This window comes from Streptomyces sp. NPDC018029 (assembly GCF_044327655.1).
Classification (GTDB): Bacteria; Actinomycetota; Actinomycetes; order Streptomycetales; family Streptomycetaceae; genus Streptomyces.
In genome coordinates this window covers 449141-505394 of sequence record NZ_JBIRFV010000005.1, presented here as the reverse complement: position 1 = coordinate 505394, position 56254 = coordinate 449141, and the positions used below count along the sequence as shown (strand labels likewise).

Sequence of the window (56254 nt, the reverse complement as noted above, 5' to 3'; positions counted from 1 at the left end):
GCGTGGTGGTGGGCGTCCGCGTGCTCGCGTACGTCCATGGTGGCGAGCTGGAGGCCGAAGGCGGCCAGGGTGCGGATGGTGCGGTTCATCCGGCCGTCGGCGAAGAGGGCGCCCTTGTGCTCGCGCAGCGAGGTCTGGATGAGGGTGAGGTCCTCGAGGAGCTCGCTCGTGCCGAGGTAGTCGCGGCCCGGCTCGTGCGGGGTGCCCTTGGCCAGGCGCTGCTTGGTGTTCTCCAGCTTCTGCCGGATGCAGGTGGCCTTGAGGCGGTAGGGCTCCTCGGCGTTGAGGCGCTTGTAGCGGGGGCTGATCTCGGGCAGCCGCTCCAGGTCGCCCTGGAGGGAGGCCTTGAGCTCGTCGGTGGCTCCGGTGTAGCGGATCGAGTTGGAGAGGAAGCCGCGCAGCTCGTCGATCATGTCGAGCGCGTCGTTGATGCCGTGCTCGTGCTGGAGGATCAGGACGTCCCAGGTGACCTGGGGGGTCACGTTCGGGTTGCCGTCGCGGTCGCCGCCGATCCAGGTGCCGAAGCTGAGGGGGCGGGTGCCTTCGGGCAGCTGGACGCCGACGCGCTCCAGTTCGGCGGTGAGGTCTTCCAGTACGTCCCCGACGGCGCCGGCGTGCAGCTCGTCGAGGTAGTAGATGGCGTTGCGGGCCTCGTCGGCGGGTTCGGGGCGGACGACGCGGAGTTCGTCGGTCTGCCAGACGAGGTCGATGTTCTCGGCCAGTCGGGTGTCGTGGCGGCGCCGGTCGGACTCGATGACCGGGGTCTCCAGGAGCTCGGCGACACGGCGGAGCTTGTTGAGCACGGAGCGGCGGGCGGCCTCGGTGGGGTGCGCGGTGAAGACGGGGCGCACGTTGAGGTTCTGCACGGTCTGGCGCAGGTGCTCGGGGTCGGCGTCCTTGAGGCGGTCCGCGGTGCGGGAGAGGAGGCCGCCCTCGGCGGCGCGCCGGGCGCGCAGCTCGCGGCCGCGGTGGACCTGCTCGGTGACGTTCGCCAGATGGAAGTACGTGGAGAAGGCGCGGACCAGCTTGGCCGCGGTCTCCAGTTCCGTGCCGCCGAGGAGCTTGGCGGCGGCCTCGCCGTCCTCGCGCGTCAGACGGCGGACCTTCTCGACCAGTTCGAGGAGTTCGGGACCCTCCTGGCGTACGAGGGTCTCGCCGAGCAGGTCGCCGAGGCGGCGGATGTCGGCGCGCAGCTCGGCGCTGGCGGTGCTTGTGGCCTGCTGGCCCTGGTCGTCGGCACTGCTCACAGGTGCGGCTCCTTGCAGTGTTGAAGCGCTTCAAGACTGGGAGGGGTTTCCGTGGGAAACCGGGGAGATACAGAGCGGACCGCGCTGTCCGACCGTGTCCAAGGATAGGTGTCACTTCGGGCACAGAGCTCGCGGGCTCTTGCCCCGGAGATCCGTCCTGCCATACTTACGTAGCCGTAGGTTACGGAACCGTAGGTAACGTGGTATCGCAGCCGTTGCAGGAACCGTGCCCGTGCACTACTCCCACCCCAGCCCTCGACCCCATAGGGGACGTGCCCATGACGACAACCTCCGATGCGTACTCCGACGCCGATGTGATCCAAGACGCTCCGCGGGCGACCGGCCCGGCCGGCTCGCCGCCCCCCGCGACGCTGGGCGGTGAGCGGAAGCGCTCGGTCGAACAGATCGCCCTGCTCCTCTTCATCACCGTCCCGTTCCTCGCCCTGGTCGCGGCGGTGCCGCTGGCTTGGGGCTGGGGGGTGAGCTGGCTGGACCTCGGCCTGCTCGTCTTCATGTACTTCCTGGGGTGCCACGGCATCACCATCGGCTTCCACCGCTATTTCACGCACGGCTCCTTCAAGGCGAAGCGGCCGCTGCGGATCGCGCTCGCGGTGGCCGGGTCGATGGCGGTGGAGGGTCCCGTGGTGCGCTGGGTGGCCGACCACCGCAAGCACCACAAGTTCTCGGACGCGGAGGGCGACCCGCACTCCCCCTGGCGCTTCGGCGAGACGCTCCCGGCCCTGATGAAGGGGCTGTGGTGGGCGCACATCGGCTGGATGTTCGACGAGGAGCGGACCTCGCAGGAGAAGTACGCGCCGGATCTGGTCAAGGACCCGGCGATCCGCCGCATCTCCCGGCAGTTCCTGCTGTGGACGATCGTGTCGCTGGCCATCCCGCCGGTGGTGGGCGGTCTGGTGACGATGTCGTGGTGGGGCGCCTTCACGGCGTTCTTCTGGGGCTCGCTGGTCCGCGTGTCGCTGCTGCACCACGTCACGTGGTCGATCAACTCGATCTGTCACGCGGTGGGCAAGCGGCCCTTCAAGTCGCGTGACCGCTCGGGCAACGTGTGGTGGCTCGCGGTGCTGTCCTGCGGCGAGTCGTGGCACAACCTCCACCACGCCGACCCGACGTCGGCGCGGCACGGCGTGATGAAGGGCCAGATCGATTCGTCGGCGCGGATCATCCGCTGGTGCGAGCGGCTCGGCTGGGCGTACGACGTGCGGTGGCCGTCGAAGTCGCGCATCGACTCCCGCCGCCAGCCGCAGGCCGCTGACGCGGCATGATGGACGACGTGGCGACCGACTCCAGCAATTCAAGCCCTGCCGGCAAAGAGAAGCAGCCCCGGCGCACCCGCCGGACCCGGATGACGGGTGCCGAGCGCCGGGAGCAGCTCCTCGACATCGGTCGCACGCTGTTCGCCGCCAAGGGGTTCGAGGGCACGTCGGTGGAGGAGATCGCCGCGAAGGCCGGCGTCTCCAAGCCCGTCGTGTACGAGCACTTCGGCGGCAAGGAGGGCCTTTACGCGGTCGTGGTGGACCGCGAGATGCGGCAGCTCCTGGACATGGTGACGGGGGCGCTCACCGCCGGGCACCCCCGGGAGCTCCTCGAACAGGCGGCGTTCGCCCTCCTCGACTACATCGAGACGTACACGGACGGTTTCCGCATCCTGGTCCGCGATTCGCCGGTGGCCCAGTCCACCGGCACCTTCGCCTCCCTGATCTCCGACATCGCGACGCAGGTGGAGGACATCCTGGGCCAAGAGTTCAAGGGCCGCGGCTTCGACCAGAAGCTGGCGCCGCTGTACGCGCAGGCGCTGGTCGGCATGGTCGCGCTGACGGGCCAGTGGTGGCTGGACGCGCGGAAGCCGAAGAAGGCGGAGGTGGCGGCGCATCTGGTGAATCTGGCGTGGCACGGGTTGGACGGCCTGGAGCCGAAGCCTCGTCTGATAGGTCACCGGAAGAGCTGACCTCGTCCCCCTACTGGGCCTGCTCCTCCCGTCTGAACGGCCCCGCCGCTTCGCGGCGGGTTTCCCCACCCGCCCGCCCTCATTCCTCGGCCGGCTCCAGGAATTCCAAGCGGTTGCCCACCGGGTCCTCCGAGTAGAAGCGGCGGTGGCCGGGGAGGTCGTCGTCCCAGGTCACCTGGGCGCCCCGGGCCGCGAGGCGTTCCGCGTACGCCTGGATGCCGGTGACGCGCAGCCCGGGGTGCGCCTTCCTCGCGGGTCTGAAGTCCTCCTCGACCCCCAGGTGCAGGTGCACACCGCCCGCCTCGAACCAGCAGCCGCCGCGTGCCGCGAGCACCGGCGGCTTTGGTGTCTCCCTCATGCCGAGCACCCCGCAGTAGTACTCCCGCAGCTGCGGCTCGCTGCCCGGTGGGGCCGCGAGCTGGACGTGATCGAGCGCCGTGAGCATCAGGACTCCTTGCGGGCCACGGCGAACACCCGCCGGAAAGGGAAGACCGTGCCGTGAGCGGTCGGCGGGTACGCCTTGCGCAGCAGTTCGCGGTACTCCGCGATGAACGCCTCCGTCGCCGACGGGTCGTCGGCCAGGGCCGTCAGGACCGGGCGCAGGCCCGTGCCCTTGACCCAGTCGAGGACCGGGTCCTCGCCCGTGAGGAGGTGCTGGTACGTCGTCTCCCAGGCGTCGACCTCGCAGCCGAGGTCCGCGAAGCGTGCCAGGTACGCCCCCGGCGAGAGCACCGCGTCCGCGTGGCGCAGGACGTCGCCGAGGCGGTCGCGCCAGCGCCGGGAGGCGGCGAGTTCCCGCATCAGGACATGGCTGGGGGCGTCGAAGTTGCCCGGGACCTGGAAGGCGAACGTGCCGCCGGGTACCAGGGCGGTGATCCAGGCGGGGAAGGAGTCGGGGTGGCCCGGCACCCACTGGAGGGTCGCGTTGGAGAGGATCAGGTCGTACGTCCCCGGAGCCGGGGTCCACTCCGTGGCGTCGGCCGGGGCGAAGTCGAGGCGGCCGCCCCCGGCGGTGGGGCCGGCCAGCCGGTCCGCGCGGGCCAGCATCTCCGGTGAGTTGTCGAACCCGGTGATGTGCGCGGTGGGCCACCGCTCGGCGAGGAGCCGGGTGACGGTGCCGGGCCCGCAGCCGAGGTCGGCGACGCGGGGCGGCCGCCCGGCGGCGGGCAGCTCGGGGACGCGGGCGAGGAGGTCGGCGAAGGGGCGGGACCGGTGGCCGGCGTGGCGCAGGTACTGGTGGGGGTCCCAGGTCGGGGTGGCTGCGGGCATGGGGCGGGCCTCCTCGGGTGACGGGGATCTGTCGCCATCCTGAACCCCAGATATCTTGACGTCAAGAGACTTCATGTCGACAGACCCCCTACACTGATCGTCATGGAGGACGAGGTCGATCGGCTGGTCGCAGCGTGGCGCCGGGAGCGCCCGGACCTCGACGTGGAACCACTCGAGGTGCTCAGCCGCGTGAGCAGGCTCGCGCGGCACCTGGACCGCGCCCGCAGACTCGCGTTCTCCGAGCACAATCTGGAGCCTTGGGAGTTCGACGTCCTGACGTCGCTGCGGCGCGCGGGCGCGCCCTACCAGCTCTCCCCCGGTCAGCTCCTGACCCAGACGCTCGTGACGTCCGGCACGATGACGAACCGCATCGACCGGCTCGCGAAGAAGGGCCTCGTGGAGCGCCTGCCCGACCCGAGCGACCGGCGCGGCGTCCTCGTGCGCCTCACCGCCGAGGGCCGGGACCGCGCGGACCAGGCCCTCGCGGGTCTGCTGGCGCAGGAGCGGGCGATCCTCGCCGAGCTCTCCCGTGCCCAGCGGGGTGAACTGGCCGGGCTGCTACGCCAGTTGACCGCCCCGTTCGACAACATCCCCGGCTAGGTCGGCCGGGCCGACGCCCGCGCGCCGGGCGAGCGCCACCGCGGCGAGGGTGGAGTGGACGCCCAGCTTCCCCAGCACGTTCTGCATGTGGGTGCGCACTGTGTGCGGGGAGAGGAAGAGGCGCTCGGCGACGGCCTTGCGGCCGAGGCCCGCCACCATGCAGCGCAGCACCTCGCGCTCGCGCGGGGTCAGGGACTCCACGAGGCGCTCGGACTCGGTGCGGTGCTTGCGGGCAGCGGTCAGCTCGCGCAGGACGCCGGTGAGCAGGGCCGGCGGGAGGTGCGTCTCGTCCCGGAGCACTCCCCGTATGACCGTGAGGAGGCGGGAGAGCGAGCAGTCCTTCGCCACCCAGCCCGAGGCCCCGGCCTGGAGCGCGAGGGCCGCGCGGCGCGGGTCGTCCTTCTCGGCGAGCACGACGGTGCGCACTGCGGGCTGGCCGGAGCGGACGCCCGCGACCAGGGAGATGCCGTCGACGAGCCCCTCCGCGCTGCCGTCCTGGACGGGGGCGGCGATCGGGGTCCCCCCTGCCCGTGCGACACCGAGAGTCTGGGGGAGGGCGCCCTGCAACGCGCCCGCGGCGCTGCCGAGGTCGGCGTCGACGAGCAGCACGTCGTATCTGCGGCCTTCGGTGGCCGCCCGCTCCAGGCAGCGCAGCGCGGCGGGGCCGCTGCCGGCCGCGGACACGTCGACGTCGGGTTCGGCCGCGAGCGCGGCGGCCAGCGACTCGGCGAAGATGCGGTGGTCGTCGACGACCAGGACTCGAATGCGAACCACAGAAACCCCCTTCCCCGCGCTCCTGCGAGGAGCTGGGGATACGCCGTCATCGGAGAACGGCTGGTGCGGGTACGGCGCCCGGTACGGGGGATCGACGCAGCCGCACGGCCGCCGCCGTGCTGTGACCGCCACCCCCACGCCGGGCGTCGTACCCGACTGTCTCGCCCCCTGAATCAGTGCCGGCCCCCACCGGCACTGCCCTTCAGAGTAGGGCCGGACGCCGGGAGCGGAAGGCGATTTGCAGAACTGATTGGCCGACGCGTTTATGGTGAGCCGTATGTTTCGTATTGAGACGGGAGTCGACAAAGAGCGGTTGGGTCTGCTTCGTTCACGGCTGCGCGAGACGAACACGGCGGCATCGCCCGAGCTCCGCGCCCTGCGCGGGACCCGCGACGACCTCGAAGTGCCGCTGGCGGTCTGGGCGTTGGACGCGGGCGGTGGCCTCGCGGCGGGTCTCGCCGCGCACACCTGGGCGCGCTGGCTGCACGTGAACTACCTGTGGGTCGACGACCGCCACCGCGGCGCGGGCCTCGGCTCGCGTCTCCTGACGGAGGCGGAGCGGGTGGCCCGCGAGGACCGCGGCTGCCTCAACTCCCGTGTCGAGACGTGGGACTTCCAGGCCCCTGGTTTTTACCGGAATCAGGGGTACGAGCTGGTGAGCGTGATCCCCGACTACCCCGAGGGCGTCAAGGAGTTCACGCTCACGAAGCGGCTGGCCTAGATCTCCCGGCGCGCCCCCGCCGACGCCACCGCCGGGAACACGCGCGGCGCCGTGTACCCCGCCGCGGCGAAGGCCTCCAGGACCGACTTGGTCACCGTGTCCTCGTCCGCCGACTCCACCAGGACGACCGCCGAGCCGCCGAAGCCGCCGCCGGTCATCCGGGCGCCGAGCGCGCCCGCCGCGTTCGCGGAGGTCACCACCAGGTCCAGCTCCGGGCAGGAGATGCGCAGGTCGTCACGGAGCGAGGCGTGGCCCTCGGTGAGGACGGGCCCGATCGCGCGGACGTCTCCGGCGTCCAGGAGCGCGATGACCCGCTCGACCCGGTGGTCGTCCGACACGACGTGCCGGACGTAGCGACGGACCTTGTCGTCCGTCAGTTTGTCGAGGGCTTCCGGGAGTTCCGCGTACTCGATGTCACGCAGGTGTGAGACTCCGAGCGCCCGCGCGCCCGCCTCGCATCCGGCGCGCCGCTCCGCGTACGCGCCGTCCCCGAGGGCGTGCTTCACGCGGGAGTCGACGACCAGGAGCTTCAGTCCTTGTGCCGCGAGGTCGAAGGGGACCTGGCGTAGGGAGAGGTCGCGGCAGTCCAGGTGCAGGGCGTGGCCTTCCGTGGCGCACGCGGAGGCCATCTGGTCCATCACGCCGCACGGCACGCCGACGAAGGCGTTCTCGGCGCGCTGCGCGAGGACCGCCAACCGGGGTGCGTCGAGGCCGAGTTCGTACAGGTCGTTCAGGGCGAGTGCCGTGACGACCTCCAGGGCGGCCGACGAGGACAGGCCCGCCCCGGTCGGCACGGTCGAGGCGAGGTGGAGGTCGGCGCCCCCGGAGACGTCGTGGCCCGCGTCCCGCAGCGCCCAGACCACGCCCGCCGGGTACGCGGCCCAGCCGCCCTGGCCGTACCGCGACAGGGGTGTCAGCTCGGCCACGCGCAGTTCGGCGACGGGGGCGTCGATGTCGGCCGAGTGGAGCCGCAGGACGCCGTCGGTGCGGCGCGCCACCGCCGCGACCGCGGTGTGCGGCAGCGCGAGCGGCAGCACGAAGCCCTCGTTGAAGTCCGTGTACTCGCCGATGAGGTTGACCCGGCCGGGGGCCGACCAGACCCCCGCCGGCTCGTACCCGTAGAGCTCCGCGAACTGCCGCGCTACGTCCATCAGTTACCCCTTGGTCCGGTGTTTCGGTCGGGCGGGTCAGCGCCGGGCGAACGCCCAGGCGTCGGCGACGATGCCCGCGAGGTCCGCGCGGGACGGCCGCCAGCCGAGCTTCTCGCGTGCGGTGGCGGCGGACGCGACGAGGACCGCCGGATCGCCGCCGCGGCGCGGGGCGAGCACCTCGGGGATGGGGTGGCCGGTGACCTGGCGGACGGTCTCGATGACCTCGCGGACGGAGAAGCCGTTGCCGTTGCCGAGGTTGCAGATGAGGTGCTCGCCGGGGGTGGCGGCCTCGACGGCGAGGAGGTGCGCCTCGGCGAGGTCGGCGACGTGGATGTAGTCGCGGACGCAGGTCCCGTCGGGGGTCGGGTAGTCGTCGCCGAAGACGCTGATCGCCTCGCGCCTGCCCTGGGCGACCTGGAGGACCAGCGGGATGAGGTGCGACTCGGGGTCGTGGCGCTCGCCGCAGTCGCCGTACGCGCCCGCGACATTGAAGTAGCGCAGCGAGACGGCGGCCAGGCCGTGCGCGGCCGCCTCGCCGGAGATCATGTGGTCGACGGCGAGCTTGGAGGCGCCGTAGGGGGAGGTGGGGGCGGTGGGGTCGGTCTCCGTGATGGGGGTGTTCACGGGCTCGCCGTACGTCGCGGCGGTGGAGGAGAAGACGAGCCTGCGCACGCCCGCGTCGCGCATGGCGGCGAGGAGGGCCATGGTGCCGCCGACGTTGTTGTCCCAGTACTTCTCGGGCTTGACGACGGACTCGCCGACCTGCGAGAAGGCGGCGAAGTGCAGCACGGCGTCGTACGAGGAGTCCAGCCACTTGGCGGCATCCCGGATGTCGCCCTCGATGAAGGCGGCACCCGAGGGGACGCCCTCGCGGAAGCCGGTCGAGAGGTTGTCGAGGACCGTCACCTCGTGCCCGGCCTCGATCAGGTGCTGGGCCACCACGCTTCCCACGTAGCCCGCTCCACCGGTGACCAGGTACTTACCGCTCATGAACTCGCTACCTCTCGCAGTCGCTGGGCCGCGGCTTCCGGCGGCACGTCGTTGATGAACACGCTCATGCCGGATTCGGAACCCGCGAGGAACTTCAGCTTGCCCGAAGTGCGGCGAATCGTGAAAAGTTCGAGGTGCAGGGCGACATCATCACGATTGATCCCCTCATATCCGTCGAGCGCGCCGAACGGCGCCTGGTGCCAGGCGGAGATGTAGGGGGTCGGGGTCCGCCCCGTCTCCCCGGCGTCGAAGATCCGGTCGAAGCGCCGCAGGAGTTCCAGATAGAGGTGTGGAAATTCCGCGCGCGCCGCCTCGTCGAGTGCGAGCAGGTCGGGCACCCGGCGCTTGGGGTACAGGTGCACCTCGTAGGGCCAGTGCGCGGCGTACGGCACGAAGGCGATCCAGTGCTCGCCCTCCAGGACGACCCGCTCCCCCGCGCTCTCCTCGGCGACGATGTCGTCGAAGAGGTTCCGGCCGCCGGACGCCTCCTTGAACGCGGCGAGCGAGCGGAGCATCAGCGCCGTGCGCGGGGTGACGAAGGGGTACGCGTAGATCTGCCCGTGCGGATGGCCGAGGGTCACGCCGATCTCGGCGCCGCGGTTCTCGAAGCAGAACACCTGCTCGACGGAGGGCAGGTGGGAGAGCTCGGCGGTGCGGTCGGTCCAGGCCTCCAGGACGAGTCCGGCCTGTGCGGGGGTGAGGTCGGCGAAGGACGCGTCGTGGTCGGAGGTGAAGCAGACGACCTCGCAGCGGCCCGCGTCGCCGGCGAGCGAGGGGAAGCGGTTCTCGAAGACCACGACGTCGTACGCGGAGTCGGGGATCTCGCTGAGGCGGTCCCCGGCGGAGGGGCAGAGGGGGCACTCGTCGGCCGGCGGGTGGTAGGTGCGGCCCTGGCGGTGGGAGGCGATGGCCACGGAGTCGCCGAGGAGGGGGTCCCTGCGGATCTCCGACGCCGTCGATACGGGGTCGAGCGGGCGCCGGTCGACGGCCTCGCGGACCGCGTCGTCACGCGCGTCGTAGTAGATGAGCTCGCGACCGTCGGCGAGACGGGTCGAGGTCTTCTTCACGTGCGGGTCTCCTCACCACCAACCCAACAGAATCGAACACAAACAAACCACATCACGACAGGAGCGTCAACGCCCGATCACGATCAAACAAAGAACACCAACAGAACTGTTCAGTTATTGAAGCGAGAGGCGTAGGTTCCCGTCTGATCCGTTCGCGCAACGAAGCGAGTTCACATGCAGTCCCCCACAACAACCCTGGCCGAGGGGCTTCGGCTGCCCACCAACGGCCTCGACTACGCGATCCTGGCGATCTACTTCGCCGTGGTCCTCGGCATCGGCTTCGCCGCCCGGCGCTCCGTCAAGACCAGCCTCGACTTCTTCCTCTCGGGCCGCTCGCTGCCCGCCTGGGTCACCGGTCTCGCCTTCGTCGCCGCGAACCTCGGCGCCACCGAGATCCTCGGCATGGCCGCCACCGGCGCGCAGTACGGCGTCGCGGTCGTCCACTGGTACTGGATCGGCGCCATCCCGGCCATGGTCTTCCTCGGCCTGGTCATGATGCCGTTCTACTACCGCAGCAAGGTCCGCTCCGTCCCCGAGTTCCTGCTCCAGCGCTTCGACAGGTCGGCGCACCTGCTCAGCTCGGCGCTCTTCGCCTTCGCGGCGATCCTCATCGCGGGCGTGAACCTCTACGCCCTGTCGATCGTCGTCGAGGCGCTGCTCGGCTGGCCGCAGTGGGTGGCGATCGTCGTCGCGGGGCTCTTCGTGCTCGCCTACATCACCATCGGCGGTCTCTCCTCGGCGATCTACAACGAAGTGCTGCAGTTCTTCGTGATCCTCGCCGCGCTGATACCCATCTGCGTCATCGGCCTGAAGAAGGTCGGCGGCTGGGACGGCCTCACGGGCTCCATCGAGCACCAGCACGGCGACAACTTCATGACCGCCTGGGGCGGTACCGGCATCGGCGACGCCAACCCGCTCGGCGCCAACTGGCTGACGATCATCCTCGGCCTCGGCTTCGTGCTGTCCTTCGGCTACTGGACGACGAACTTCGCCGAGGTGCAGCGCGCGCTCTCCGCGAAGAACCTGAGTGCGGCCCAGCGCACCCCGCTGATCGCCGCCTTCCCGAAGATCTTCATCGTCTTCCTGGTGATGATCCCGGGCCTGGTCGCCGCCGTCCTCGTGCCGAAGATCGGTACGCCGGGCTCCGACCTGACGTACAACGACGCGATCCCCTATCTGATGCAGGAGTTGCTGCCCAACGGCGTCCTCGGCATCGCGGTCACGGGTCTGCTCGCCGCGTTCATGGCGGGCATGGCGGCGAACGTCTCGTCCTTCAACACCGTGTTCACGTACGACATCTGGGCGAAGTACGTGGTCAAGGGCCGCGAGGACGGCTACTACCTGAACTTCGGGCGGCTCATCACGGCGATCGGCGTGCTCGCCTCGATCGGCACGGCGTTCATCGCGTCGAGCTTCTCGAACATCATGGGGTACCTCCAGACGCTGTTCTCCTTCTTCAACGTCCCGATGTTCGTCGTCTTCATCATCGGCATGTTCTGGAAGCGGGCCTCGATGAAGTCCGGTGTCTGGGGCCTGGTCGCGGGCACCACCGCGGCGATGGTCAACTACTTCTGGATCTACAAGCAGGGCGTCATCGACATCCCGACCGACCAGGGCGCCAACTTCGTCTCGGCGATCGTCGGCTTCGTCGCGGGCGCCGTCGTGATGGTCGTCGTCACGCTCTTCACCGCCCCCAAGCCGGAGGCCGAACTGGCCGGGCTCGTCTACGGCACGGCCTCGCCCGGCCTGGAGGACGAAGGGGCGGAGGCGGGCGACGACGCCTGGTACCGCAAGCCGGCCCTGCTCGGCTGGGGCGCCGTCGTCCTCGCCGCCGCCTGCTACCTGCCGTACTCGCTCTAGCCCCGATCGGAGGACCGAATACCGTGTCCGACCTGCACAAGCACGTCTCCGAGCTGGAGGCCGAGTCCGCGACGGCGGCCCGCCTCTTCGACATCCGGCGGATCATCGGCGGCCTGTTCGTCGTCTACGGCATCATCGTGACGATCGCCGGGATCACCGCGTCCGACGCCGACCTGAAGAAGGCCGAGGACATCAACATCAACCTGTGGACGGGCCTCGGCATGCTCGCCCTCGGGCTCTTCTTCCTCGGGTGGCTGTGGCTGCGCCCGACCGTGCCGCCCGCGCGGGAACCGGACGAGAGCGACTGACATCCCCCACGGGGCCCGGGCTCACTGCGGTGACTCGGGCCCCGCCGGCTTGTCCACGCTGTTCGCGTAGGCCGACGCGGGGCGCTCGGCACGCTCCAGGAGGCCCGTGCGCGCGGCGAGCGCGGCGGCCTCCAGACGCGAGCCGACGCCCAGTTTCATCAGGACCCGCTGCACGTGCGTACGCGCCGTGCTGGGCGCTATCCCCATCCCGGCGGCGATCAGCCGGGTGTCCTCGCCGTCCGCGACCCGCACCAGGACCTCGACCTCGCGGGGCGTCAGCATCTGCAGCAGCCGCTGACCCTCGTCGTCGGGCTGCGCGGCCGGATTGAGCAGCTCGCTGAAGGCACCTTGCAGCAGCTGGGGCGCGACGGCGGCCTCCCCGGCGCGCGCCTTCATGATGGCGCGCTCCACTCCTTCGATGCGCTCGTCATGGCGTACGTAACCGGAGGCGCCGGAGGCGAAGGCGGCGGCGATGCCGCGCGGGTTGGGCACCGGGCCGAGCACCACGACCGCCACCTGCGGCCGGTCCCGCTTGATCTTCACGACCGGGTCGAACATGCCCGGCTCGGCCGGTGTGGCCGTGCCCAGGAGGCAGACCTCCGGAGCCCTGCTGATGACCAGTTCCGCCGCACCGGCGGCGGGCGCGGCGGCGGCGAGCACCCGGTGCCCGCGCAACTTCAGTGCCGAGGCGAGCGCCTCGGCGAGCAGTCGGTGATCGTCGACCACCATGAGCCGCACACCCATAGCAACCCCCCACTTCCCCGCGGGCCCCCCGACCCTCCATCCCCCGGAAGCTACACGCTTGTTCGACGTTGCGCGCCCCCTACCCGTCAGAAGCGGCCCGGAATGCCGAAATCCCTGCCCTTCGGGGGCGCCGGGAGGTACGGAGGGGTACACGAACGGCGGCGGCCGCCCCCGGTGGTGCGAGGGGGCGGCCGCCGCCGTGGTGCGCTGCCGTGCCGTGCGGCTACTTCGCGACGAAGCCGAGCGCCACGAACTCCTTCTCGTCCTTCGAGTAGGGCTTGCTCAGCAGCTTCTTGCCGAGGAACAAGTGCCCGTTGCCGTAGAGGAGTTCGTTCGACTTCGGGACCATGCCGCTGATCGCGTCGGTGACCGCCTCGGAGGAGGGGGTCTCCAGGAGCTTGGTCTCCTTCATCGTCTTGCCGTCGAGCGACACGACCTGGGCGCCCTTCTGGTAGCCGTGCGCCTTGTACGCGAGGACGTTGCCGCCGTCCATGCGGATCGGGAAGATCTCGCCGTTCTCACCGGCGACCGCGCGGTCGCTGGTGGGCTTTCCGGTGGCCAGCGAGAAGGAGACGATCTCGTTGGTGCGGTTGTAGCTCTCGCCGGCGCCGTCGTGCTGGCGCGTCGGGACGTAGAGCCGGTCGTTGCCCACGGCGATCGCCTTGCAGTCGTTCACCATGTTCACGCCGCAGTCGTGGTCGTACTTGCCGTCCTCCAGGGAGATCTTGGAGCGCAGCTTGCCGTTGCTGCCGATGGCGAAGACGTCCGTGACACCGGAGGCGGTGATCTCGGTGGTGTCCTGGCCGAAGACGACCGGGTTCGTCGAGATGATCTTGGCGTTGTCGATGCCGTCGGCGAGCGGGTACGTCCACTTGTCGTCGCCGGTCTTCGGGTCGAGGAGCTGGACCTTCAGCCGCTCGTCGCCGTACGTGCCGCACTTGCGGACCGCGACCAGCTGGTCACCGCCGGCGTAGCCGACGTCCTCGCACTTGCCGACCTTGGGCTTCCACAGGGAGTTGCCCTTGACGTCCCAGGCGGCGCCGCCACTGGAGGTGCCCGCGCCGGCGGCGATGGTGGTGCCCGAGATGGTGACTTCCTTGAAGGTCGCCTTCACGCCGTTGGTCTCGACGCTCTCGGTCCAGAGCTTCTTGCCGGAGTTCAGGTCAACCGCGGAGACGTTGGAGCACTGCTCGTAGTCGCCCTTCTTGTTCCGCTTGGCCTCTTCGGTGACGACCGCGACGATGCCGTCCTCGGTGACCTCGGGCGACATCGCGCAGGCCATGCCGGACAGCGGGACCGTCCACTTCTTCTTGCCGGTGTCCGGGTCGTAGCCGTTGAGCTCGTAGACGCCGGCCTTGGCGTAGATGTCGTCGGTCAGCACCGAGCCCGTGGCGTTCCAGATCTGGTCCTTGGGGACCTCGGGCTGGGGCAGCTGCATGAGGACCTTGGCCGAGGGGTCGGCCGGCGCCTTCTCCTTGGCCGGGCCCTGGTCCGGCGCGGTGCCGCCCTGCTCGCCCTTCTCCGAACCCTTGCCGCCCTTGCCGTCCTTGCCGGACTCCTGCGCGGTGTTCTTGGAGTCGTCGTCCTTCGTCGAGGCGTAGTAGACCCCGCCGCCGACGATCAGCGCGATCGCGGCGGCCGCCGCGACGATGATCGCCAGCTGGCTGTTGAACTTCTTGCCGCCGCCGGAGCCGGAGTCACCGGGCTGCGGCTGCATCGGCATGGTCGGCGGCTGCTGGTAGCCCTGCTGGTACGGCTGCTGGTAGCCCTGCTGGTACTGCGGCGTGGCGGGCTGGGTCGGGTAGCCGTAGCTCTGCGGGGGCTGGGGCGGCTGAGGTGCCTGGGGCGCCTGCGGGTAGCCGTAGGTGGGCTGGGCGGGCGGCGCCGGAGGGGCCGTCGGCGGAGCCGCCGGAGGAGCCGCGGGCGGGGGCGGCGTCTGCGGGTAGCCGTACGACGGGTCGGGGGCCTTGCCGAAGCCTCCGGGCGGAGGGTCCTGCGGGGCTCCGAAGCCGCCCTGCGGGGGCTCGTTCGGCGGCTGCTGCGGTGGCTGGGGCGGCTGGGTCATGACGTCGTCTATTCCTTGGGGACGAGAGCGGTCGAGCGGATGACTGGGTGGGGGCGCGTCACTTGCCGTAGGCGAGCATCAGCTTCGCCTGGCCGGAGGAGCGCATGATGCTGGTGGTCGAGATGTAGAAGCGCCCGTCCACGTAGTCGACGTCCTTCGAGTAGAAGCCGCTCTCGATCCGCGATGTGCCCTTCGGGTGCTGGAGCAGGGTCTTGGGCTTGTGCGAACCGGACGTCGCGATGGAGACGACGCGGCCGCCGGAGTCGTACGACGGAGTGACGTACGCGATCACCTCGCCGTTCTCGACCTTCAGCGGGAGCATCGTTTCGTCCAGCGGCGACTTGGCGCGCCAGGCCTCCTTGCCGGTGGCGAGGCTCAGCGCGACCACGTCGTTCGCGCCGCTCTTCTCGCTCGTCGGCAGGTAGAGGTTCTTGTCGTCGACGGCCACGCCCAGACAGCCGGCCAGCTCACGGCTGAGGACCGAGGTGTCGCACTCCGGCGCGAAGCTGTCCTTGGTGATGACCTCGGAGCGCGTCTTGTCGCTGTTCTCCTTCAACACCATGATGTTGAACTGCTTCTTGTCCTCGTTGCTGAGGTACACGATCGTCGGGCTGTCCGAGAAGACCTTGCCGATGCGCCAGCCCTTGGGGAACTTCTTGGTCCACAGGGCGCGGCCGGTCTTCGGGTCGAGCTGCTGCAGCTCGTCGTGCGCGCTGGGCGTGCTCGCGCCGCAGGACAGGGCCATGAGGAGCTTCTTGCCGCCGACGAAGCCGTTGGGGAAGCAGGTGCCCTCGTCCTTCTTGTCCGCGACGTAGAGCTTCTTGCCGTCGCTCATCCGCAGCGCCGTGCCGGACTGGTCGCGGCCGACCATCAGCACGTCGCCGACGAGGACCAGGTGGCTCTTGAGGGCGAAGTCGAAGAGGCCCTCCTCCTTGACCGGCTTGCCCCAGCCCTTGTCACCGGTCTTCAGGTCGACGACCTGGAGCTGGTTGCACTTGGCGTCGCTCTTGGTGCCTTCCTTGTACGCGACGACGATCTTGCCGTCGTCGGTGGCCGTCTGCGTCGCCGCGCAGATCTTCTGCGGGAACTCGATGGCCTTCCAGGCGGTCTTGCCGGTCCCGGCCTTGTACGCGAGGAGCTGCTTGTACGCGGCCTTGACGACGGTGTCGCCGTACACCCACATGCCGGGGGCGTCGCCTCCGGAACCGGGCACCTTGGGCGCCTCCTTGTACCAGAGGACCTTCGCCTCGCCGGCCTGGCGGCCTTCGTTGAGGTCTTCCCTGCCCTCGTGGCCGTCGCCGTCGCCGGTGCCCGGGTTGACCGGGGCAGAGGCGGTGGGCTCGGGATCCTTGTTCTTCGCCTCGGACTTCTTCTTGCCGTCGTCGTCACCGCTGACGACGGCCCAGGTGACACCGCCCGCGACGAGCAGCGCGGCCACGGCCGCGGCGGCGATCACGAGGAGCTTGCCGCGCTTCTTGCCGCTGCCGCCGCCGGGCGCGCCGGGGCCGGCGGGGAACTGCGGCTGGGTCGGCGGCTGCTGCGGGTAGCCGTACTGCGGCTGGGCCGCGTAGGGGCCGGGCTGCTGGGGCGGGCTCGTGTACGGGCCGGGCTGCTGCGGCTGGTTCGCGTACGGGCCGGGCTGCTGCGGCGGGTTCCCGTACGGGCCCGGCTGCTGCGGCGGGTTGCCGTACGGGCCGGGCTGGGTCGGCTGGTTCGCGTACGGATTGTCGGGCGTGGACGGCGGTGTCTGCGGGTATCCGTAACCCGGCTGGGGCTCCTGCCCCGGTGGCTGCGGAGCTCCGAAGCCGCCGGGCGGCGGCTGGTTGGGCGGCTGAGTCATCAGCGCTTCCCCCTTCACTGATTTTCGGCACGCCAAGTGGTGCTCAGGGCAGCCTTTCTATCACCCTGCCCCCGTACCACACGGGTCCGGTCCAGCCCCTGTTCCCAAGGGAGGACCGGCCCGTAATGCGTCCGTTACGCGAGCTCCACGGGAGCTCTACGCGTCCTCCGCAAGCTCCAGCCAGCGCATTTCCAACTCCTCGCGCTCGCTGATCAGTTCGCGGAGCTCGGCGTCCAGTTTGGCCACCTTTTCGAAGTCCGTCGCGTTATCGGCGATTTGGGCGTGGAGCTTGGTCTCCTTCGTGGAGACCTTGTCCAGCTGCCGCTCGATCTTCTGGAGTTCCTTCTTCGCGGCACGGGCGTCGGCGGAGGAGACGGTCTTCGCCGCGGTCTGCGCGGGCGCGGCCTGCGCGGGCGCCGACGCGCTCGCGGTCTCCGCCATCCGCCGCCTGCGCTCCAGGTACTCGTCGATGCCGCGCGGCAGCATCCGCATCGTGGCGTCGCCGAGCAGCGCGAACACCTTGTCCGTGGTCCGCTCGACGAAGAACCGGTCGTGGGAGATGACGACCATGGAGCCGGGCCAGCCGTCCAGCACGTCTTCGAGCTGCGTCAGCGTCTCGATGTCCAGGTCGTTGGTCGGCTCGTCGAGGAAGAGGACGTTCGGCTCGTCCATCAGCAGCCGCAGGAGTTGCAGCCTGCGCCGCTCACCGCCGGAGAGGTCGCCGACCGGCGTCCACTGCTTCTCCTTGCTGAACCCGAAGGTCTCGCAGAGCTGCCCCGCGGTCATCTCCCGGCCCTTGCCGAGGTCGACGCGCTCACGCACCTGCTGCACGGCCTCCAACACCCGCAGCGTCGGCTTCAGTTCGGCCACCTCCTGCGAGAGGTAGGCGAGCTTCACGGTCTTGCCGACGACGATCTTCCCGGCCGCGGGCTGCACGTCGCCCGCACTGCGCGCGGCCTCCGCCATGGCCCGCAGCAGCGAGGTCTTGCCCGCGCCGTTCACCCCGACCAGGCCGACGCGGTCACCGGGACCGAGCTGCCAGGTCAGATGCTTGAGCAGCAGCTTCGGGCCGGCCTGGACCGACACGTCCTCCAGGTCGAAGACCGTCTTGCCGAGCCGCGTCGTCGCGAACTTCATCAGCTCGCTGGTGTCCCGCGGCGGCGGCACGTCCGCGATCAGTTCGTTGGCCGCCTCGATGCGGAACTTCGGCTTGCTGGTGCGGGCCGGGGCGCCGCGCCGCAGCCAGGCCAGCTCCTTGCGCATCAGGTTCTTGCGCTTGGTCTCCTCGGTGGCCGCGATGCGCTCACGCTCGGCGCGGGCGAAGACGTAGTCCGAGTACCCGCCCTCGTACTCGAAGACCGAACCGCCCTGCACGTCCCACATGCGGGTGCACACCTGGTCCAGGAACCAGCGGTCGTGCGTCACGCAGACGAGCGCCGAGCGCCGCGTGCGCAGGTGCTCGGCGAGCCAGGCGATGCCCTCGACGTCCAGGTGGTTGGTCGGCTCGTCGAGCACGATCAGGTCCTGCTCGGCGATGAGCAGCTTGGCCAGCGCGATACGGCGCCGCTCGCCGCCGGACAGCGGGCCGATGACGGTGTCGAGGCCCTGCGGGAACCCCGGCATGTCGAGCCCGCCGAACAGCCCGGTCAGCACGTCCCTGATCTTGGCGCTGCCCGCCCACTCGTGGTCGGCGAGGTCACCGATGACCTCGTGCCTGACGGTGGCGGCGGGGTCCAGCGAGTCGTGCTGCGTGAGCACGCCGAGCCGCAGCCCGCCGTTGTGCGTGACGCGGCCGGTGTCGGCGTCCTCCAGCTTGGCGAGCATCCGGATCAGGGTGGTCTTCCCGTCGCCGTTGCGCCCGACGACACCGATCCTGTCCCCCTCGGACACGCCGAGTGAGACGCCGTCGAGCAGGGCACGGGTGCCGTACACCTTGCTGACTGCCTCGACATTGACCAGATTGACGGCCATTTCTCTCCTGACAGGGGGGACGATCGATCCTCAAGCGTAGTCGCCCGCGCGGGAGCGCCCCGCCCGCTCCACCAGCACCCACCCGGCAAGGGCCATCGCCACCGCACCCGGTGCCGTCACATGGACGGCCACCAGCATCGCCGTACGCCCTTCGAGCAGGCCCCCGAAGCCGACCATCGACAGGCCGAGCACCCCGAAGAGGCAGAGCGTGACGCCGAGGGCCGCGGCCGGGCCCGAGGCCGTGCCCGGAGCGACCGGCCCCGCCGTCCCCGGCCGTTCGAAGCGGCGGAAGGCCACGACGAGCGCCGCCGTCAGAGCCGCGGCCGCACCCATCCGCAGCGGCGCCTGCGCCCACCACGCCGCGCTCGCCGGCTCCGGCAGCGGGACGTCGAGGGCGAGCAGCGTCCCGTACACCCCGAGCATCGCCGTCAGGTGCCAGAGGAACGCCGTCATGGAGATGCCGTTGGCCGCCACCACGCCGCGCCACACCCGCGGCCGCGCCAGCCACCGCGTCGCGGGGCCGCGCAGCAGCTCCACGGCGCCGACCAGCCACATGCCGTGGCAGAGGAGGGCGAAGGTGGGCGGCGCCATGTTCGAGACGCGTTCGCCGGGCATGCCGACCATGGAGAGCGGATACGGGCCGAGGGCCACGAGCAGCGAGGCGCCCGCGAGACCCGCGCCCGCCAGGACGTACGGCGCCCGCAGCCTGCCGTCCGCGCGCAGGAAGCCCAGCTGGTGCACGGCGAGCCACACGAAGGCGAAGTTCAGGAACTCCAGATACGGCACGCCGAACGCGAAGCGCGCCACGTCCACCGCGCCGGCCGCCGCCACGAGCCCGCCGAACGCGCCCCATCCCCACCGCTCGTGCAGCCGCAGCAGCGGCGGCGTGAAGGCGACCATCGCGAGGTAGACGCCGATGAACCACAGCGGCTGCGCCACGAGCCGCAGCGCGACATCGAGCAGTCCGCCGCCCCGGCCGCCCAGTTGCAGGAGCAGCGCGCCCGCGCCCCACACCCCTATGAAGACCATGGTGGGCCGCAGCAGCCGCTGGAGCCGGGCCCGCACGAACGCCGAGTAGACGGGCCGCCCCTCGGACCGGCGGCTCAGCGAGCGGTACGACAGCGCGTGCGAGAACCCGCCGACGAAGAAGAAGACGGGCATGATCTGCAGCGCCCACGTGAGGAGCTGGAGCTCCGGCACCACGGCGAGGAGGTTGCCGACCTCGGCGCGGCCGTCGTCGCCGACGGTCACGGCGGCCATCAGCCAGTGCCCGACGACGACCGTGCCGAGCGAGGCGACCCGCAGCAGGTCGATGTACCGGTCACGCCCGGCGGGCGTCTTCTCGGCGAGTTCGCGAACGCTTGATCCCATGGACGTACGGTCGCGTGCGGTACGCCTCCGGCGTCAGCGTGTACGTACTCATTCGGGGGTGAGTATCTGGGGGCTAGATCTGCTGGGCGCCCTGGGCCGGGGACGTCGCCACCCGGGCCGTGCGGCACGTGCCGGAGGCCGTCAGCGCGTCGGCCACCTTGCGGGCGGACGCGGCGTCGGCCGTGAGGAACGCCGTCGTCGGGCCCGAGCCGGAGACCAGCGCGGCCAGGGCGCCCGCCGCCGTGCCCGCCGCGAGGGTGTCGTGGAGTGCGGGGAACAAGGAGAGCGCCGCGGGCTGGAGGTCGTTGGTGACCGTGGCCGCGAGGGCTTCGACGTCGCCCGTGCGCAGGGCTTCGAGCAGCGCCGGGGACGCCTCGGGGGCGGGCGCGTCGCGGGTGAGGCGGTCGAACTCGCGGTACACGGCGGGCGTGGAGAGCCCTCCGTCGGCGACGGCGAACACCCAGTGGAAGGCGCCGCCGACCTCCAGCGGCTGGAGCTTCTCGCCGCGTCCGGTGCCGAGCGCGGCTCCGCCGACCAGGCTGAACGGCACGTCGCTGCCGAGTTCCGCGCAGATGTCGAGCAGTTCCGCTCGGGAGGCGTTCGTGCCCCACAGCGCGTCGCACGCCACGAGCGCGGCGGCGCCGTCCGCGCTGCCGCCCGCCATGCCGCCGGCGACGGGGATGTCCTTGGCGATGTGGAGGTGCACGTCGGGCGCGATGCCGTACCGCGCGGCGAGGAGTTCGGCGGCGCGGGCGGCGAGGTTCGTACGGTCCAGGGGCACCTGGTCCGAGCCGGGGCCCTCGCAGGTCACCCGCAGCGCGTCGGCGGGCGTTGCGGTGACCTCGTCGTGGAGGCCTACGGCGAGGAAGACGTTGGCGAGGTCGTGGAAGCCGTCGGGGCGGGCGGCGCCCACGGCCAACTGCACGTTGACCTTCGCGGGCACCCGTACCGTCACGCTCCCGCTCACGCGCCGGCCTCCTGCCGCTGCTCCTTGTGCTCGGCGATCCGCGCGAACTCCTCCACGGTCAGTGCCTCGCCGCGCGCCTGCGGCGAGACCCCGGCGGCGACCAGCGCGGCCTCCGCGGCGGCCGCGGAACCGGCCCAGCCTGCCAGGGCCGCCCGCAGCGTCTTCCTGCGCTGCGCGAAGGCGGCGTCCACGACGGCGAACACCTCGCGCTTGGACGCGGTGGTCTTCACCGGCTCGGCGCGGCGCACCAGGGAGACGAGACCCGAGTCGACGTTGGGCGCGGGCCAGAAGACGTTGCGCCCGATGGACCCGGCGCGCTTCACGTCGGCGTACCAGTTGGCCTTCACGGACGGCACTCCGTACACCTTCGAGCCGGGGGCGGCGGCGAGCCGGTCGGCGACCTCGGCCTGCACCATCACGAGCGTGCGCTCGATGGTCGGGAAGGTGTCGAGCATGTGCAGGAGCACGGGCACGGCCACGTTGTACGGGAGGTTCGCGACGAGGGCGGTGGGCGCGGGGCCCGGCAGCTCCCGTACGAGCATGGCGTCGCTGTGCACGAGCCCGAAGGAACCCACCTTCTTCGGAAGGCGGGCCTCCACCGTCGCGGGCAGCGCGCCGGCGAGCGCGTCGTCGATCTCGACCGCGGTGACGTGGGCGGCGGTCTCCAGCAGCGCGAGGGTCAGCGAGCCGAGGCCCGGTCCCACCTCCACGACGACGTCGTCCGGGCGGACCTCCGCGGTGCGGACGATGCGCCGTACGGTGTTGGCGTCGATGACGAAGTTCTGGCCGCGCTGCTTGGTGGGGCGTACGCCCAGGGCAGCGGCCAGTTCGCGGATGTCGGCGGGGCCGAGGAGGGCGCCGTGCTCAGTGCTCACGGTCCCAGGTTACGGGCCCTGGCCCCTGGGCCTCGCACGGTCCACCCCTTGCCCGGGGCCGGGGCGGGGTTCGGTGGAGGGTGGCCCTCCCCTCTCCCCTCCGCCCGCACAAACAGTCCCGCCGCTCCGCGGCGGATGCCTCCCACCCACCCACCCGTTTGCCCCGCGACGTCATGCGGGGGTAGGGGCGGGTGGGTGGGGGCTCTCCGCGACGTCCAGCGGGGGTGGGGGCGGGTGGGGTGGGGGTTCCCCGCGACGGCCTGCGGGGGCAGGGGCGAGTGGGGTGGGGGGTTGCCCGCGACGGTCTGCGGGGGTCGGTCGAGTGGGGTGGGGGTTGCCCGCGACGGCCTGCGGGGGTCGAGGCGGCTGGGGTGGGGGGCCCGCGACGGCCTGCGGAGGCAGGGGCAGGTGGGGTGCGGGTTGCCTGCCCGCAACCCTGCGGGGGGGGGCGGGTGCGGGGGATGCCCGCGACGGCCTGCGGGGGCAAGGGCGGGTGGGTGGGTGGGTTCTCCGTGACGGGCTGCGGGGGTAGGGGCGCTCCCCGCCCGGCGGGCGGGCGGGGTGGGGGTTCTCCGCGACGGGCTGTGGGGGTAGGGGCGCGCCCCCCGTCGGGGGGTCAGCCGTGGAGGTGGCGGCCGCAGTGGGGCCAGGGGGTTGCTCCGCGTTGGATGTAGAGCTTCTTTGCGCGGTAGGTCTGTTCCGCCGCCGGGGCGTCCTGGGGGCGGCCCGAGCCACCCAACCCCTGCCAGGTCCGCGTGTCGAACTGGTAGAGCCCTCCGTACGTACCGGAGGGATCCACCGCCCCGGGCCGCCCACCCGACTCGCACCGGGCGAGCGACCCCCAGTCGAGACCGTCCGCCCCGGCCACCGCCATGGGCCGCTGCTTCGTGCCGACCTTCACGATCCGTTTCTGCGGCTCCCGCACCACCTCGGACCTGACCCGCCGCGGCTTCTGCCTGACGCCGTTGACGCTCCGCACCGTGTACGTGACCCGCCTGACCCCCTGCCGCCCCGCCTGCGCCACGACCTCCGTGCCGCGGAACAGCGACGCGTCCTCCATCCGCTCCACCTCGAAAGGGATCGCCTCCTCGCGCACCTCCTTCGTCCCCGTGACCCGCATGACGGTCACGGTCTGCCCGTCGCGCGGAAAGCTGTCGGGATGGACCGACGTCGTGTCCTGCCCCCGCAGCGTCACCCCGGACTCGGCGACGGCCTCCCGCACGGTCGCCGCGTTCGTGCGGATGGTCCGCTCCCGCCCGTCCGCCATGATCGTGACGGTGCGTTCCGTACGGACGTCGAGCGCGAGCCCGTCCCGGCCGATGCGGCTGCTGCGCGAGGCCGACAGATGCGCCCCCTCCGCCCGCACCCCGAGCTGCCGCAGCGCCCCGTCCACGGTCCGCGCCGTGGTCCACACCCGGCGGCGCTGCCCGTCGAGGGTGAGGTGGACGGGCCTGCCGTAGCGGACGGCGACCTCGTCGCCGCTGGCGAGTGCGGTCCCGGCGGCGGGCGCGACGATGTCGTGGGCGCCGACGTCCACGCCCTCGTCGGCGAGGAGTTCACCGACGTCGTCCGCGAAGGTGTGCAGCGTGCGGGGCTTGCCGTCGACGATGAGCTGGACGGCCTTGTCGTTGGCGACGAACGCGGACGTGCCGCCCGCGAGGAAGGCGACGACGAGGGCCTGCGGCAGCAGCCGCCGGATCACCTCGGGCCGCTCGGCGGACGCGGGCTCGGACGCCCTGGGCCCCTTCTTGCCGCGCGCGGCCCGCCGCGCCCCCGCCCGCCCCCCACCGGGCGCGGGAACAGAGGAGGGCGCGGCGGATGCGGGGGGCGCAGAGGACGAGGCCACCTGCCGCGGCAGCGTGGCGGCCTCCGCGTACGACACGTCACGCGACCCGGCGTACGACACGTCGTACGCCGCGTCCTGCCACACTCCGCTCTGCGGCTCGCCATACGGCTCGTATGGCGCATATGTCTCATACGGCTCGTACGTCTCGTACTGCGAGTTGCTCACGCCGACGCTCCAGGGGTACGTACCGGGCGCACAGAACCTAGCGGAGCCGTCGTCACTCTCCAAAGCAGCGCGACTACTCAGCGTCGCGCAGTTGACACGCGGTAGGCGACTCAGTCAGCGACTCAGTACCCGAAGGCGCGCGCCGTGTTCGCGGCGATCGCCGTGGCCATGGCGTCCTCATCGATGCCGCGCACCTCGGCCATGGCCCGCAGCGTGACCGGAACGAGATACGGCGCGTTGGGCCGTCCGCGGTAGGGGGCGGGCGTCAGGAACGGCGCGTCGGTCTCGACGAGAACCAGGTCGAGGGGGGCGACGGCCAGCGCGTCGCGGAGCCCCTGCGCGTTCTTGAAGGTGACGTTGCCCGCGAAGGACATGAAGTAGCCGTGTTCCGCGCAGACGCGGGCCATCTCGGCGTCGCCGGAGTAGCAGTGGAAGACGGTGCGCTCGGGGGCGCCTTCCTCCTTCAGGACGCGCAGCACGTCCTCGTGGGCCTCGCGGTCGTGGATGACGAGCGCCTTCCCGTGCCGCTTGGCGATCTCGATGTGCGCGCGGAAGGAGCGCTCCTGCGCGGCCATGCCCTCGGGGCCGGTGCGGAAGTAGTCGAGGCCGGTCTCGCCGACGCCGAGCACGTGCGGCAGCGCGGCGAGCCGGTCGATCTCGGCGAGCGCCTCGTCGAGGGCCGCGTCGCCGCCCGGCTCGCGCGCGCCCTGCCGGGACCAGCCGTCGGGGTCGCCGAGGACGATGCGGGGCGCTTCGTTGGGGTGGAGGGCGACGGCGGCGTGCACGCTGTCGTGCGCGGCGGCGGTGTCGGCCGCCCACTGTGACCCGCGGACGTCGCAGCCGACCTGCACGACCGTCGTGACGCCGACGGACGCGGCCTTGGCGAGGCCCTCCTCCACCGTGCCCGACTGCATGTCGAGGTGGGTGTGGGAGTCGGCGACCGCCACCCGGAGCGGTTCGGGCAGGGGCGGCGGTGCGTCGGCGTTCTTCGAAGGCATGCTCCGATCCTACGAAGCCCCCGGGGGAACCACCTCGGGCCCTAGTCCCCCTTGCGGTGCTGGAAGGGGTGCAGCAGGTCGGCGAGGTGCCAGTGGTGCCGCTCCCGCACGTCACCGCCCGCGTCACCGTCCCCGGGCCCGACGGGGTCCACGGGCCCGGCCGGCTTTCCCACCCCGCTCCCGGGACGCGCAGCCGTGGCCCCACCCGCCTGCTGCCGCCGCATCATGTCGAGCACGGAGGACACCTGCCCCGCCCGCATGATCCGCACGACGTGCCCACCGCAGTTCAGGCACGTGGGCCGGGTCAGCGGCGAGGGCACGCGGGCGCCGTCCGCCAGGTACGTCACGAATTCCTGGCCCGCGACGTCGACGTGGTGCTCGATCTCGTAGGACTGCTCCCAGCCGTGTCCGCAGCGCATGCAGGCGAATGCGTAGGACTCATGCACCACGTTCAGCGCCGTGGGCGAGGCATTCATCGCTGTGGTGGGGTGGCCGGTGTCTGCGATCTCACTCATGCCAGCTGCTCCTCTTGCCCGAGGGACAAGCACTGTGCGTCCCTTCGACCAGTGGACGCCTTTCCCGGAGCGAGCGCATCAGACCTGTCGAGCATTGGAGCCGATTTGGCCTCCCCTTAGGAAAGAGGCTCGAAAGCAGCCTGGTGCGCGGTCCGCGCTTTGCTTTTCACGATAGTCCTTTGCCTGCCGATGGGCTGCCCCGATCCGCATTCTTTGCCGCCACGACGGCATCGAACACCTCGCGTTTGGGCAGGCCCGCTTCGGCGGCCACCGCGGCGATCGCCTCCTTGCGTCGCTCGCCCGCCTCCTCGCGCACCCGCACCCTGCGCACCAGCTCGTCGGGGGTGAGTTCGGCGGCGCTCTTCTCCGGTGCGCCCTCGACGACGACGGTGATCTCGCCGCGGACGCCGTCGGCGGCCCACTCGGCGAGGTCCTTCAGGGAGCCGCGCTTGACCTCTTCGTACGTCTTGGTCAGCTCGCGGCAGACCGCGGCCCTGCGCTCCTCGCCGAACGCCTCGGCCATCGCGGCGAGCGTGTCGTCGATGCGGTGCGGGGCCTCGAAGTAGACGAGCGTGCGCCGGTCATCGGCCACCTCCCGCAGCCGCGAGAGGCGCTCGCCCGCCTTGCGCGGCAGGAAGCCCTCGAAGCAGAAGCGGTCCACGGGCAGCCCGGAGAGGGCGAGTGCCGTGAGCACGGCGGAGGGGCCCGGCACGGCCGTCACCCGCACGTCCCGCTCCACGGCCGCGGCGACGAGGCGGTAGCCGGGGTCGGAGACGGACGGCATGCCCGCGTCGGTCACGAGCAGCACCCGCGCGCCGCCCGCCAGCGCCTCGACCAGCTCGGGCGTGCGCGCCGTTTCGTTGCCCTCGAAGTACGAGACGACCCGGCCGCCGACCTGCACGCCGAGCGCCTGGGTGAGCCTGCGGAGGCGCCGGGTGTCCTCGGCGGCGACGACGTCGGCCGCCTCCAGTTCGGCGGCGAGCCGCGGCGGGGCGTCGGCGACATCGCCGATGGGGGTGCCCGCGAGGACCAGGGTTCCGGGGGAATCTGCGCTTCCTGTCACGGATCCATCCTCGCAGGGCCCACGGACGGGACTCGCACAGTCTGGTTCCCTACGATGGCGCGGTGACCAGTACCGCGTCTTCCCCGGACACCCGCGGGGGCCAGGCAGCCGAGGAGCAGCAGCCCCCGTGGCAGCGGCGGCTGCGCCGATTCGGCCATGCGGCGCGGCCCAGAGCGGACGTCAGGGCGCGCCTCGTGCCGCCGTACACGGAGCCGAGCCCCCGCCTGTGGATGACGCTCGGTCTGTCGAGGACGGCCGCCGAGCAGGTGGTGCGCTGGTCCGGCTGGGTCGGTCCGCTGCTGATCACGCTCGTCGCCGGGGTGACGCGGTTCTGGAACCTCGGCAGTCCGAAGGCCGTGATATTCGACGAGACGTATTACGCGAAGGACGCCTGGGCGCTCATCCACCGCGGCTTCGAGGTCAACTGGCCGGAGAAGATCAACGACGACGTGCTGCGGCAGGGCGGTGACATCGCGATCCCGCACGACGCGGCGTACGTGGTGCATCCGCCGGTCGGCAAGTACGTGATCGGGATCGGCGAATGGCTGTTCGGCTTCGACCCGTTCGGCTGGCGGTTCATGACGGCGGTGCTCGGCACGCTGTCGGTGCTGATGCTCTGCCGGATCGGGCGGCGGCTCTTCCGCTCGACGTTCCTGGGGTGTCTGGCGGGCGCGCTGCTCGCGGTGGACGGCCTGCACTACGTGATGAGCAGGACCGCGCTGCTCGACCAGGTCCTGATGTTCTTCGTGCTCGCCGCGTTCGGGTGCTTCCTGATCGACCGGGACAAGGCGCGGGCGAGGCTGGCGGCGGCGCTGCCGGCGGACCCCGACGGCGCGGACGGGATCGTACGACCGGACGCGTACGTGGCGGAGACCACCCGTCTGGGATGGCGGCCGTGGCGGTGGGCGGCCGGGCTCTGTCTCGGCCTCGCCTTCGGCACGAAGTGGAACGGCCTGTACGTCATGGTCTTCCTCTGTCTGCTGACCGTGTTCTGGGACGTGGGCGCGCGCCGGGTGGCCGGGGCGGACCGGCCCTACCGCGCGGTGCTGCGGCGGGACGTGCTCCCGGCGTTCGTGTCGACGGTGCCGGTGGCCCTCTTCACGTACGTCGTGTCGTGGCTCGGCTGGATCCTCTCGCCGACGGACGGCAGCGGCGGCTACTACCGCAACTGGGCGGCCACCGACGGGAAGGGCGGCAGCTGGACCTGGCTGCCGGACTGGGTGCGCAGCCTGTGGCACTACGAGCACGCGGTGTACGAGTTCCACGTGGGTCTGTCGTCGCCGCACACCTACCAGTCCAACCCGTGGAGCTGGATCGTCGACGGCCGTCCCGTCTCGTACTTCTACGAGTCGCCGCTGCCCGGCAAGGACGGCTGTCCGGCCGACACCACGGACAAGTGCGCCCGCGAGGTCCTCGCGCTCGGCACGCCGATGCTGTGGTGGGTGGCGGCCTTCGCGCTGGTGTACGTCCTGTGGCGGTGGGCGTTCCGCCGCGACTGGCGGGCGGGCGCGATCCTCTGCGGCGTCCTCGCGGGCTATCTGCCCTGGTTCTTCTACCAGGAGCGGACGATCTTCTACTTCTACGCGGTCGTCTTCGTGCCGTTCCTGTGTCTCGCCGTGGCAATGATGATCGGCGCGCTGCTGGGCCCGCCGGGGTCGAGTGAACGCCGCAGGACGGTCGGTGCCGCCGCTTCAGGTGTCGTCGTTCTGCTCATCCTCTGGAATTTCATCTACTTCTGGCCGATCTACACCGGCACGGCGATCCCCATCGATTCCTGGCGTTCCCGAATGTGGCTGGATACCTGGGTGTAATGGACACCTTCGGATAACGAATGCCCCTTGCGCCACTCCACCCGCTTAAGGTTCATGGCGAACCTGGGGAGGGGAGCGCACCGTGCGCAAAGGGGTAAAGGTCGCGTTGGTAGGCGGGGTATTCACCGTCATGGTGGGGGGCGCCGGATATGGCGCGTACAGCCTCGTGAACGACGTCACCGGGGACGACGGCTCGCCGGGATCGGGCCCGGTGGCCGTGAAGACCGGGCCGCCCACGGGCGACGAGGTCCGGGAGACCACGCGGAAGTTCCTCGCGGCGTGGGCCGACGGCGACGCCCGGCGGGCCGCGGGCTACACGAACAACAGCGAGGCGGCCGCGGCCGCGCTGACCGGCTACCGCGAGGACGCGCACCTGACGAAGGTGAAGCTGACGCCGAAGCGGGCGTCGGGTGCCCGGGTGCCGTTCTCCGTGTCGGCGACGGTGTCGTACAAGGGGAAGAGCAAGCCCTTCGCGTACGACTCGCAGCTCACCGTCGTCCGCGGCAAGACCACCGGCCGCGCGCTCGTCGACTGGTCGGCGGCCGTCGTCCACCCCTCTCTGGAGAGGGGGGACACGCTCGTGACGGGTGAGGCCACCACGCCGCCCATCCAGGCCGTGGACCGCGCGGGCACCGTCCTGCGCCCGAAGGACTATCCCTCGCTGGGGCCGATCCTGAACAAGCTGCGCGAGAAGTACGGCGACAGCGCGGGCGGCAAGCCGGGCGTGGAGCTGTACGTGCGGCACGAGGACGAGAACGCGGGCAGCCGCGTGCTGCTCACCCTCGCCAAGGGCAAGCCGGGCAAGCTGCCCACGACGCTCAGCGCGGGCGTGCAGAAGGCGGCGGAGCAGGCGGTGCTGCGGAGCGACGAGTCGTCCGTGGTGGCGGTGAAGCCGAGCACCGGTGAGATCCTCGCGGTCGCCAACAACCGCAAGGACGCGTTCAACGCGGCGTTCGAGGGCCAGGTGCCGCCCGGCTCCACGATGAAGATCATCACGGCGGCGATGCTCATCGACAAGGGTGTCACCAAGGCGGAAGGACCCGCGCCCTGCCCGGCCACCGCGACCTGGCAGAGCCAGACCATCCACAACCTGAAGGGCATGGTCCCGAACGAGTCCGCGACGTTCTCGGAGAGCTTCGCGCGCTCCTGCAACACGGCGTTCGTGAAGCTCATCGACGAGAAGGGAATCACGGACTCCTCCCTCACCGAGGAGGCGCGGAACAACTTCGGTCTTGGCGGGGACGACTGGCAGGTCGGCGTCACCACCTTCGACGGCTCCGTCCCCGCGTCGGCCGGCCCCGACCGCGCGACGAACGCCATCGGCCAGGGGGAGGTCCAGCTGAACCCCCTGAACATGGCGTCGGTCACGGCGACGGCGATGACGGGCACCTTCCGGCAGCCGGTGATCGTGCCCAAGTCCCTCGACGACCGTGAACTGGCCACCGCCCAGGGGCTGCGCGCCTCCACCGTCCAGCAGCTGCGCCGGATGATGCACCGCACGGCGGTGAGCGGCACCGGCGCGCGGGCCATGGCGAGCCTCGGCAGCGACATCGGCGCGAAGACCGGCTCTGCGGAGGTCGACGGCCAGGAGAAGTCGGACAGCTGGTTCACCGGCTACCGGGGCGATGTCGCGGCCGCCGCGATGGCCCAGCGGGGCGGCCACGGCGGTGACGCGGCGGGGCCGATCGTGGCGGCGGTGCTGGGCGCAGGGTAATCGGTCGGGTGGCGCGTCGCCCGGCCGGGCGAAGAAGTGGTCGAGGGCTTCTCCGTACGCCTCTAAGGTGGCCTTCCGGTGAAGAGCCGGGGGTTCTGGGGAACTGCGGAGGGTTTGTGGGCAAGCGAAGGCGCGCCACCGAGCGCAAGAGCGTCGGCGTCGGGAACGTACGCACGGGGAACGTGCGTGTCGGGAACACGAGGCTGCACCCGGGGGTGCTCGGCGGGGCGGCGGCCGTGGTCCTGTGCGGTGTGGGGGCCGCCGCGTTCGCGCTGTCCGGTGGCTCCGGTTCCGGTTCCGGCGGCGACGGCTCGACCGTCGACGAGAAGCCGGTGGCGTCCGGCCCGCCGACGGCCGCCGAAGTCCGCACCACCGCGCGGGCGTTCCTCACCGCGTGGGCCAAGGGCGACGCGGTGCGGGCCGCGGCGCTCACGGACGACCGCGAGGCGGCGGAGAAGGCCCTGACGTCCTACCGCAAGGACGGCCACCTCGTGCAGCCCAGGCTGACGCCGGGCAAGCGGTCGGGCGCGAAGGTGCCCTTCAAAGCGTCCACCACCGTCTCGTACAAGAAGGAGAGCAAGCCGCTGTCGTACGAGTCCGAACTCACCGTCGTCCGCAGGAAGAGCGACGGGAAGACGCTGGTCGGCTGGCGCCCCTCCGTCCTGCACCCGGAGCTGAAGCAGCCGGGCGACCGGCTGGTCACCGGTGAGGCGGGCGACCCGCCGATCAAGGCGGTGGACCGGGACGGCGCCGAGCTGACGGCGGCGAAGTACCCGTCGCTGGGCACGGTCCTGGACGGGCTGCGGGAGAAGTACGGCAAGGAGGCGGGCGGCAAGGCGGGGGTCGAGCTGCGGGTGGTGCGGGCGGACGACACGAAGTCCTCGGAGTCCTCGGTGTCGTCGAAAAAGGCCGACGCGAAGTCGACGCCCGACAAGACGCTGCTCACCCTCTCCCCCGGTACTCCGGGCACGCTGAAGACGACGTTCAGCGGCTCGCTGCAGTCCGCCGCCGAGCGCGAGACCGCCAAGCGGAAGCGGGCGTCCGTCGTCGTGCTCAAGCCGAGCACCGGCGAGATCCTGGCCGCCGCGAACTCGAATCCCACCGGTTTCAACACGGCCTTCCAGGGCTCGCTCGCACCCGGCTCCACGATGAAGGTCGTGTCGGCGTCGATGCTCCTGGAGAAGAAGCTCGCCGGCGTCGACAAGAAGCACCCGTGCCCCAAGTACGAGACGTACGGCGGCTGGAAGTTCCAGAACGACGACAAGTTCCAGATCAAGAACGGCACGTTCAGGGCGAGCTTCGCGCGGTCCTGCAACACGGCCTTCATCAGCCAGGCGAAGAAGCTCCACGACGATTCCCTGACCAAGCAGGCCCAGGAGGTCTTCGGGCTCGGCCGCGACAACTGGTCGATCGGCGTGCCGTCCTTCGACGGCGCGGTGCCGGTGCAGAGCGACGCCCAGATGGCGGCCTCGCTGATCGGTCAGGGCGGCGTGCGCATGAACCCCCTCAACATGGCGTCGGTCGCGGCGACGGTGAAGTCGGGCACGTTCAAGCAGCCCTACCTGGTCTCCCCCGACGTCGACGACCGCACGCTCGCGACGGCGCCCCGCAAGATGTCGGGCGCGACGGCGGCGGCGCTGCGGGAGCTGATGCACTACACGGCGGTCGCGGGCACGGCGGCCGAGCCGATGCGGGGCCTCGGCTCCGACATGGGCGCGAAGACCGGCTCGGCGGAGGTCGACGGCCAGAAGAAGCCCAACGGCTGGTTCACCGCGTACCGCGGCGATCTCGCGTCGGCGGCGGTGGTCCAGCAGGGCGGGCACGGCGGGGACTCGGCGGGGCCGGTGGTGCGGGCGATGCTGCGGGCGGGTTCCTGAGGGTCGGGCCACCCGGCCCACCCGTGGGCGAACGCCTCTGTCCGCTATGCGGATACCTGGTCGCATGCCCCGTACACGGACCGCTAGCGTGCGGGGCATGAGCGCTACAACACCCGAGTCGTCCGGCGCGTCCGACGCCCACCCCCGATTCGCCGAGGCCGTGCGCGACCTGGGCCTCGGCGAACTGCTTCCCCGGGTCCGCCGCTTCCCGGAGCAGACCCGCACGGCGGCGGAGGCAGCCGCGGCCATCGGCTGCGAACTCAGCGAGATCTGCAAGTCCCTGATCTTCGCGGCGGACGGCGTCCCCGTACTGGTTCTGATGGACGGCGCGTCCCGCGTCGACCTGGAACTGGTGCGCCAGGAGCTCGGCGCGGAGAAGGTGACCCGCGCCAAGGCGGACGTCGTCCGGCAGACCACGGGTTACTCGATCGGCGGCGTGCCGCCCTTCGGCCACGCCACGAGGACCCGGGTCCTGGCCGACCGCTCGCTCCTCGACCACGACGTGGTGTGGGCGGCGGCGGGCACGCCGTACGCGGTCTTCCCGATGGCACCCAAGACGCTGATCGCCCACGCGGGCGGCACGCTGGTGGACGTGCGCGAGTCCGCGAAGTGACGGCGCGAGCCCGCGAGGTGACCGCGCGAGCCTGCGAAGTGACCGCGCGGACCCGCGAGGTGGCCGTGCGAGCCCGCGAGGTGATGGTGTGACCCCGCTGGTTGCCGCGGCCGTCCTGCTCGCCGCCGTCACGCACGCGAGCTGGAACGCGATCGCCCACCACATCACGGATAAACTGGTCGGCTTCACCCTCATATCCGGCGGCGGCACGCTGATCGGCCTGCTCATGGCCCCCTTCGTGGCGATCCCGGACGCCGGGGCCTGGCCCTACCTGCTCCTCTCCGCGGCGATCCACGTCGGCTACTACGCCCTGCTCATGAAGTCGTTCAAGCTCGGCGACTTCGGCCAGGCGTACCCGATCGCGCGCGGCACGGCGCCGCTGGTGGTCACCGTCCTCGCGGCGGTCTTCGCCGGCGAGGTCCCCGACGGCTGGCAGGCGGCGGGCGTCGCGGTGTCGTGCGCGGGCCTGACGGGCCTCGCCCTGTGGGGGATACGGGGTTCGGGGCGCCGCCCGGACTGGACGGCGATCGGCGCGGCCCTCGCGACGGGCGTCTCCATCGCGGCGTACACGGTGGTGGACGGCCTGGGCGTCCGCGCCTCCGGCTCCTCCATGGGCTACATCGCGTGGCTGATGATCCTGGAGGGCGTCGCGGTCCCGCTGTACGCGGCGTACCGCTGGCGCGGCGAACTGCTCCCGCGCCTGCGCCCGTTCGCGGGCGTCGGCCTGCTCGGCGCGGCCCTCTCGGTCTCGGCGTACGGCCTGGTCCTCTGGGCCCAGACGAAGGCGGACCTGGCCCCGATCTCCGCGCTGCGTGAATCCTCGATCATCGTCGGCGCGGCGATCGGAGCGGTCTTCTTCAAGGAACGGTTCGGGGCACCGCGGTTGGTGGCGGCGGGGTTGATGGTGGCGGGGATCGGGTTGATGCTGCACGCGGGGTAGTTCCGTCAGCGGTGCGCAACTGGGTGGCTCGCCGCCTGCCACCCGGCGGGGGGCGACGACGCGAGGCGAGCCACCGCCCCACCCCGAGCACATGTCGTCGCCGGGCAGCGGCATGGGTTGCGGCAGCGCGGGGGTGTCGTCGCACCGCTCAACTCCCAGCCGGCAAGGACCTTCCGCAGCCCTTCTCGTTCCGAAGAACCTGGACACCCTCACGGTGCGTGCGCGGGAGCCCCGGCAAGGCTCGGCGCCTCGGGCCGGCTCAGTCCAGCGCGAGGCGCGTGATCGGCAGGGTCGCGCAGCGGCGGCAGGCTCGGGCCGAGGTCGCTACGACCGCGTGGGACGCGGCTGCCAGGGCTCCTGCGGCGGCCAGCAGGGGCCAGTTCGTGGCCAGGGCGGCGGCCGTGGCGAGGGCGAGGGTCGCGACGGCCATGGCGGCGCTCGCTGTGGTGCCGGTCCAGGCGACGACGAGGGGCAGCCGGTGCGGGGCCCGGTCCGGAGTGGGCAGGCGGCGGGCGAGAGGGCCGGTTGCGGCCAGCGTCGCCGCGGCCAGCAGTGCGGCGAGGGTCGCGACGAAGGCGAGGTGGGCGGCCAGCAGTTGGGGCGTGTGCGCGAGTTCCCCGGGCGCCGGTCCGCCGCCCGCCGTGCGGGCGAGGTACCAGCAGGCGACCAGGAAGGGGGCCGTGAGCGCGACGGTCCTCGCGGTGTGCCGGGCCTGCGCGACGGTCAGCTCGCGCTGGCAGGCGGGGGCGAGTTCGTCGACGGTGCCGAACTCGTGGATCGCCCGGTGGGCGGCCTCCACCTCGTCCGCTCCTTCGTCCACGTACGCGGCGGCCGTGTCGACGAGACCGGCGCGCATCTCCTCGACCAGCCGGGACTTGGCCTTGGCCGGCCCGTGCAGGGCGGCGGCGAGGGCGGTGATGTGCTCCTCGACGGGGTCGGCCCGCAGGCCCGCGGTGGCGCTCATGTGGCGAGCCCGGGAGCCGTCGTGCCGGGGTTGAGGACCGAGCCGATCGCCGCCGTGAACTCGCTCCACGCCGCCCGTTCGCCGGCGAGCGTGGCACGTCCGGCGTCGGTGAGTTCGTAGGCCCTGCGGCGTCGTTCGCCCGCCGCCGTCTGCCAGCTGCTGCTCAGCAGGCCGAGGCGCTCCAGGCGGTTCAGCGCCGGGTAGATCGTGCCCGTACGCAGCTCCAGTGCGCCCCCGCTGCGGCGCTGCACCGCCGCGATGATCGCGTACCCGTGCAGCGGGCCCGGTTCCAGCACGGCCAGCAGCAGTCCGTCGAGGTGCCCTCGCACCGCATCCGCCTTCATGAGTAGGCAGCCTACCCAAAGAAGGCGTTGGCAGTGTATGTATTGGCAGCCAACATATTCACCTGCCTGGAGGCATCCCGGTGACCAAGTTCCTGCTGTCCGTCCACGTCCTGGTGGCGATCCTGGCCGTCGGGTCGATCACCGTGGCCGCGTCGATGTTTCCGAGGTACGCGCTGCGGGCGCTCGGCGGGGCGGGGGACGGGAAGGAGCCGGGTGACGGTGCGGAGCGAGGGGACAGCGGCGAACGGGGTGACAGTGGTCGGGCCGCTGGGATCGCCGCGCTCCTGCACCGCGTCTGCCGTGCCTACGCCGTCGCCGGCCTCGCCGTCCCCGTCTTCGGTATCGCTACTGCGGCACAGCTGGGCGTCCTCACCGACGCGTGGCTGATCGCCTCGCTCCTGCTGACGGCGATCGCGGCGGGGCTTCTGGCGCTGGTCATCCTGCCGGGGCAGCGGAGTCTGCTGGAGCTCGCGGAGTCCGCGCCGGGGTCTGCCCGCGCCGCGACGAACGACCCCGCGATGGTCGACCCCGCGATGGTCGATCCCGCGACGATCCGCCCCGCGACGGCGCGCCTGGCGATGCTCACCGGCATCTTCAACATCCTCTGGGCGACGGTCACCGTCCTGATGATCGTCCGCCCCGGCTCCACGACGGGGGCGTGACCGCTGTGCTCACCCTGCGCACGCTCCGCATCGCGGCAGGCGCGGAGGCGGTGTCCCTGGCCCTCCTCCTCACCAACCTGTTCACCATCCACGCCCGCCCGCTCTCGTCCCTCCTCGGCCCGCTGCACGGCACGGCGTATCTCGTCGTGATCGCGGCCACGTGGATGCTCCCGACGGCCGTCGCGCAGGACCCGGGGGCCTCCCGCGCCTCCCGGTGGCGCGCGCTGGTCCCGGGCATCGGCGGTCTGCTGGCCATGCGCCGGCTCAAGGGCCGGGCCTGACCGGCACCGGCCCCTCGTCAGCCGTCGGTTACTGTCACCGACACCATGGATGATCACGGGGGCAGGGGCGACATGAACAGACGGTGGTACGCCGCATTCGTCGTCAACCTGCTGCTCGGCGTCCCCGCCGTCGTCCCGATCTGGATGCTCTACTACATCGCCATGACCTGGGCGCACCCCGCGCCGGAAGAGAACGACGGCCTCGCTGTCGTTCTCTTCACCTTCGGATCCTTCGTCGCCCTTTGCGGTTTCCTGTGGTGGCTGGCCAACCGCCCTCTCGCCAACCGCACGCGTCTGCATCCGGCGCTGTACTGGTCCGTGAGCATCCTCGGCATGCTCGCCCCTACGCTCACGCTGATGGGCATCAGCACCTGAGCAAGGCCCGACGCCACACGGTGGCGTTACCCCTCCCCTGTTCCCCTCCTCCTCCCGGGTCGGCCTGGGTTGTCGGTACGTCCACGGGGTGGTGGGCGCAGCCGGGTGGCGGCGCGGTGGGGACTTGGCCGCACGCGGGCGGTGGGGGACGGGATGCGGAGCCGGGGCGCCGACTGCTGTCGTGGGCCACGTCGCCCCGGCCGGGGGCCTGCTCGAAGGCTCCGTCGGGGCGGGCGGGTGGGGAGCTGACGGCGCCGGACGGGGGCGGCGCGGTGGGGCGCCGTTGAGGGTTGTGGGACGACGTCACTCCGGCCCGAGGCCCGCTCGAAGGCTCCGTCGGGGCGGGCGGGTGGGGAGCTGACGGCGCCGGACGGGGGCAGTGCGCTGGGAAGAGGCGGCGCCCGGCACCGGGGCAGTGCGGTGGGAAGAGGCCGCACCCGGCACCATGACAGTGCTGCGGGAAGTGGGCCGCACCCGGCGCCGGGTACGAGTAGCGCGCCCCGTAGGGCGTTACGTCGCGTCGCGGAGCGCGCGAACCAGCGCCTGGGCCCGAGGATCCGCCGTAACCCCCTTGTTCATGCCGTTGGTGACGTAGCCGAAGGCGAGACCCGACTCCGGGTCGGCGAAGCCGAGGGCACCCCCGCGCCCGGGGTGCCCGAAGGAACCGGGGCCGAGGAGCGGCGACGCGGCACCGTGGAGCATGTAGCCGAGGCCGAACCGCGTGCCGACGACCAGGACGCGGTCGGGCCCCGCCGACACCTCGCCCCGCGCCAGCGAGACCGTAGAAGGCTCGAACAGCCGTCGGCCGCAGCCGACTTCGCCGATCAGCGCGGCGTAGAAGCGGGCAAGCCCGTCCGCCGTGGCGATGCCGTTGGAGGCGGGCAGGGCCGCCGCCCGGTAGGCCGGGTCATTCTCGTCCGGCAGGGGATCGATCGCCCCGAACGCACGACGGGTGAGCGAGTCGGGGTCCGCGTACGCCTCCGCCACATTCCGCTTCGGGCGCATGCGAAGCCCACCCGCCCCACCCGCCCCGCCCGGCGCCGGCTCGATGGGGCCGAGGCGGCCGGCCCGCGCCGCCGCCGCGTCAGGAAGCCCGACCCACAGGTCGGCGCCGACCGGCCGCGCGATCTCGTCCCCGATCCACTCCCCGACGGGCCGGCCCGTCACGCGCCGCACCAGTTCGCCGGTGAGCCAGCTGTACGTCTGCGCGTGGTAGCCGTGGTCCTCGCCGGGCTCCCAGAACGGGGCCTGCGCCGCGACCACCGCGGCGGCGAGATCCGGGTCCAGCGCCTCGGAAGGCGTCAGCGGACGGTCCAGGGCGGGCACCCCCGCGCGGTGCGCGAGCACATGCCGGACCAGGACGCGCTCCTTGCCGCGCGCCTTGAACTCCGGCCAGTAGGAGCCGACCGGCGCGTCCAGGTCGAGTTCCCCGCGCTGGTGCAGGAGGAGCAGCGCGGCGGCCGCGACGCCCTTCGTCGCCGAGCGGACGATCTGCGCGGTGCCGGGCTCCCACGGGGCGTCGCCCGCCCCGAGGTCCCCGTCGACGTCCCGCGCCCCGCCCCACAGGTCCACGACCTTGCGCCCGTCCCGGTACACGGTCACCGCCGCGCCCCGCTCCCCGCGCTCGTCGAAGTTGCGTACGAAAGCGTCCCGTACCGGCTCGTAACCGGCCGCCACCGTGCCGTGCACCCGAGCGGTCCCATCTATGGCCGCACCCATGACGTCATTCATGACAAGGGCAACAGCCGCCCCGCGCCATCGATTCCCTATCCCCTTGCCCGTACCGTCTTCGGATCGAAGCCGAAAGGCAGTTCCAGGCGGTGTGCGCTCATCAGGTCCTCGTCGGCGAGGAGCTCGCCCGTCGGCCCGTCCGCCGCGATGACTCCCTCGCTGAGGATCAGGGCGCGCGGGCAGAGCTCCAGGGCGTACGGCAGGTCGTGCGTGACCATCAGGACCGTCACGTCCAACGAGCGCAGGATGTCGGCCAGTTCGCGGCGCGACGCGGGGTCGAGGTTCGAGGACGGTTCGTCCAGGACGAGGATCTCCGGCTCCATCGCGAGGACCGTGGCCACCGCCACCCTCCTGCGCTGCCCGAAGGAGAGGTGGTGCGGCGGACGGTCCGCGAACTCCGCCATGCCCACCTGCGCCAGGGCCTTCCGCACCCGGGCCTCCAGCTCCGGCCCCCGCATCCCCGCCGCCGCGGGCCCGAACGCCACGTCCTCCCGCACCGTCGGCATGAACAGCTGGTCGTCCGGGTCCTGGAAGACGATGCCGACCCTGCGCCGGATCTCCGCCATGTGCTCTTTGCCGACGGGCAGCCCGGCCACGGTGACCGTGCCCGCGCCGCCGGTAAGGATGCCGTTCAGGTGCAGGACGAGGGTCGTCTTGCCCGCGCCGTTCGGCCCGAGCAGGGCGACGCGCTCGCCGCGCGCGACGGTGAAGTCGACGCCGAAGAGGGCCTGGTGCCCGTCGGGGTAGGCGAAGGCCAGTCCGGCCACTTCCAGAGAGGGGGCAGAGGTGAGTGCAGAGGTCACAACGTCCATCCCAACAGGCATACGACAAGGGCGGTCAACGGCAGGGTCAGGGCGTACGTCCACTGCGCCCGCGAGGCCGTCACCTCGTCGATGACCGGCATCGATCCGGCGAAGCCCCGGCTGACCATGGCGAGGTGCACCCGCTCGCCCCTCTCGTACGAGCGGATGAAGAGCGCCCCCGCGGACTTGGCGAGGACGCCCCACTGGCGTACGCCCCGCGCCTCGAAACCGCGCGACTCCCGGGCGATCTTCATGCGGCGCATCTCGTCCGTGATCACGTCGCCGTACCGGATCATGAAGGAGGCGATCTGGACGAGGAGCGGGGGAAGCCGCAACCGCTGCAGCCCGAGCAGCAGGGAGCGCAGCTCGGTCGTGGCGGCGAGGAGTACGGACGCGGCGACGCCCAGCGTGCCCTTGGCGAGGACGTTCCAGGCGCCCCAGAGGCCGTTGACGCTCAGGGAGACGCCGAGCACGTCGACGCGCTCGCCCTGCGCGACGAACGGCAGCAGCACGGCGAACGCCACGAACGGGACCTCGATCAGCAGCCGCTTCAGCAGGAAGCCTGCCGGGACGCGCGCGGCGTACGCGACCACGCCGAGCAGAACCGCGTAGAGCCCGAAGGCCCACATCGCCTCGCGCGGCGTGGACACCACGACGATCACGAAGCAGAAGACCGCCGCGAGCTTGGTGTGCGGAGGCAGCGCGTGCACCGGCGAGTGACCGTGCCGGTAGAGCCGGTGGGCGTGCCCCGCACCCACGTCAGGCCTTCTCGGAGGTGACGTCCTCGGGCACCGCGGTCGGCGAGGCGTCATCCTTACGACGCCGCCGCAGCGCCCAGAAGACTCCCGTCCCCGCGACCACCGTGACGCCCACGCCGATCACGCCCGCGAGGCCGCCGGAGAGGCGGGCGTCGGTGATGTCCTTGACGCCGTAGTCGGCGAGCGGGGAGTCCGCGGTGGCGTGCTCCTCGGCCTTCTTGTCGATGCCCTTGTCGTGGGCGACCTTCTCCAGGCCGTCCGGGTCGGCCGAGGCGTAGAAGCTGACGAAGCCCGCGAGGACGAGGGAGGCGACGATGCCCGCGATCCAGACCGGGCGGGTCGAGCGGGAAGCGGAGGCAGGGGCCGGTTCTGGGGCGGAGGCCGGCGCGTCCACCAGTTCCCCGCCGACCCGCAGCTTGAGCCGCTGTGTCAGGCCCCGCGCCCCGTACACCAGGTCCGGTCGTACGGCGATGACGGCGCCGACCGTGAGCGCGGTGATCGCGGCCTCGCCGATGCCGATGAGGATGTGGACGCCGACCATGGCGGTGGCGACCTTCCCGATGGAGACGTCCGTCGTGCCACCGATGGCGTAGATGAGGGTGAACGCGATCGCGGCGGCCGGCACGGACAGCAGCGCGGCGACGAAGGAGGCGACGGTGACGGAGCGGCGCCCGCGGGGCAGCACCTTCACCAGGCCGCGGAAGGTGAGGTAGGCGACGACGGTCGTGACGATCGCCATGTCGGAGATGTTCACGCCGAGCGCGGTGAGGCCGCCGTCCGCGAAGAGGACGCCCTGCATGAGCAGGACGACGGAGACGCAGAGGACCCCGGTGAAGGGTCCGACGAGGATCGCGGCGAGCGCACCGCCGAGGAGGTGCCCGCTGGTCCCGGCCGCGACGGGGAAGTTCAGCATCTGCACGGCGAAGATGAAGGCCGCGACCAGACCCGCGAGCGGCGCGGTCCGCTCGTCCAGCTCACGCCGGGCGCCCTTGAGGCTGACGGCCACGGCGCCCGCCGCGACGACCCCGGCCGCCGCGGAGACCGGGACATTGATGAACCCGTCGGGGACATGCATGCGCGCGCTCCTGGGCAGGCGCCCTGGACAGGGCGGAAGGCTCGTGAACCGTTCAAGGATAGTGCGTTGTTGCAAACGGCTTGCAAGAGCGTGCGGGTCCCGAATCGGCTGCGCACCTCCGCGCGCCCCCACCGCGCTCGCCGCGCCCGCCGGGGGCCCGGCGTCCCCGCGTTCACGCGCCCACCGCCGACGCCACCCGGCCGCCCGCCCACCCGCGGCGAATTACCGTACATATGGGACATTGGTGAGGAAGTGCCCGTAAGAATGAGGAGTCCAGCGATGCCCGCAGTCGAGCAGTACGCACGCGCCCACCTCGTCACGGACTCCTCCGAGGGCCACCGCGCCGTCTCCGTCGTCCTCCGTTACGACCCGGAGGCCGACCCGGACACCGTGCGGATCGGCCTCCCCGGCTCCCCGCACCGCCTCTTCGCCCGGCAGCTCCTGGAGCGGGGGCTGCGGGCCCCTGTCACCTCCGGCGAGGTGCACGTATGGCCGTGCGGCCGGGTCCAGACGGTCGTGGAGTTCCACGAACGCGACGGGGTGACGGTCGTGCAGTTCGACGCGTCGGCGCTGATCCGCTTCCTGCGTCGTACCCACACGACCGCCACCCCGGTCACCCGCTGACCGGTCACCCGGTCACCCGCTGACCGCGCACCCGGTCAGACGCGAGCGAGTTCCCTCTCGGCGTCGTCCTTCTCGGCCGCCGTGCGCAGCCCCTCGCCCTCCACGTCGACGTTCGGCAGCGCGCGGTCCAGCCACTTCGGCAGCCACCACGCCTTCTTGCCGAGCAGCGCGAGGACCGCGGGCACCAGCGCCATACGGACCACGAACGCGTCGAAGAAGACCGCGATCGCGAGGCCGAAGCCGATCATCTTCACCATCTGCTCGCTGGAGCCGATGAAGCCCGCGAAGACCGCGATCATGATGACGGCCGCCGCCGAGACCACCCGCGCCCCGTGCCGGAACCCGGTCACGACCGCCTGGGCAGGCCGCTCCCCGTGGACGTACGCCTCCCGCATCCGCGTCACGAGGAACACCTCGTAGTCCATCGCGAGGCCGAAGACGACGCCCACCATGAAGATCGGCATCATCGACATGATCGGCCCGGTCTGCTCGACGCCGAAGAGCGAGCCGAGCCAGCCCCACTGGAAGACCGCGACGACCGCGCCGAGGGCCGCGAGGACCGAGAGCAGGAAGCCGAGGGCCGCCTTGAGCGGGACCAGGACCGAGCGGAAGACGACGATCAGGAGCAGGAAGGCGAGGCCCACGACCAGCGCCAGGTAGGGCAGCAGCGCGTCGTTGAGCTTCTGGGAGACGTCGATGTTCATGGCCGTGGTGCCGGTGACCATGATCTCGGCGCCGGAGTCGGACTTGATCTGCGCGCCGGTGTCGCGGATCGAGTGGACCAGGTCCTCGGTCTCGACGCCGCTGGGCTTGGAGGACGGCACGACGCTGATGATCGCGGTGTCCTTGTCCTTGTTGAACACCGGTGCGGCGACGGTTAGGACGTCGTCGAGCTTGGAGATCGTCTTCTTGATCTCACCGGCGGCCGCCGCGGGGTTCTCGGCGCCCTTGAGGTCGCCGACGACCATCAGCGGACCGTTGAAGCCGGGGCCGAAGCCCTCCGAGACCAGGTCGTACGCCTTGCGCTGCGTCGTGGACGTCGGCTGTGCGCCGTCGTCCGGCAGGCCGAGCTCCAGCTGCGCGACCGGGACTGCCGCGGCGCCGAGGCCCACGATGCCGACGAGCAGCACGGCGACCGGGCGGCGGACCACGAAGCGGGCCCACCGCGTGCCCATGTTCTCCTTCGCCTTCTCCTTCGCCTCGCCGGAGGCGCCCGCGGCCTTCTTCCTGCCGCCGCCGAACAGCTTGCTCTTCTCCCCCATGGGAAGGACGCGCTTGCCCGCGTAGCCCAGCAGCGCCGGGATGAGCGTGAGCGCGATGAGGACGGCGATGACGACCGTGCCGGCCGCGGCGAAGCCCATCTTGGTGAGCATCGGGATGTTGACGACGGCGAGGCCGACCAGCGCGATGACCACGGTGAGTCCGGCGAAGACGACCGCCGAGCCCGCGGTGCCGACGGCCCGGCCCGCCGCCTCCTCGCGGTCGCGTCCCTCGGCGAGTTCGCCGCGGAAGCGCGAGACGATGAAGAGCGCGTAGTCGATGCCGACCGCGAGGCCGATCATCATGGCGAGCGTCGACGTGGTGGTGCCGAGGTCGAGCGCGTCGGCGAGCGCGGTGATCGACGAGACGCCGATGCCGACACCGATCAGCGCGGTGAGCAGCGGCAGTCCGGCCGCGATCAGCGAGCCGAAGGTGATGACGAGGACGACCGCCGCGACCGCGATGCCGATGATCTCCGTGGAGCCGGTCTCGGGCATGGCCTGCAGCGCGTCGCCGCCGACCTCGACCGTGAGCCCGGACTCGCGCGCGTCGTCGGTGGTCTTCTCCAATGCCTCGCGGTCGTCGTCGGACAGCTCCATCGAGGTGACCTTGTACGAGACCGCGGAGTACGCCGTGGAGCCGTCCTTGCTGACCGTCTTGGCCGCGAAGGGGCTGTCGGCGCGGGCCACCTGGTCCGAGCCCGACTTGATGGCCGCGACGGTCTTCTCGATCTCCGCCTTGTTGGCCTTGTCGGTGACCTTCTCGCCGTCCGGCGCCTTGAAGACGACGCGGGCGCTCGCCCCGTCCGCGCTGGCCTCGGGGGCCCGCTTCTCCAGCAGGTCGAAGGCCTTCTGGGCCTCCGTGCCGGGTATGGAGAAGCTGCTTGAGGCGGCGGTGGGCGCCGAGGCCGCGCCGACTCCGGCGAGCGTCAGGAGCGCCACCCATATGAGGGCGACGAAGTGGCGTCGCCGGAAGGCGAGTTTGCCGAGTTTGTAGAGGAAAGTGGCCACGAGGGCGTACTCCCGGTCAGGTCGTGTGTCCGGATGTGGGCAGGGGGGATCAGCCCGACGACGTGAGCGGTGCGTGACGTCAGGTGCAGGGGTGGGGAGGGTCAGACGCCGAGGGCGGGGAGGATCACGGCATCGATGTAGGAGGCGAGGAAGTCGCGGTCGACCGGGCGGTCCTCGATGAGGTCCCGGGCCACGAAGGCGCCGACCATCATGTGGACGGCGAACTTCAGCGCCGGATTGTCCGCGGCGATCTCGCCGCGGTCCACGGCTCTGCGCAACAGGTCGTTGAGGCCGGTGAGCTCCGGCTCGATGAGCAGGTTCCGCAGCGCCTGGTGGAGTTCGGGGTTGTCGTGCACGGCATGGAACAGGCCCCGCATCAGCGCGGCGTCCTTCTCCATCTGGCAGTCGTCCGAGCGGGCCACCATCTCGTACAGGTCGCCGCGCAGCGACCCGGTGTCGATGTCCGCCAGGGACGTCGGCTTGTTGTGCCGCAGCGCCTTGGCGACCAGCTCCGGCTTGCTCCCCCACTGGCGGTAGAGGGTGGCCTTGCTGGAGCGGGTGCGGGCGGCGACGGCGTCCATGGTGAGCGCGTCGTAGCCGACCTCGCGGAGCAGGTCGAGCACGGCCTCGTAGAGCTCGGCCTCGCGCTCGGGCGTGATCCTGCTGCGCCGTGCCGGTGCCGCCTCGGTCATGGTCTCCACCTCCTCCGGGTGCCCGGGTCGCCTCGTACGTAACTACCGTGCACGAAACCACCTCGTACGAAACTGTTTCGTACGTCTTGAGTACGCCAAGACTGTACGCCGTCCGCCTAACGAAACGAAACCGTTTCGTACGTGCGCTGCATCACGTGTCACATCCGTTGTCCGGCAGAAGTTGCCGCAGCCCCCGGAGCGGAAAAGCATGGACAGGTGACCGACGCGCGCGACGATGCCCAGGACGACCACGCCGACCAGGCCTACCTGCGTTTTCCGCACCTCAGCGGCGACCGCCTCTGCTTCGCCGCCGAGGACGATCTGTGGGTGGCCCCCCTCTCCCCCGCGGGCACCCCCGCGGGCCGGGCCTGGCGGCTCACCGTCGACCGGACCAAGGTGAGCCATCCCCGCTTCTCACCGGACGGCCGCCACATCGCGTACACGACGTGGCGCAGCCTCGACCCGGAGATCCACCTCGCACCGGTGGGCGGCGGCCCCTCGCGCCGCCTGACCTACTGGGGCAGCACCGACACCCGGGTCTGCGGCTGGTCCCCCGACGGCGACATCCTCGCCGTGTCCTCGCACGGCGAGCCCTTCTCGCACCTCTGCTGGGCCTACAGCGTGCCCCTCGACGGCTCCCCGGGCGGCAAGCTGCCCTGGGGCCCGGTCTGGGACATCGCGATCACCGACTCCCTCGCCGACAGCGACTGCGACCGCAAGACGCTGCTCCTCACCGGCAAGCCGCCGCACGAACCCGCCGCCTGGAAGCGGTACCGGGGCGGCGCGACGGGCCGCCTGTGGGTGCACGGCGAGCAGATCCTCGCCGACCTCGACGGGCACCTGGACTCGCCCATGTTCGTCGCCGGGCGCATCGCCTTCCTCTCCGACCACGAAGGCATCGGCAACCTCTACTCCTGCCTGCCCGACGGCTCCGACCTGCGGCGCCACACCGACCACGACGCCTTCTACGCCCGGCACGCGGCCAGTGACGGCACCCGCGTCGTCTACCAGTGCGCGGGCGACATCTGGCTGGTCGACGACCTCGCGGCGGACTCCGTGCCGCGCCGCCTCGACGTGCGGCTCGGCGGGCCGCGCGCCGGCCGGCGGGTCTATCAGGTGCCGGCCGCGCAGCACCTCGACGCGCTCTCCGTGGACGCGACGGGCCGGGCGAGCGCCGTCGTCGTACGCGGCTCGCTCTACTGGCTCACCCACCGCGACGGCCCGGCCCGCACCATCGCCGACACCCCGGGCGTGCGGGTCCGCCTTCCCGAGATGCTCGGCAACGGCGGACAGGTCGCCTACGTCACCGACGCCGAGGGCGAGGACGCCATCGAGATCGCCTATCTGCCGCGGGCCAGCGGCGCCCGCGAGCCGCGCAGGCTGGCGAGCGGGCGGCTCGGCCGCGTCCAGGAGATGGTCGCCGACCGCGACGGTGAACGCCTCGCCATCGCGTCGAACGACGGCCGGCTGCTCCTCGTCGACACCTCGGAGGACGCGGCGGACCCGGAGGGCTCGCAGGGCTCGCAGGGCTCGGAGGGCTCGGAGGGCTCGGAGGGCTCGGAGGGCTCGGGCGGCGGGGTCACCGAGCTGATCCGGTCCGTCAACGGGCCCGTCCGCGATCTCGCCTTCTCCCCCGACGGCTGCTGGCTGGCCTGGTCGCACCCCGGCATCGGCCGCTCCCTGCGCCAGATCAAGCTGGCCCGCATCGCCGGTCCCGGCCCCCGCACGATCGTCGACGTCACCAACGGCCGCTTCGAGGACGAGAACCCCGTCTTCACCCGCGACGGCCGCTATCTCGCCTTCCTCTCCTGGCGCGGCTTCGACCCCGTCTACGACGTGCACACCGGCGACCTGTCCTTCCCCCTCGGCTGCCGCCCCTACCTCGTACCGCTCTCCTCGGCGACCCCCTCCCCCTTCGCGCTGCTGCCCGACGGGCGCCCGGTGGCGGGCGGCCTCGACCCGGCCGACGGCAGCGGGGGCGACGGCACCACGACGGTGGAGGTGGAGGGGCTCGCGTCCCGGGTCACGCCGTTCCCGGTCGCCGCGTCGAAGTACTCGGCGCTGCACCCCGTCAGCGGCGGCGGCCTGGTCTGGCTGCGCTGGCCGATCTCGGGCGCGCTCGGCGAGACCTTCGTCAACCCGGCCGACACCTCGGGCCGCCCCACCCTCGAATACTTCAACATCGCCAAGGCCAAGAAGTCCCAGCTCGTCGACCACCTGGACTGGTTCGCGCTCAGCGGCGACGGCTCACGGCTCGTCGTCGTCGACGACGGCGACCTGAGCGCCGTGCCCGCCACCGAGGCGGGCGACGCCGACACCACCGTCTGGATCGACCTGCGCCGCATCCTGCACGAGGCCGACCCGGCAGCCGAGTGGCGCCAGGCCTACGAGGAGGCGGGCCGGATCATCCGCGCCTACTTCTGGGACCCGGGGATGTCCGGCATCGACTGGGACGGGGTGCTCGCGCAGTACCGGCCCCTTGTCGAACGCGTCGCGTCCCCCGACGAGTTCGCCGACCTGCTCCGCGAGGTCCTCGGCGAACTGGGCACCTCGCACGCGTACGTCTCCGCCGCCCGCCGCAACGAGGGCCCGCCGCACTACCAGCGCGCCATGGGCCTCCTCGGCGCCAACCTCGTGCACCGCGACGGTGGCTGGATGATCCAGCGGATCCTGCCCGGCGAGTCCTCCGACTCCAAGGCGCGCTCGCCGCTCGCCGGGTCCGGCATCAGGGAAGGCGCGATCCTCACGCACATCGACGGCCGCCCGGTCGACCCGGTCACCGGCCCCTTCCCGCTGCTCGCGGCGGCGGGCGGCACGACCGTCGAGCTCACCTTCGAACCCGCGGAGGGCGAGGGCCCGCCCCGCCGGGTCGCGATCGTCCCGCTCGTCAACGAACGGCCCCTGCGCTACCAGGACTGGGTGGCCAAACGCCGGGAGGTCGTACGGGAGTTGAGCGGAGGCAAGTGCGGCTATCTGCACATCCCCGACATGGGCGGCTCGGGCTGGGCGCAGTTCAACCGCGACCTGCGCATGGAGGTGTCCCGGCCCGCCCTCATCGTCGACGTGCGCGGCAACGCGGGCGGCCACATCAGCGAACTCGTCGTCGAGAAGCTGACGCGCAAGATCCTCGGCTGGGACCTGACGCGGAACGCCCAGCCCGTCTCGTACGCCTCGAACGCGCCCCGCGGCCCGGTGGTGGCCCTCGCCGACGAGGCGACGTCCTCGGACGGCGACATGATCACGGCGGCCTTCAAGCTGCTCGGCCTCGGCCCGGTCGTCGGCCAGCGGACCTGGGGCGGTGTCGTCGGCATGACCGGGCGGCACGCGCTCGGCGACGGCACGGTGATCACGGTGCCGATGAACGCGGGCTGGTTCGACGCGTACGGGTGGGGCGTGGAGAACCACGGCGTGCCCCCGGACCTCGACGTCCTGCGGACGCCGCTGGACTGGGCGGAGGGCCGGCACGCCCAACTCGACGACGCGGTACGGCTCGCGCTGGAGCTCCTGGAGCGGAACCCGGCGGTCACGCCCCCCGACTACTCGGACGTGCCGGACCGCAGCAGGCCGCCCCTGCCGCCGCGGCCGCACCGGCCGTGACCACGCTCCTGACCTGGCCACATGATCGAAATGCGAAGAATGCCAGCCCATGTAAATCTGATCGAGGCCCCATCCCCCCACCCAACAACGGGAGTGAACCGCATGGGCATCAAGGACCAGTTCCAGGACAAGGCTCAGGACCTCGCCAACAAGGCCAAGGGCTCCATGGGCGAGAAGGGCGACCAGGCGCGCGACCGCGCCTCGCAGGCCCAGGACGAGGCGAGTGAGCGGTCCTCGCAGGCGCCGGACCAGGCCCGTGACGCCGCGCAGGAGCAGCGGGACAAGTTCGACCGCGACTACGAGGCCTGACGCCTGACGTCGAGCTCGTGCGAGGAGGCCCCCGGGACGCCGGGGGCCTCTGTGCTGCGTACGGCCTTTGCGCTCCGTACGGCCACGCGACGCCGGCTCAACCGGCGGCGCGCTCCCGTTCGTCCGCCGAACCGCCCGCGCCGACCAGACCGGTCGACACGTTGCCGAGCCGCGGCTCGAAGCGCCGCATCTCGCGCTGGCCGACCGAGCCGATGACCGCGGGCAGATAGCCGCGGACGCCCTGCATGCCCCGCAGCCACCACTGCGCGTACACATGGCTGGAGCGCCGCTCGATGCCCGCCACGATCCGGTCCACGGCGGGACCCAGCGGGTACGTCTTGTTCGACGGCCACGGCAGCCGCTGCCGCAACTCCCGCATCACCTCGTCCTGGTCGGCGCCCCGCACCATGTCCGTGTCGGTCCAGGACAGATAGCCGACGCCCACCTTGACGCCCTTGTAGCCGACCTCGGCCCGCAGCGCGTGCGCGTACGCCTCGACGCCCGACTTCGACGCGCAGTACGCCGTCATCATCGGCGCCGGGGTGATCGCGGCGAGCGAGGCGATCTGCAGCAGGTAGCCGCGGCTCTCCATGAGGACGGGCAGGAAGGCCCTGCCGGTCACCGCGCTGCCGATGAGGTTGACCTCGATGACGCGGCGCCACGCGTCCGGGTCGGACTCCAGGAAGGGCCCGCCGCCGGCCACGCCCGCGTTGGCGACGACGATGTCGACCTTGCCGAAGTGCTCCTTGACCTCCTGCGCGACCCGCGCCATCGCCGCGTGGTCGGTGACGTCCGCGTGCCAGTACGCGGACTCGGTGTGCAGCCGCTCCGACACCTGCTTCAGCTCGTCCGGCTCCAGGCCGACGAGCGCGACCCGCACGCCGCGCGCCGACAGCTTGCGCGCGAGCAGCTCACCGACTCCGCGCGCCGCCCCCGTGACGACCGCGACCTGTCCCTCCAGGCTGACCCTGCTCATGCGTCCTCCTTGACCGGCTCGACCGGCTCGCCCGGTGTGCCCTGCTCGACCTGTACGTACGTTCCGACGAGCTCCGCGATCCGCGCGGTGACCGCCTCGGGTGCCTCGATGGGCGTCATGTGTCCGACCCCGGTCAGCTCGGTGAGCCCCAGGCACTCGGGCAGCGCGGCCGCGATCCGCCGCGCGTGCACGACGGGCGTGAGCCGGTCGACCGTGCCGGCGATGACGGCGGTGGGCGCCCGCAACTCACCCACTTCGACGTCCAGTTGCAGCCCTTCAAGGACGTGCGACCAGCCGTACCGCACGTCCCGGGGGCACGCGTGCACGATCCGCGCGCAGGCCTCCACCTTGTCCGGTGACGCGCCGGGCCCCATCGTCGCGTACTTGAGGACGCGCTTGGCCAGCGGCGTGACGGGTCCGAGCGGCGCGCGCGAGCCGAGCACCGACCGCGTGACGCGCGTCCGCGCCCGCCCTGCCCGCAGCAGCGGCACCACCAGCGACTCGGCGACCAGCGCCGAACTCCCCGTGCTGCACAGCAGAACGGCGGCCGCGTGCTCACGGACCTTGTCCCTGCCGCCCGCCGCCATGATGGTCATGCCGCCCATGGAGTGCCCCACGAGCACGGCCTTCTCACCCGGCGCGAGCGTCGCCGCCAGGACCGCTTCGAGGTCGTCGGCGAGCGCCTGCGTGCTGTATCCGTCTGCGGCCCCGGGCGCGTCACTGCGCCCGTGCCCCCGCTGGTCGTACGCGATGACGCGGTGACCGGCGCGGAGTGCGCTGATCTGCGCGGCCCAGAAGGCGGTCGAGCAGGTCCAGCCGTGGGCGAGTACCACGGCGGGCGCACCCTCGGGGCCGTGCACCTCGACGTGGACGCGGGCCCCGTCGGCGGAGACGGCGGTCAGTTCGCGCGCGGGGGCGGGCGGCGCGTAGGGCCCGCTCGCCACTGGTGTCAGTCGTCGGCTCATGCCCCGGCCTCGACCTTCGCCGTCCCGGACTTCTCCGCGGCACGGGTGTCGGGCACGGCTTTCAGCGCCCTCGGCTCCCGCAGCACCTCGTACTCGGAGAGGTCGACCCGTCGCGTCGCCGCCCGGAACTCGGTGGTGGTGCCGGGCCAGACCGTGGTGTTGACGCCGTTCTCGTCGAGGTACCAGCTGTTGCAGCCGCCGGTGTTCCACACGGTGCGCTTCATCCGCTCCTGCACCCGGCGGTTCCAGGCGCTCACGGAGTCGGGCCGGGCGGCGAGGGCGGCGCGGCCTCCGAGGAGGTCCAACTGCCGCAGGTAGTCGGCCATGTAGTTCAGCTGCGACTCGATCATGAGGATCATGGAGGAGTTCCCGAGCCCGGTGTTCGGGCCGATGATCGTCATCCAGTTGGGGAAGCCGGCCGCGGTCGCGCCGCGCAGCGCGTTCATCCCGCCCTTCCAGCTCTCCATGAGGGTCTGGCCCTCGTCGCCCACCACGCGCTCGGCGATCGGCATGTCCGTGACGTGGAAGCCGGTGCCGAAGATGATCGCGTCGACCTCGGCCTCCGTGCCGTCCGCGGCGACGACGGTGTTGCCGCGCACCTCGGCCAGGCCACTGGCGACGACGTCGACATTCGGCTTGGCGAGCGCCGGGTAGTAGGTGTTGGAGAGCAGGATGCGCTTGCAGCCGATGCGGTACGTCGGGGTCAGCTTGGCCCGCAGCGCGGGGTCCTTGATGGCCCGGTACATGTTGCGCTTGGCGAGCTGCTCCACCATGCCGAGCTCGTTGGGCCGCTTGGTGAACGCCTGGACCTGCAGCTCCCTGATGCCCCACAGGATGCCGCGCCGGGCCTGGGTGGTGAACGGCAGCTGCTTGTGCAGCCAGCGCTCGGCGCCGGTGATGGCGCGGTCGGCGCGCGGCATCACCCACGGGGGCGTGCGCTGGAAGAGCGTGAGCCTGCCGACCGTCTTCTGGATCTCCGGCACGATCTGGATGGCGGAGGCGCCGGTGCCGATCATCGCGACGCGCTTGCCGCGCAGGTCGTAGTCGTGGTCCCAGCGGGCCGAGTGGAAGACCTTGCCGGGGAAGGTGTCGATGCCCGGGATGTCGGGGGTCTTCGGGTCGGAGAGCGGTCCGGTGGCGGAGACGACGACGTCGGCGGTGTAGGTGCCGTTGCTGGTCTCGATCGTCCAGCGCAGCCGGTCGGCGTCCCAGCTCATCAGCTTCACCTCGGTGTCGAGGCGGATGTGCGGGCGGAGCCGGAACGTGTCGGCGACGTGCTCCAGGTACTCCCGGATGTGCTCCTGCCCGGAGAAGGTGCGCGGCCAGTCCGGGTTGGGCGCGAAGGAGAACGAGTACAGGTGCGAGGGCACGTCGCAGGCGCAGCCCGGGTAGCTGTTGTCGCGCCAGGTGCCGCCCACCGCGCCGGCCCGCTCCAGGACGACGAAGTCGGTGATGCCTTCGCGGCGCAGCCGCACGGCCGCGCCGAGGCCTCCGAACCCGGAACCGACCACCGCCACTCGTACGTGCTCGTGCTCTGCCATTCCGCCGCCTCCCGGAAGTTCGCGAACCATGCCAGTGGTTACTGGCGCAATTGGAGAGTAGGGCAGTTCCGTACTCATGGGTAGGGGTCGAGCACGGTCGACTGCCCCGCGCCCCGCCAGGGGCGCGAGGAACTGCGCGAGCAACCAACAACAAGCCGCACCCGCAGTGAACCCCGCCGCGGCAGACGCGACCGCGCCCCCGACGTGGCACGGCATAGGCTTCACCCGTGGCAGACGAACGTGACAGCGGACCCGGAGACGTACGCGAGTACCGCATGGCGGAGCTGGCCGAGGCGGCCGGCATCACCGTGCGCACCGTCCGCTTCTACCGCGAGCGCGGCCTCATCCCGCCACCGCGCCGCGAGGGCCGCATCGCCTGGTACGACGAGCACCACCTGGCCAGACTCCGCACCATCGCCGCCCTCCTGGAGCGCGGCCACACGCTCAACGGCATCGCCGAACTCGCCGACGCCTTCGAGAAGGGCCGTGACGTCGGCGAACTCCTCGGCCTCGGCGAGCCGACGGAGGAGCAGCCGGTCCGCCTCACCCCCGAGGAGCTGGCCGACCACTTCGCGGGCGAGGTCACCCCGGAGAACCTCGTCGCCGCCCTGGACCTCGGCTACCTCGGCACCGACGGCGACGAACTGGTCCACATCAGCCGCCGCCTGCTCGACGCCTCATCCACCCTGGTGCGCAAGGGAGTTCCGCTCGCCGCGGTCCTGGAGGCGGGCCAGCGCGTCCGCGAACACGCCGACGCGCTCGCGGAGTTGTTCATCACGGTCATGCGCACCCACACGCCCGACACCGCGGAGGTCGACATCGAGCAGCTGCGCCCGCTCGCGAAGAGCGTGGTGGAGGCCGAGCTGTCCATGGCCCTGGACAGGCGCCTCAAGAAGCCCTGACCGACCGGCCAGTCATTACGGGTTCAGCGGGGCAGCCACCAACGGGCCTTGTAAATACCCCCATTGACGAGCTTGTAGCTGCTCGCGGGCCGGTGCACGCTCACCGTCGTGGTCCACCAGGTCTCGTCGAGCCCGCTCTCCGGCACGGTGGTCAGGACCTGCCCGGTGCGCGGGTCGTCGCCGACGGCCTTGACGGACTTGCGGGAGATCTCCTCGGCCCCGGCGAAGTCCCGCAGGAAGGCGCCGCTGTCCGGCTCGTACTGGAACACGGCCGCGTTGGTCGTCACCCACAGCCGCCCCGGCCGCCCCGCCACGGGGAAGAGGTCGTGCCCGCCGGGCGTCCGGCCCGGCGTCCCGACCGGCAGGCCCACCGCGTACGTCCGCGTCAGCGTGGGCCGCCCCGCCGTGCCGCCCACCGCGTACGACACCAACTCGTCGTCACCGATGGCCCACAGCACCTCACGCGCGCCGTCCCAGTGCAGCCCGTGCGCGCCCTTGAGCGTCGCCTCCGCGTACCGCGTGGCCCGGGGCCCCCGCGACGCCGCGTACAGCCGCACCAGCGCGCCCGTGCTGCACGCGACGGCCACATTGCCGTCGGGCAGGATCTCGGCGCTGTGCGGGTTGAACAGATCGTCCCCGGGTCCGAGCGCCGCACCCCAGTACCGCCTGCCCGAGGGGTGCTCGACGACGGCCACGAAGCCGAACGACGCCGTCGTCAGGACGTACGTGCGCTTCCGGTGCACCCGCACCTTCGCCTCGCACGGATACACCCAGCTCTCGTCCGGCCGCAGGTCCTTGTAGCGCGGGTCGCCGAGCGGCGAGAACTGCCAGCGCACGACGGACGGCTCCGCGGCCGGGTCCCAGACACGGCGCCGCGGGTCGAGGACGAGGAGGCGCCGGCTCGCCTGCTCGGTCAGCAGGACGGGCGGCGTTCCGGCGGGCACCCCGCCACCGCCGCCCGTCGCGTACGCCCGGGTGGCGGGCAGCGCCGCCGCGATCCCGGCACCCGCCGCGCCCAGCACGACGGCACGTCTCGACGGCGTGGCGGATGTGGACGCGGCTCTGGGCACGGCCGACATGAAGTCCCCCCGAAAGCTCGGCAGTTGGTCATGTGCGCGACCGCAATCTGCCATGCCGGGCGGGCGAGGGACAGCCTTCTGCCGGACTTTGCACCCGCGCCCCGCCACCGGCCACTCCTATGGCCCTCCCCATGCCCCCGGGGATGCGCGGATCGAGGGCCTACAGGTCGTAGACCACCGTCACGGGCGCATGGTCGCTCCACCGCTCGGCGTGGGTCGCGGCCCGCTCGACGTACGCCTTCACCGCGCGCTCGGCGAGTCCGGCCGTCGCGACGTGGTAGTCGATGCGCCAGCCCGTGTCGTTGTCGAAGGCGCGCCCGCGGTAGGACCACCACGAGTAGGGGCCCTCGACGCCCGGGTGCTGGGCCCGCACGACGTCCTCGTACTCCGCGAAGACCTCGTCCATCCAGGCGCGCTCCTCGGGCAGGAACCCGGAGTTCTTCTTGTTGCCCTTCCAGTTCTTGAGGTCGGCCTCCTGGTGGGCGATGTTCCAGTCGCCGCAGACGACGACGTGCCGCCCCTCGGCGGCGGCCCGCGCCTTGAGCTCCTTCAGGTAGTCGAGGAACTCCTTCATGAACCGGACCTTCTCGTCCTGCCGCTCGGTGCCGACCTCGCCGGAGGGCAGATACAGGCTGGCCACGGTGACACCGGGCAGATCCGCCTCGACATACCGCCCACTGCCGTCGAACTCGTCGGACCCGAAGCCGATCCGCACCCGGTCCGGCTCACGGCGCGTGTACAGCGAGACACCGGCGCGCCCCTTGGCGGCCGCGGGCGCGTGCACGACGTGCCAGCCCTCGGGGGCCCGCACCTCGTCCGGCAGCTGATGCGCCTCGGCGCGCACCTCCTGGAGGCAGAGCACGTCGGCCGAGGTCCCGGCGAGCCACTCCACGAAGCCCTTCTTGGCGGCGGCGCGCAGGCCGTTCACATTCACGCTGGTCACAGTGAGCATCCCGGCACGATACCGGCACACTGGACGACACCACTCTCATCCGTTACGCATAGAAGTACGATGGAGCGCATGAATATCCAGGCCCGCGACACCGCCGCCCCCATACCCGCCCAGCCCCGCACCACCCCCACCCCTCCCCGCATCGAGCTGCGCACCGTCACCTTCGCGCACCCGGACGCCGTCCGCCTCAACGACCGCGTCCAGCTCGAATACGCCGAGCGCTACGGCGACGACGGCGACCTCACCCCCCTCGACCCCACCATGTTCGAGCCACCACGCGGCCTCTACCTCATCGCGTACGACGACAACGGCACCGCGCTGGCCACCGGCGGCTGGCGCGGCATGGACCGGAACGAGGAGAACTACCAGGACGGCGACGCCGAGCTGAAGCGCATGTACGTCACCCCGGAGGCCCGGGGCCTGGGCCTCGCCCGCCGCATCCTCGCGGCCCTGGAGGCCGACGCGAAGGCGGCGGGCCGCACCCGCATGGTCCTGGAAACAGGCACGAAGCAGCCGGAGGCGATAGCCCTCTACACCTCCAGCGGCTACACCCCCGCCGAGGAAAAGTTCGGCTACTACCGCTTCGACAACTTGAGCCGCTGCTACGCAAAACTCCTGTAACACCCCCAGCCCACTCAGGGGCGCGGGGAACTGCGCAACAAGCCACAGACGGGCAGCACACAAAACAACACGCTCAACCCACTCAGGGGCGCGGGGAACTGCGCAACAAGCCACAGACGGGCGGCACGCAAAACAACACGCCCAGCCCACTCAGGGGCGCGGGGAACTGCGCGACCAGCCCCCACAAACCCGCAGACGACAACCCCGCACGGACAACCCCGCACCCCCCGGAGGGTCACCGCACAGCCGACCGCAGGTCGAACTCGACCACCGCCCCACCCCCCACCGGATTGGCGAACCGCAACCCCGCCCCCAACACCCGCGCCTGCCCCTGAGCAATGGTCAGCCCAAGACCAAGCCCCACCCCCTCCTCCCCACCCCCACTCCGAAACCGCTGCGGCCCCCCGGACAACAAGGACTCCGGAAACCCACCCCCGGAGTCCCGCACCCGCACCACCCCACCGTCGACCTCCACCACCACAGGCACCGCCCCGTGCCGCAACGCGTTGCTGACGAGGTTGGCAACCACCCGCTCCACCCGCCGCGGATCCGTGACCACCTCCACGTCCCGCACAACATCCACCGTCACACCGGCCACCCCGTCGGCCCCGGCGGCCCCGGCAGCTCCAGCAACCCCCGCCGCAACAGACCTCCGCACGACCACCCCCAGCTCACACGCCTCCGCGGCAACCTGCTCCCCCGCCCCATCGAGCCGCGCCACCTCGATGACGTCGTCGACAAGCTCCCGCAGCCGCCCCGCGGCCTCCCGCACCAGCTCGGACGGCCGCCCTGGCGGCAGCAACCCCGCCGCCGTGACCATGCCGGCCACCGGCGTACGCAGCTCGTGCGCGATGTTCGCCGTCACCTCGCGCTCCGCCTGCAACCGCGCGGCAAGCGCGTCGGCCATGGTGTTCACGGCGGCCGCGAGCTGAGTGATCTCGTCCTTGCCGTGCAGGGGCAACCGCGCCGTCAGATCCCCGTCGGCGATGCGCCGCGCCGCCCCGGCCTTCCTCCTGAGGCGCCGCCCGAGCCGCGTGGCGACGAGCAGCCCCGCCCCACACGCGAGCGCCGTCCCGATGCCCCCGGAGATCCACAGGACCCGGTCCAGATCCCGTACTGTCTCCGTCTCCCTGTCGTACGGGCGCTTCAGCGCGACGACCTCCTTGCCGTACTTGCTCGCCGCCCACAGCTGCGGCACCCGCCCGCTCCGGTCCAGATAGACGCCCCACCGCCCGTTCGCGACGGCCCCGGCGAGCGGCCCCGGCAGGTCGACGGGGTCGATGAGGGTGCGGTCCCCGTCGATCCCGGCCGCGTGGTCCTGCACGGCGGTCCGCAGCCGGTCCCCGATCTGACTGCGCGCGGCCGCGTACTGCGCGTCGACGGTGCGGTGGTGCACGAGGAGCCC

At 71.7% G+C, this 56254-nt stretch carries 51 protein-coding genes (2 of these 51 cut by a window edge); 19 read left to right on the top strand and 32 right to left on the bottom strand.

What is annotated here, in order from left to right:
- Positions 1 to 1247, bottom strand: the 5' end (the start) of a protein-coding gene (gene ppc, locus ACH4D5_RS18550) for a phosphoenolpyruvate carboxylase (RefSeq protein WP_398303463.1). It extends 1498 nt beyond the left edge of the window; the window shows 1247 of its 2745 coding nt (coding positions 1-1247); it begins with the start codon at positions 1245 to 1247; its stop codon lies beyond the left edge, outside the window.
- A 278-nt stretch (positions 1248 to 1525) separates the two neighbouring features.
- Here ppc and ACH4D5_RS18545 point away from each other — a divergent pair, with 278 nt between their 5' ends.
- Both ACH4D5_RS18545 and ACH4D5_RS18540 read left to right on the top strand, forming a co-directional pair.
- Positions 1526 to 2530: an acyl-CoA desaturase gene (locus ACH4D5_RS18545; protein ID WP_398303461.1), complete on the top strand. Its 1005-nt coding sequence runs from the start codon at positions 1526 to 1528 to the stop codon at positions 2528 to 2530.
- On the top strand, positions 2527 to 3213 hold the full coding sequence (locus tag ACH4D5_RS18540; protein WP_398303459.1) for a TetR/AcrR family transcriptional regulator: 687 nt from the start codon (positions 2527 to 2529) through the stop codon (positions 3211 to 3213). The genes ACH4D5_RS18545 and ACH4D5_RS18540 overlap by 4 nt, the downstream gene beginning before the upstream one ends.
- A gap of 79 nt (positions 3214 to 3292) precedes the next feature.
- On the opposite strand, the gene ACH4D5_RS18535 is transcribed toward ACH4D5_RS18540, so the two are convergent.
- Entirely contained in the window at positions 3293 to 3658 is a 366-nt protein-coding gene (locus tag ACH4D5_RS18535; protein WP_398303457.1) for a VOC family protein, read from the bottom strand.
- Complete coding sequence (locus tag ACH4D5_RS18530; RefSeq protein ID WP_398303455.1) at positions 3658 to 4482, bottom strand: trans-aconitate 2-methyltransferase; 825 nt, start codon at positions 4480 to 4482, stop codon at positions 3658 to 3660. Before ACH4D5_RS18530 ends, ACH4D5_RS18535 begins: the two co-directional genes overlap by 1 nt.
- A gap of 102 nt (positions 4483 to 4584) precedes the next feature.
- Here ACH4D5_RS18530 and tamR point away from each other — a divergent pair, with 102 nt between their 5' ends.
- Positions 4585 to 5082 carry a MarR family transcriptional regulator TamR gene (gene tamR, locus ACH4D5_RS18525; RefSeq protein WP_125513240.1) on the top strand — a complete coding sequence of 166 codons (498 nt, stop codon included), beginning with the start codon at positions 4585 to 4587 and terminating at the stop codon, positions 5080 to 5082.
- On the opposite strand, the gene ACH4D5_RS18520 is transcribed toward tamR, so the two are convergent.
- A complete protein-coding gene (locus ACH4D5_RS18520; protein ID WP_398303453.1) occupies positions 5041 to 5856 on the bottom strand; it encodes a LuxR C-terminal-related transcriptional regulator in 816 nt (271 codons plus the stop codon). The two genes, tamR and ACH4D5_RS18520, sit on opposite strands and share 42 nt — an antisense overlap.
- 265 nt (positions 5857 to 6121) lie before the next feature.
- Between ACH4D5_RS18520 and ACH4D5_RS18515 the strand changes: the two genes are divergently transcribed.
- The gene (locus tag ACH4D5_RS18515) at positions 6122 to 6577 is read left to right on the top strand and encodes a GNAT family N-acetyltransferase (protein WP_398303763.1); all 456 of its coding nucleotides are present in this window, start codon (positions 6122 to 6124) and stop codon (positions 6575 to 6577) included.
- On the opposite strand, the gene galK is transcribed toward ACH4D5_RS18515, so the two are convergent.
- The 3 genes from galK to galT are packed head-to-tail and all read right to left on the bottom strand — an operon-like array spanning position 6574 to position 9785.
- Positions 6574 to 7728 carry a galactokinase gene (gene galK, locus ACH4D5_RS18510; RefSeq protein WP_398303451.1) on the bottom strand — a complete coding sequence of 385 codons (1155 nt, stop codon included), beginning with the start codon at positions 7726 to 7728 and terminating at the stop codon, positions 6574 to 6576. The genes ACH4D5_RS18515 and galK overlap by 4 nt on opposite strands.
- 36 nt (positions 7729 to 7764) lie before the next feature.
- Positions 7765 to 8718: a UDP-glucose 4-epimerase GalE gene (gene galE, locus ACH4D5_RS18505; protein ID WP_398303449.1), complete on the bottom strand. Its 954-nt coding sequence runs from the start codon at positions 8716 to 8718 to the stop codon at positions 7765 to 7767.
- Positions 8715 to 9785 carry a galactose-1-phosphate uridylyltransferase gene (gene galT, locus ACH4D5_RS18500; protein WP_398303447.1) on the bottom strand — a complete coding sequence of 357 codons (1071 nt, stop codon included), beginning with the start codon at positions 9783 to 9785 and terminating at the stop codon, positions 8715 to 8717. Before galT ends, galE begins: the two co-directional genes overlap by 4 nt.
- A 174-nt stretch (positions 9786 to 9959) precedes the next feature.
- Here galT and ACH4D5_RS18495 point away from each other — a divergent pair, with 174 nt between their 5' ends.
- The gene (locus tag ACH4D5_RS18495; protein WP_398303445.1) at positions 9960 to 11645 is read left to right on the top strand and encodes a sodium:solute symporter family protein; all 1686 of its coding nucleotides are present in this window, start codon (positions 9960 to 9962) and stop codon (positions 11643 to 11645) included.
- Positions 11646 to 11668: 23 nt separating this feature from the next.
- Entirely contained in the window at positions 11669 to 11953 is a 285-nt protein-coding gene (locus ACH4D5_RS18490) for a hypothetical protein (protein WP_398303443.1), read from the top strand.
- A gap of 21 nt (positions 11954 to 11974) precedes the next feature.
- On the opposite strand, the gene ACH4D5_RS18485 is transcribed toward ACH4D5_RS18490, so the two are convergent.
- From ACH4D5_RS18485 to rsmI, 11 genes are all read right to left on the bottom strand, one after another.
- Positions 11975 to 12697, bottom strand: a complete 723-nt coding sequence (locus ACH4D5_RS18485) for a LuxR C-terminal-related transcriptional regulator (RefSeq protein ID WP_398303441.1) — start codon at positions 12695 to 12697, stop codon at positions 11975 to 11977.
- A gap of 223 nt (positions 12698 to 12920) precedes the next feature.
- A complete protein-coding gene (locus ACH4D5_RS18480; RefSeq protein WP_398303439.1) occupies positions 12921 to 14762 on the bottom strand; it encodes a PQQ-binding-like beta-propeller repeat protein in 1842 nt (613 codons plus the stop codon).
- Positions 14763 to 14820: 58 nt separating this feature from the next.
- On the bottom strand, positions 14821 to 16602 hold the full coding sequence (locus ACH4D5_RS18475) for a PQQ-binding-like beta-propeller repeat protein (RefSeq protein WP_398303437.1): 1782 nt from the start codon (positions 16600 to 16602) through the stop codon (positions 14821 to 14823).
- A 156-nt stretch (positions 16603 to 16758) separates the two neighbouring features.
- The gene (locus ACH4D5_RS18470) at positions 16759 to 18573 is read right to left on the bottom strand and encodes an ABC-F family ATP-binding cassette domain-containing protein (RefSeq protein ID WP_398303435.1); all 1815 of its coding nucleotides are present in this window, start codon (positions 18571 to 18573) and stop codon (positions 16759 to 16761) included.
- A gap of 30 nt (positions 18574 to 18603) precedes the next feature.
- Positions 18604 to 19944 (bottom strand): acyltransferase, encoded by a 1341-nt coding sequence (locus tag ACH4D5_RS18465; protein WP_398303433.1) that lies wholly within the window; start codon positions 19942 to 19944, stop codon positions 18604 to 18606.
- 73 nt (positions 19945 to 20017) lie between these two features.
- On the bottom strand, positions 20018 to 20911 hold the full coding sequence (locus ACH4D5_RS18460; RefSeq protein WP_398303431.1) for a 4-(cytidine 5'-diphospho)-2-C-methyl-D-erythritol kinase: 894 nt from the start codon (positions 20909 to 20911) through the stop codon (positions 20018 to 20020).
- Complete coding sequence (gene rsmA / locus ACH4D5_RS18455; RefSeq protein ID WP_398303429.1) at positions 20908 to 21786, bottom strand: 16S rRNA (adenine(1518)-N(6)/adenine(1519)-N(6))-dimethyltransferase RsmA; 879 nt, start codon at positions 21784 to 21786, stop codon at positions 20908 to 20910. The genes ACH4D5_RS18460 and rsmA overlap by 4 nt, the downstream gene beginning before the upstream one ends.
- 616 nt (positions 21787 to 22402) lie before the next feature.
- Positions 22403 to 23797: a ubiquitin-like domain-containing protein gene (locus ACH4D5_RS18450; RefSeq protein WP_398303427.1), complete on the bottom strand. Its 1395-nt coding sequence runs from the start codon at positions 23795 to 23797 to the stop codon at positions 22403 to 22405.
- 122 nt (positions 23798 to 23919) lie between these two features.
- On the bottom strand, positions 23920 to 24795 hold the full coding sequence (locus ACH4D5_RS18445; RefSeq protein WP_398303425.1) for a TatD family hydrolase: 876 nt from the start codon (positions 24793 to 24795) through the stop codon (positions 23920 to 23922).
- A 41-nt stretch (positions 24796 to 24836) separates the two neighbouring features.
- The gene (locus tag ACH4D5_RS18440; RefSeq protein ID WP_398303423.1) at positions 24837 to 25310 is read right to left on the bottom strand and encodes a hypothetical protein; all 474 of its coding nucleotides are present in this window, start codon (positions 25308 to 25310) and stop codon (positions 24837 to 24839) included.
- Positions 25311 to 25476: 166 nt separating this feature from the next.
- Positions 25477 to 26373, bottom strand: coding sequence for a 16S rRNA (cytidine(1402)-2'-O)-methyltransferase (gene rsmI, locus ACH4D5_RS18435; protein WP_398303421.1), 897 nt, complete (start codon positions 26371 to 26373; stop codon positions 25477 to 25479).
- Between the two features lie 62 nt (positions 26374 to 26435).
- On the opposite strand from rsmI, the gene ACH4D5_RS18430 reads away from it, so the two are divergent.
- The 5 genes from ACH4D5_RS18430 to ACH4D5_RS18410 all read left to right on the top strand — a co-directional run bounded on the left by ACH4D5_RS18430 (position 26436) and on the right by ACH4D5_RS18410 (position 33328).
- On the top strand, positions 26436 to 28184 hold the full coding sequence (locus tag ACH4D5_RS18430; RefSeq protein WP_398303419.1) for a dolichyl-phosphate-mannose--protein mannosyltransferase: 1749 nt from the start codon (positions 26436 to 26438) through the stop codon (positions 28182 to 28184).
- Positions 28185 to 28266: 82 nt separating this feature from the next.
- Complete coding sequence (locus ACH4D5_RS18425) at positions 28267 to 29898, top strand: penicillin-binding transpeptidase domain-containing protein (protein ID WP_398303417.1); 1632 nt, start codon at positions 28267 to 28269, stop codon at positions 29896 to 29898.
- Between the two features lie 116 nt (positions 29899 to 30014).
- Complete coding sequence (locus tag ACH4D5_RS18420; RefSeq protein WP_398303415.1) at positions 30015 to 31775, top strand: penicillin-binding transpeptidase domain-containing protein; 1761 nt, start codon at positions 30015 to 30017, stop codon at positions 31773 to 31775.
- A 97-nt stretch (positions 31776 to 31872) separates the two neighbouring features.
- Positions 31873 to 32388 carry a YbaK/EbsC family protein gene (locus ACH4D5_RS18415; RefSeq protein WP_398303413.1) on the top strand — a complete coding sequence of 172 codons (516 nt, stop codon included), beginning with the start codon at positions 31873 to 31875 and terminating at the stop codon, positions 32386 to 32388.
- 88 nt (positions 32389 to 32476) lie between these two features.
- Positions 32477 to 33328 carry an EamA family transporter gene (locus ACH4D5_RS18410; RefSeq protein ID WP_398303411.1) on the top strand — a complete coding sequence of 284 codons (852 nt, stop codon included), beginning with the start codon at positions 32477 to 32479 and terminating at the stop codon, positions 33326 to 33328.
- A gap of 259 nt (positions 33329 to 33587) precedes the next feature.
- Here the strand turns inward: ACH4D5_RS18410 and ACH4D5_RS18405 are convergent, their stop codons facing one another.
- Together ACH4D5_RS18405 and ACH4D5_RS18400 are read right to left on the bottom strand one after the other, a co-directional pair.
- Positions 33588 to 34292 (bottom strand): permease prefix domain 1-containing protein, encoded by a 705-nt coding sequence (locus tag ACH4D5_RS18405; protein ID WP_398303409.1) that lies wholly within the window; start codon positions 34290 to 34292, stop codon positions 33588 to 33590.
- The gene (locus ACH4D5_RS18400) at positions 34289 to 34636 is read right to left on the bottom strand and encodes a PadR family transcriptional regulator (RefSeq protein ID WP_398303407.1); all 348 of its coding nucleotides are present in this window, start codon (positions 34634 to 34636) and stop codon (positions 34289 to 34291) included. The genes ACH4D5_RS18405 and ACH4D5_RS18400 overlap by 4 nt, the downstream gene beginning before the upstream one ends.
- An 80-nt stretch (positions 34637 to 34716) precedes the next feature.
- Here ACH4D5_RS18400 and ACH4D5_RS18395 point away from each other — a divergent pair, with 80 nt between their 5' ends.
- The 3 genes from ACH4D5_RS18395 to ACH4D5_RS18385 all read left to right on the top strand — a co-directional run bounded on the left by ACH4D5_RS18395 (position 34717) and on the right by ACH4D5_RS18385 (position 35954).
- Positions 34717 to 35298 carry a hypothetical protein gene (locus ACH4D5_RS18395; RefSeq protein ID WP_398303405.1) on the top strand — a complete coding sequence of 194 codons (582 nt, stop codon included), beginning with the start codon at positions 34717 to 34719 and terminating at the stop codon, positions 35296 to 35298.
- Positions 35295 to 35579 (top strand): DUF3817 domain-containing protein, encoded by a 285-nt coding sequence (locus ACH4D5_RS18390; protein ID WP_398303403.1) that lies wholly within the window; start codon positions 35295 to 35297, stop codon positions 35577 to 35579. The genes ACH4D5_RS18395 and ACH4D5_RS18390 overlap by 4 nt, the downstream gene beginning before the upstream one ends.
- Before the next feature lie 72 nt (positions 35580 to 35651).
- On the top strand, positions 35652 to 35954 hold the full coding sequence (locus ACH4D5_RS18385) for a hypothetical protein (RefSeq protein WP_398303402.1): 303 nt from the start codon (positions 35652 to 35654) through the stop codon (positions 35952 to 35954).
- A 510-nt stretch (positions 35955 to 36464) separates the two neighbouring features.
- Here the strand turns inward: ACH4D5_RS18385 and ACH4D5_RS18380 are convergent.
- Genes ACH4D5_RS18380 through ACH4D5_RS18365 form a run of 4 tightly spaced genes read right to left on the bottom strand, consistent with a single transcriptional unit; the run spans position 36465 to position 40321 of the window.
- Positions 36465 to 37673: a serine hydrolase domain-containing protein gene (locus ACH4D5_RS18380; protein WP_398303400.1), complete on the bottom strand. Its 1209-nt coding sequence runs from the start codon at positions 37671 to 37673 to the stop codon at positions 36465 to 36467.
- 47 nt (positions 37674 to 37720) lie between these two features.
- Complete coding sequence (locus tag ACH4D5_RS18375) at positions 37721 to 38497, bottom strand: energy-coupling factor ABC transporter ATP-binding protein (RefSeq protein ID WP_398303398.1); 777 nt, start codon at positions 38495 to 38497, stop codon at positions 37721 to 37723.
- A complete protein-coding gene (gene cbiQ / locus ACH4D5_RS18370; RefSeq protein WP_398303396.1) occupies positions 38485 to 39246 on the bottom strand; it encodes a cobalt ECF transporter T component CbiQ in 762 nt (253 codons plus the stop codon). Before cbiQ ends, ACH4D5_RS18375 begins: the two co-directional genes overlap by 13 nt.
- Before the next feature lies 1 nt (position 39247).
- Entirely contained in the window at positions 39248 to 40321 is a 1074-nt protein-coding gene (locus ACH4D5_RS18365) for an energy-coupling factor ABC transporter permease (protein WP_398303394.1), read from the bottom strand.
- Positions 40322 to 40600: 279 nt separating this feature from the next.
- Here ACH4D5_RS18365 and ACH4D5_RS18360 point away from each other — a divergent pair, with 279 nt between their 5' ends.
- On the top strand, positions 40601 to 40945 hold the full coding sequence (locus tag ACH4D5_RS18360; RefSeq protein ID WP_398303392.1) for an SsgA family sporulation/cell division regulator: 345 nt from the start codon (positions 40601 to 40603) through the stop codon (positions 40943 to 40945).
- A gap of 35 nt (positions 40946 to 40980) precedes the next feature.
- Here ACH4D5_RS18360 and ACH4D5_RS18355 read toward each other — a convergent pair whose 3' ends face one another.
- Both ACH4D5_RS18355 and ACH4D5_RS18350 read right to left on the bottom strand, forming a co-directional pair.
- Complete coding sequence (locus tag ACH4D5_RS18355; protein ID WP_398303390.1) at positions 40981 to 43215, bottom strand: MMPL family transporter; 2235 nt, start codon at positions 43213 to 43215, stop codon at positions 40981 to 40983.
- Between the two features lie 101 nt (positions 43216 to 43316).
- Positions 43317 to 43907, bottom strand: a complete 591-nt coding sequence (locus tag ACH4D5_RS18350) for a TetR/AcrR family transcriptional regulator (protein WP_398303388.1) — start codon at positions 43905 to 43907, stop codon at positions 43317 to 43319.
- 216 nt (positions 43908 to 44123) lie between these two features.
- On the opposite strand from ACH4D5_RS18350, the gene ACH4D5_RS18345 reads away from it, so the two are divergent.
- Entirely contained in the window at positions 44124 to 47504 is a 3381-nt protein-coding gene (locus tag ACH4D5_RS18345) for a S41 family peptidase (protein ID WP_398303386.1), read from the top strand.
- Between the two features lie 102 nt (positions 47505 to 47606).
- Positions 47607 to 47813 carry a hypothetical protein gene (locus ACH4D5_RS18340; RefSeq protein WP_398303385.1) on the top strand — a complete coding sequence of 69 codons (207 nt, stop codon included), beginning with the start codon at positions 47607 to 47609 and terminating at the stop codon, positions 47811 to 47813.
- Between the two features lie 97 nt (positions 47814 to 47910).
- On the opposite strand, the gene ACH4D5_RS18335 is transcribed toward ACH4D5_RS18340, so the two are convergent.
- The 3 genes from ACH4D5_RS18335 to ACH4D5_RS18325 are packed head-to-tail and all read right to left on the bottom strand — an operon-like array spanning position 47911 to position 51295.
- Positions 47911 to 48789 (bottom strand): SDR family oxidoreductase, encoded by an 879-nt coding sequence (locus tag ACH4D5_RS18335; RefSeq protein ID WP_398303383.1) that lies wholly within the window; start codon positions 48787 to 48789, stop codon positions 47911 to 47913.
- Positions 48786 to 49754: an alpha/beta fold hydrolase gene (locus ACH4D5_RS18330; RefSeq protein WP_398303381.1), complete on the bottom strand. Its 969-nt coding sequence runs from the start codon at positions 49752 to 49754 to the stop codon at positions 48786 to 48788. Before ACH4D5_RS18330 ends, ACH4D5_RS18335 begins: the two co-directional genes overlap by 4 nt.
- Positions 49751 to 51295, bottom strand: coding sequence for a flavin-containing monooxygenase (locus tag ACH4D5_RS18325; RefSeq protein ID WP_398303379.1), 1545 nt, complete (start codon positions 51293 to 51295; stop codon positions 49751 to 49753). Before ACH4D5_RS18325 ends, ACH4D5_RS18330 begins: the two co-directional genes overlap by 4 nt.
- A gap of 275 nt (positions 51296 to 51570) precedes the next feature.
- Here ACH4D5_RS18325 and ACH4D5_RS18320 point away from each other — a divergent pair, with 275 nt between their 5' ends.
- Complete coding sequence (locus ACH4D5_RS18320; RefSeq protein ID WP_398303761.1) at positions 51571 to 52197, top strand: MerR family transcriptional regulator; 627 nt, start codon at positions 51571 to 51573, stop codon at positions 52195 to 52197.
- Between the two features lie 23 nt (positions 52198 to 52220).
- Here the strand turns inward: ACH4D5_RS18320 and ACH4D5_RS18315 are convergent, their stop codons facing one another.
- Positions 52221 to 53276 carry a DUF6528 family protein gene (locus ACH4D5_RS18315; protein WP_398303377.1) on the bottom strand — a complete coding sequence of 352 codons (1056 nt, stop codon included), beginning with the start codon at positions 53274 to 53276 and terminating at the stop codon, positions 52221 to 52223.
- A gap of 160 nt (positions 53277 to 53436) precedes the next feature.
- Positions 53437 to 54228, bottom strand: coding sequence for an exodeoxyribonuclease III (locus ACH4D5_RS18310; protein WP_398303375.1), 792 nt, complete (start codon positions 54226 to 54228; stop codon positions 53437 to 53439).
- Between the two features lie 69 nt (positions 54229 to 54297).
- Between ACH4D5_RS18310 and ACH4D5_RS18305 the strand changes: the two genes are divergently transcribed.
- Positions 54298 to 54849: a GNAT family N-acetyltransferase gene (locus ACH4D5_RS18305; protein WP_398303373.1), complete on the top strand. Its 552-nt coding sequence runs from the start codon at positions 54298 to 54300 to the stop codon at positions 54847 to 54849.
- A 235-nt stretch (positions 54850 to 55084) separates the two neighbouring features.
- On the opposite strand, the gene ACH4D5_RS18300 is transcribed toward ACH4D5_RS18305, so the two are convergent.
- Positions 55085 to 56254, bottom strand: partial view of an ATP-binding protein gene (locus tag ACH4D5_RS18300; RefSeq protein WP_398303371.1) — the 3' portion only. 78 nt of this gene lie beyond the right edge of the window; the window shows 1170 of its 1248 coding nt (coding positions 79-1248); its start codon lies off the right edge, out of view; it ends in the stop codon at positions 55085 to 55087.

Coding starts and splice junctions, on each gene's coding strand:
- ACH4D5_RS18545 (WP_398303461.1), top strand. CDS start 1,526: ATGACGACAACCTCCGATGCGTACTCCGACGCCGATGTGATCCAAGAC.
- ACH4D5_RS18540 (WP_398303459.1), top strand. CDS start 2,527: ATGATGGACGACGTGGCGACCGACTCCAGCAATTCAAGCCCTGCCGGC.
- ACH4D5_RS18535 (WP_398303457.1), bottom strand. CDS start 3,658: ATGCTCACGGCGCTCGATCACGTCCAGCTCGCGGCCCCACCGGGCAGC.
- ACH4D5_RS18530 (WP_398303455.1), bottom strand. CDS start 4,482: ATGCCCGCAGCCACCCCGACCTGGGACCCCCACCAGTACCTGCGCCAC.
- tamR (WP_125513240.1), top strand. CDS start 4,585: ATGGAGGACGAGGTCGATCGGCTGGTCGCAGCGTGGCGCCGGGAGCGC.
- ACH4D5_RS18515 (WP_398303763.1), top strand. CDS start 6,122: ATGGTGAGCCGTATGTTTCGTATTGAGACGGGAGTCGACAAAGAGCGG.
- galK (WP_398303451.1), bottom strand. CDS start 7,728: ATGGACGTAGCGCGGCAGTTCGCGGAGCTCTACGGGTACGAGCCGGCG.
- galE (WP_398303449.1), bottom strand. CDS start 8,718: ATGAGCGGTAAGTACCTGGTCACCGGTGGAGCGGGCTACGTGGGAAGC.
- ACH4D5_RS18495 (WP_398303445.1), top strand. CDS start 9,960: ATGCAGTCCCCCACAACAACCCTGGCCGAGGGGCTTCGGCTGCCCACC.
- ACH4D5_RS18485 (WP_398303441.1), bottom strand. CDS start 12,697: ATGGGTGTGCGGCTCATGGTGGTCGACGATCACCGACTGCTCGCCGAG.
- ACH4D5_RS18480 (WP_398303439.1), bottom strand. CDS start 14,762: ATGACCCAGCCGCCCCAGCCACCGCAGCAGCCGCCGAACGAGCCCCCG.
- ACH4D5_RS18475 (WP_398303437.1), bottom strand. CDS start 16,602: ATGACTCAGCCGCCCAACCAGCCGCCGCCCGGCGGCTTCGGAGCTCCG.
- ACH4D5_RS18470 (WP_398303435.1), bottom strand. CDS start 18,573: ATGGCCGTCAATCTGGTCAATGTCGAGGCAGTCAGCAAGGTGTACGGC.
- ACH4D5_RS18465 (WP_398303433.1), bottom strand. CDS start 19,944: ATGGGATCAAGCGTTCGCGAACTCGCCGAGAAGACGCCCGCCGGGCGT.
- ACH4D5_RS18445 (WP_398303425.1), bottom strand. CDS start 24,795: ATGCCTTCGAAGAACGCCGACGCACCGCCGCCCCTGCCCGAACCGCTC.
- ACH4D5_RS18440 (WP_398303423.1), bottom strand. CDS start 25,310: ATGAGTGAGATCGCAGACACCGGCCACCCCACCACAGCGATGAATGCC.
- ACH4D5_RS18415 (WP_398303413.1), top strand. CDS start 31,873: ATGAGCGCTACAACACCCGAGTCGTCCGGCGCGTCCGACGCCCACCCC.
- ACH4D5_RS18405 (WP_398303409.1), bottom strand. CDS start 34,292: ATGAGCGCCACCGCGGGCCTGCGGGCCGACCCCGTCGAGGAGCACATC.
- ACH4D5_RS18400 (WP_398303407.1), bottom strand. CDS start 34,636: ATGAAGGCGGATGCGGTGCGAGGGCACCTCGACGGACTGCTGCTGGCC.
- ACH4D5_RS18385 (WP_398303402.1), top strand. CDS start 35,652: ATGAACAGACGGTGGTACGCCGCATTCGTCGTCAACCTGCTGCTCGGC.
- ACH4D5_RS18380 (WP_398303400.1), bottom strand. CDS start 37,673: ATGGGTGCGGCCATAGATGGGACCGCTCGGGTGCACGGCACGGTGGCG.
- ACH4D5_RS18375 (WP_398303398.1), bottom strand. CDS start 38,497: ATGGACGTTGTGACCTCTGCACTCACCTCTGCCCCCTCTCTGGAAGTG.
- ACH4D5_RS18365 (WP_398303394.1), bottom strand. CDS start 40,321: ATGCATGTCCCCGACGGGTTCATCAATGTCCCGGTCTCCGCGGCGGCC.
- ACH4D5_RS18360 (WP_398303392.1), top strand. CDS start 40,601: ATGCCCGCAGTCGAGCAGTACGCACGCGCCCACCTCGTCACGGACTCC.
- ACH4D5_RS18350 (WP_398303388.1), bottom strand. CDS start 43,907: ATGACCGAGGCGGCACCGGCACGGCGCAGCAGGATCACGCCCGAGCGC.
- ACH4D5_RS18340 (WP_398303385.1), top strand. CDS start 47,607: ATGGGCATCAAGGACCAGTTCCAGGACAAGGCTCAGGACCTCGCCAAC.
- ACH4D5_RS18335 (WP_398303383.1), bottom strand. CDS start 48,789: ATGAGCAGGGTCAGCCTGGAGGGACAGGTCGCGGTCGTCACGGGGGCG.
- ACH4D5_RS18330 (WP_398303381.1), bottom strand. CDS start 49,754: ATGAGCCGACGACTGACACCAGTGGCGAGCGGGCCCTACGCGCCGCCC.
- ACH4D5_RS18325 (WP_398303379.1), bottom strand. CDS start 51,295: ATGGCAGAGCACGAGCACGTACGAGTGGCGGTGGTCGGTTCCGGGTTC.
- ACH4D5_RS18320 (WP_398303761.1), top strand. CDS start 51,571: ATGGCGGAGCTGGCCGAGGCGGCCGGCATCACCGTGCGCACCGTCCGC.
- ACH4D5_RS18315 (WP_398303377.1), bottom strand. CDS start 53,276: ATGTCGGCCGTGCCCAGAGCCGCGTCCACATCCGCCACGCCGTCGAGA.
- ACH4D5_RS18310 (WP_398303375.1), bottom strand. CDS start 54,228: ATGCTCACTGTGACCAGCGTGAATGTGAACGGCCTGCGCGCCGCCGCC.
- ACH4D5_RS18305 (WP_398303373.1), top strand. CDS start 54,298: ATGAATATCCAGGCCCGCGACACCGCCGCCCCCATACCCGCCCAGCCC.